56 protein-coding genes (1 of these 56 running past the window's edge) are annotated in these 57,671 nt (G+C 41.7%); 14 read left to right on the plus strand and 42 right to left on the minus strand.

What is annotated here, in order from left to right; all coding sequences use genetic code 11:
• On the plus strand, positions 1 to 250 hold a 250-nt coding region (locus tag ASG89_RS35660), incomplete at its 5' end, for an IS3 family transposase (protein WP_157276681.1).
• A gap of 218 nt (positions 251 to 468) precedes the next feature.
• Here ASG89_RS35660 and ASG89_RS16395 read toward each other — a convergent pair.
• The 5 genes from ASG89_RS16395 to ASG89_RS37710 all read right to left on the minus strand — a co-directional run bounded on the left by ASG89_RS16395 (position 469) and on the right by ASG89_RS37710 (position 4,287).
• Positions 469 to 1,458, minus strand: a complete 990-nt coding sequence (locus tag ASG89_RS16395) for a quinone oxidoreductase family protein (protein ID WP_057311778.1) — start codon at positions 1,456 to 1,458, stop codon at positions 469 to 471.
• Between the two features lie 86 nt (positions 1,459 to 1,544).
• Complete coding sequence (locus tag ASG89_RS16400; protein WP_057311779.1) at positions 1,545 to 2,387, minus strand: helix-turn-helix transcriptional regulator; 843 nt, start codon at positions 2,385 to 2,387, stop codon at positions 1,545 to 1,547.
• 723 nt (positions 2,388 to 3,110) lie between these two features.
• Entirely contained in the window at positions 3,111 to 3,611 is a 501-nt protein-coding gene (locus tag ASG89_RS16405; protein WP_235549792.1) for an SRPBCC family protein, read from the minus strand.
• On the minus strand, positions 3,566 to 3,955 hold the full coding sequence (locus tag ASG89_RS16410) for an SRPBCC domain-containing protein (protein ID WP_057311780.1): 390 nt from the start codon (positions 3,953 to 3,955) through the stop codon (positions 3,566 to 3,568). The genes ASG89_RS16405 and ASG89_RS16410 overlap by 46 nt, the downstream gene beginning before the upstream one ends.
• 2 nt (positions 3,956 to 3,957) lie before the next feature.
• Positions 3,958 to 4,287 carry a hypothetical protein gene (locus ASG89_RS37710; RefSeq protein WP_235549793.1) on the minus strand — a complete coding sequence of 110 codons (330 nt, stop codon included), beginning with the start codon at positions 4,285 to 4,287 and terminating at the stop codon, positions 3,958 to 3,960.
• Between the two features lie 356 nt (positions 4,288 to 4,643).
• On the opposite strand from ASG89_RS37710, the gene ASG89_RS36445 reads away from it, so the two are divergent.
• A complete protein-coding gene (locus tag ASG89_RS36445) occupies positions 4,644 to 4,823 on the plus strand; it encodes a hypothetical protein (protein WP_157276682.1) in 180 nt (59 codons plus the stop codon).
• Positions 4,824 to 5,027: 204 nt separating this feature from the next.
• Here ASG89_RS36445 and ASG89_RS35665 read toward each other — a convergent pair whose 3' ends face one another.
• The 5 genes from ASG89_RS35665 to ASG89_RS16440 form a co-directional block, all read right to left on the minus strand.
• Positions 5,028 to 6,491 carry a putative glycoside hydrolase gene (locus ASG89_RS35665; RefSeq protein WP_057311782.1) on the minus strand — a complete coding sequence of 488 codons (1,464 nt, stop codon included), beginning with the start codon at positions 6,489 to 6,491 and terminating at the stop codon, positions 5,028 to 5,030.
• 188 nt (positions 6,492 to 6,679) lie between these two features.
• Positions 6,680 to 6,979: a hypothetical protein gene (locus ASG89_RS16425; RefSeq protein WP_057311783.1), complete on the minus strand. Its 300-nt coding sequence runs from the start codon at positions 6,977 to 6,979 to the stop codon at positions 6,680 to 6,682.
• Positions 6,980 to 7,154: 175 nt separating this feature from the next.
• Positions 7,155 to 7,373 (minus strand): hypothetical protein, encoded by a 219-nt coding sequence (locus ASG89_RS16430; protein ID WP_057311784.1) that lies wholly within the window; start codon positions 7,371 to 7,373, stop codon positions 7,155 to 7,157.
• Between the two features lie 150 nt (positions 7,374 to 7,523).
• Positions 7,524 to 7,910 (minus strand): nuclear transport factor 2 family protein, encoded by a 387-nt coding sequence (locus tag ASG89_RS16435; protein ID WP_057311785.1) that lies wholly within the window; start codon positions 7,908 to 7,910, stop codon positions 7,524 to 7,526.
• A 16-nt stretch (positions 7,911 to 7,926) separates the two neighbouring features.
• A complete protein-coding gene (locus ASG89_RS16440; RefSeq protein WP_057311786.1) occupies positions 7,927 to 8,394 on the minus strand; it encodes a DinB family protein in 468 nt (155 codons plus the stop codon).
• A 191-nt stretch (positions 8,395 to 8,585) separates the two neighbouring features.
• On the opposite strand from ASG89_RS16440, the gene ASG89_RS16445 reads away from it, so the two are divergent.
• On the plus strand, positions 8,586 to 9,488 hold the full coding sequence (locus tag ASG89_RS16445) for a LysR family transcriptional regulator (protein ID WP_057311787.1): 903 nt from the start codon (positions 8,586 to 8,588) through the stop codon (positions 9,486 to 9,488).
• 136 nt (positions 9,489 to 9,624) lie between these two features.
• On the opposite strand, the gene ASG89_RS16450 is transcribed toward ASG89_RS16445, so the two are convergent.
• Positions 9,625 to 10,392: an isocitrate lyase/PEP mutase family protein gene (locus ASG89_RS16450; protein WP_057311788.1), complete on the minus strand. Its 768-nt coding sequence runs from the start codon at positions 10,390 to 10,392 to the stop codon at positions 9,625 to 9,627.
• A 145-nt stretch (positions 10,393 to 10,537) separates the two neighbouring features.
• On the opposite strand from ASG89_RS16450, the gene ASG89_RS16455 reads away from it, so the two are divergent.
• The gene (locus tag ASG89_RS16455) at positions 10,538 to 10,969 is read left to right on the plus strand and encodes an SRPBCC family protein (protein ID WP_057311789.1); all 432 of its coding nucleotides are present in this window, start codon (positions 10,538 to 10,540) and stop codon (positions 10,967 to 10,969) included.
• A gap of 103 nt (positions 10,970 to 11,072) precedes the next feature.
• On the opposite strand, the gene ASG89_RS16460 is transcribed toward ASG89_RS16455, so the two are convergent.
• The 3 genes from ASG89_RS16460 to ASG89_RS16470 form a co-directional block, all read right to left on the minus strand.
• Complete coding sequence (locus ASG89_RS16460) at positions 11,073 to 13,082, minus strand: GW dipeptide domain-containing protein (RefSeq protein WP_057311790.1); 2,010 nt, start codon at positions 13,080 to 13,082, stop codon at positions 11,073 to 11,075.
• A 195-nt stretch (positions 13,083 to 13,277) separates the two neighbouring features.
• Complete coding sequence (locus tag ASG89_RS16465) at positions 13,278 to 13,676, minus strand: HIT family protein (protein ID WP_414813273.1); 399 nt, start codon at positions 13,674 to 13,676, stop codon at positions 13,278 to 13,280.
• Positions 13,677 to 13,739: 63 nt separating this feature from the next.
• Positions 13,740 to 14,021: a hypothetical protein gene (locus ASG89_RS16470; RefSeq protein ID WP_057311792.1), complete on the minus strand. Its 282-nt coding sequence runs from the start codon at positions 14,019 to 14,021 to the stop codon at positions 13,740 to 13,742.
• A gap of 315 nt (positions 14,022 to 14,336) precedes the next feature.
• Here ASG89_RS16470 and ASG89_RS16475 point away from each other — a divergent pair, with 315 nt between their 5' ends.
• Entirely contained in the window at positions 14,337 to 14,831 is a 495-nt protein-coding gene (locus ASG89_RS16475) for a hypothetical protein (protein WP_057311793.1), read from the plus strand.
• A gap of 560 nt (positions 14,832 to 15,391) precedes the next feature.
• Here the strand turns inward: ASG89_RS16475 and ASG89_RS16485 are convergent.
• On the minus strand, positions 15,392 to 18,520 hold the full coding sequence (locus ASG89_RS16485) for a family 43 glycosylhydrolase (RefSeq protein ID WP_235549794.1): 3,129 nt from the start codon (positions 18,518 to 18,520) through the stop codon (positions 15,392 to 15,394).
• A 301-nt stretch (positions 18,521 to 18,821) separates the two neighbouring features.
• On the opposite strand from ASG89_RS16485, the gene ASG89_RS16490 reads away from it, so the two are divergent.
• The 4 genes from ASG89_RS16490 to ASG89_RS16505 are packed head-to-tail and all read left to right on the plus strand — an operon-like array spanning position 18,822 to position 22,986.
• On the plus strand, positions 18,822 to 20,429 hold the full coding sequence (locus tag ASG89_RS16490) for a spore germination protein (protein ID WP_057311796.1): 1,608 nt from the start codon (positions 18,822 to 18,824) through the stop codon (positions 20,427 to 20,429).
• Between the two features lie 13 nt (positions 20,430 to 20,442).
• The gene (locus ASG89_RS16495; protein WP_057311797.1) at positions 20,443 to 21,639 is read left to right on the plus strand and encodes a Ger(x)C family spore germination protein; all 1,197 of its coding nucleotides are present in this window, start codon (positions 20,443 to 20,445) and stop codon (positions 21,637 to 21,639) included.
• 8 nt (positions 21,640 to 21,647) lie between these two features.
• Positions 21,648 to 21,881: a hypothetical protein gene (locus ASG89_RS16500; protein ID WP_057311798.1), complete on the plus strand. Its 234-nt coding sequence runs from the start codon at positions 21,648 to 21,650 to the stop codon at positions 21,879 to 21,881.
• A 13-nt stretch (positions 21,882 to 21,894) separates the two neighbouring features.
• The gene (locus ASG89_RS16505) at positions 21,895 to 22,986 is read left to right on the plus strand and encodes a GerAB/ArcD/ProY family transporter (RefSeq protein WP_057311799.1); all 1,092 of its coding nucleotides are present in this window, start codon (positions 21,895 to 21,897) and stop codon (positions 22,984 to 22,986) included.
• A gap of 130 nt (positions 22,987 to 23,116) precedes the next feature.
• Here the strand turns inward: ASG89_RS16505 and ASG89_RS38665 are convergent, their stop codons facing one another.
• From ASG89_RS38665 to ASG89_RS16520, 3 genes are all read right to left on the minus strand, one after another.
• Positions 23,117 to 23,848 (minus strand): CPBP family intramembrane glutamic endopeptidase, encoded by a 732-nt coding sequence (locus ASG89_RS38665; protein ID WP_082593326.1) that lies wholly within the window; start codon positions 23,846 to 23,848, stop codon positions 23,117 to 23,119.
• 98 nt (positions 23,849 to 23,946) lie between these two features.
• Positions 23,947 to 24,402 (minus strand): DinB family protein, encoded by a 456-nt coding sequence (locus ASG89_RS16515; RefSeq protein WP_057311801.1) that lies wholly within the window; start codon positions 24,400 to 24,402, stop codon positions 23,947 to 23,949.
• Positions 24,403 to 24,527: 125 nt separating this feature from the next.
• Entirely contained in the window at positions 24,528 to 26,174 is a 1,647-nt protein-coding gene (locus ASG89_RS16520) for a P-loop domain-containing protein (protein ID WP_057311802.1), read from the minus strand.
• A 560-nt stretch (positions 26,175 to 26,734) separates the two neighbouring features.
• Between ASG89_RS16520 and ASG89_RS16525 the strand changes: the two genes are divergently transcribed.
• Positions 26,735 to 27,511 carry a HipA family kinase gene (locus ASG89_RS16525; RefSeq protein WP_057311803.1) on the plus strand — a complete coding sequence of 259 codons (777 nt, stop codon included), beginning with the start codon at positions 26,735 to 26,737 and terminating at the stop codon, positions 27,509 to 27,511.
• A 144-nt stretch (positions 27,512 to 27,655) separates the two neighbouring features.
• Here ASG89_RS16525 and ASG89_RS36450 read toward each other — a convergent pair whose 3' ends face one another.
• Positions 27,656 to 27,907, minus strand: a complete 252-nt coding sequence (locus ASG89_RS36450) for a hypothetical protein (protein WP_157276683.1) — start codon at positions 27,905 to 27,907, stop codon at positions 27,656 to 27,658.
• Positions 27,908 to 27,985: 78 nt separating this feature from the next.
• Between ASG89_RS36450 and ASG89_RS16530 the strand changes: the two genes are divergently transcribed.
• Positions 27,986 to 28,381 (plus strand): MerR family transcriptional regulator, encoded by a 396-nt coding sequence (locus ASG89_RS16530; protein WP_057311804.1) that lies wholly within the window; start codon positions 27,986 to 27,988, stop codon positions 28,379 to 28,381.
• A gap of 161 nt (positions 28,382 to 28,542) precedes the next feature.
• Here ASG89_RS16530 and ASG89_RS16535 read toward each other — a convergent pair whose 3' ends face one another.
• Complete coding sequence (locus ASG89_RS16535; protein WP_157276684.1) at positions 28,543 to 30,309, minus strand: hypothetical protein; 1,767 nt, start codon at positions 30,307 to 30,309, stop codon at positions 28,543 to 28,545.
• A 296-nt stretch (positions 30,310 to 30,605) separates the two neighbouring features.
• Positions 30,606 to 30,941, minus strand: a complete 336-nt coding sequence (locus ASG89_RS16540) for a DUF1801 domain-containing protein (protein ID WP_057311806.1) — start codon at positions 30,939 to 30,941, stop codon at positions 30,606 to 30,608.
• A gap of 200 nt (positions 30,942 to 31,141) precedes the next feature.
• On the opposite strand from ASG89_RS16540, the gene ASG89_RS16545 reads away from it, so the two are divergent.
• Entirely contained in the window at positions 31,142 to 32,176 is a 1,035-nt protein-coding gene (locus ASG89_RS16545; protein WP_057311807.1) for a DUF3231 family protein, read from the plus strand.
• 5 nt (positions 32,177 to 32,181) lie between these two features.
• Here the strand turns inward: ASG89_RS16545 and ASG89_RS36455 are convergent, their stop codons facing one another.
• The 3 genes from ASG89_RS36455 to ASG89_RS16555 all read right to left on the minus strand — a co-directional run bounded on the left by ASG89_RS36455 (position 32,182) and on the right by ASG89_RS16555 (position 34,232).
• Positions 32,182 to 32,349: a hypothetical protein gene (locus ASG89_RS36455; RefSeq protein ID WP_157276685.1), complete on the minus strand. Its 168-nt coding sequence runs from the start codon at positions 32,347 to 32,349 to the stop codon at positions 32,182 to 32,184.
• Between the two features lie 228 nt (positions 32,350 to 32,577).
• On the minus strand, positions 32,578 to 32,961 hold the full coding sequence (locus ASG89_RS16550; protein ID WP_235549795.1) for a hypothetical protein: 384 nt from the start codon (positions 32,959 to 32,961) through the stop codon (positions 32,578 to 32,580).
• Between the two features lie 98 nt (positions 32,962 to 33,059).
• Positions 33,060 to 34,232: an MFS transporter gene (locus ASG89_RS16555; protein WP_057311809.1), complete on the minus strand. Its 1,173-nt coding sequence runs from the start codon at positions 34,230 to 34,232 to the stop codon at positions 33,060 to 33,062.
• Between the two features lie 171 nt (positions 34,233 to 34,403).
• On the opposite strand from ASG89_RS16555, the gene ASG89_RS16560 reads away from it, so the two are divergent.
• Positions 34,404 to 35,333: a LysR family transcriptional regulator gene (locus tag ASG89_RS16560; RefSeq protein ID WP_057311810.1), complete on the plus strand. Its 930-nt coding sequence runs from the start codon at positions 34,404 to 34,406 to the stop codon at positions 35,331 to 35,333.
• 87 nt (positions 35,334 to 35,420) lie between these two features.
• On the opposite strand, the gene ASG89_RS16565 is transcribed toward ASG89_RS16560, so the two are convergent.
• The 18 genes from ASG89_RS16565 to ASG89_RS16655 form a co-directional block, all read right to left on the minus strand.
• Entirely contained in the window at positions 35,421 to 35,729 is a 309-nt protein-coding gene (locus tag ASG89_RS16565) for a hypothetical protein (protein ID WP_057311811.1), read from the minus strand.
• 328 nt (positions 35,730 to 36,057) lie between these two features.
• Positions 36,058 to 37,707, minus strand: coding sequence for a CehA/McbA family metallohydrolase (locus tag ASG89_RS16575; protein ID WP_057311813.1), 1,650 nt, complete (start codon positions 37,705 to 37,707; stop codon positions 36,058 to 36,060).
• A 287-nt stretch (positions 37,708 to 37,994) separates the two neighbouring features.
• Entirely contained in the window at positions 37,995 to 38,621 is a 627-nt protein-coding gene (locus tag ASG89_RS16580; RefSeq protein ID WP_057311814.1) for a hypothetical protein, read from the minus strand.
• A gap of 219 nt (positions 38,622 to 38,840) precedes the next feature.
• Positions 38,841 to 41,051 carry a heavy metal translocating P-type ATPase gene (locus ASG89_RS16585; RefSeq protein WP_057311815.1) on the minus strand — a complete coding sequence of 737 codons (2,211 nt, stop codon included), beginning with the start codon at positions 41,049 to 41,051 and terminating at the stop codon, positions 38,841 to 38,843.
• A gap of 183 nt (positions 41,052 to 41,234) precedes the next feature.
• Positions 41,235 to 44,147: an S-layer homology domain-containing protein gene (locus tag ASG89_RS16590; RefSeq protein WP_057311816.1), complete on the minus strand. Its 2,913-nt coding sequence runs from the start codon at positions 44,145 to 44,147 to the stop codon at positions 41,235 to 41,237.
• Positions 44,148 to 44,356: 209 nt separating this feature from the next.
• Complete coding sequence (locus ASG89_RS16595; RefSeq protein ID WP_082593329.1) at positions 44,357 to 45,619, minus strand: glycosyltransferase; 1,263 nt, start codon at positions 45,617 to 45,619, stop codon at positions 44,357 to 44,359.
• Positions 45,571 to 46,503 (minus strand): phosphotransferase, encoded by a 933-nt coding sequence (locus tag ASG89_RS16600; protein WP_057311818.1) that lies wholly within the window; start codon positions 46,501 to 46,503, stop codon positions 45,571 to 45,573. The genes ASG89_RS16595 and ASG89_RS16600 overlap by 49 nt, the downstream gene beginning before the upstream one ends.
• Positions 46,504 to 46,534: 31 nt before the next feature.
• The gene (locus ASG89_RS16605) at positions 46,535 to 47,713 is read right to left on the minus strand and encodes a glycosyltransferase family 2 protein (RefSeq protein ID WP_057311819.1); all 1,179 of its coding nucleotides are present in this window, start codon (positions 47,711 to 47,713) and stop codon (positions 46,535 to 46,537) included.
• Between the two features lie 59 nt (positions 47,714 to 47,772).
• Positions 47,773 to 48,684 carry a hypothetical protein gene (locus ASG89_RS16610; protein ID WP_057311820.1) on the minus strand — a complete coding sequence of 304 codons (912 nt, stop codon included), beginning with the start codon at positions 48,682 to 48,684 and terminating at the stop codon, positions 47,773 to 47,775.
• A gap of 24 nt (positions 48,685 to 48,708) precedes the next feature.
• Entirely contained in the window at positions 48,709 to 49,800 is a 1,092-nt protein-coding gene (gene rfbG / locus ASG89_RS16615) for a CDP-glucose 4,6-dehydratase (protein WP_057311821.1), read from the minus strand.
• Between the two features lie 37 nt (positions 49,801 to 49,837).
• On the minus strand, positions 49,838 to 50,839 hold the full coding sequence (locus ASG89_RS16620; protein WP_268795629.1) for a GDP-mannose 4,6-dehydratase: 1,002 nt from the start codon (positions 50,837 to 50,839) through the stop codon (positions 49,838 to 49,840).
• A 10-nt stretch (positions 50,840 to 50,849) separates the two neighbouring features.
• On the minus strand, positions 50,850 to 51,611 hold the full coding sequence (locus tag ASG89_RS16625; protein WP_057311822.1) for a sugar phosphate nucleotidyltransferase: 762 nt from the start codon (positions 51,609 to 51,611) through the stop codon (positions 50,850 to 50,852).
• A gap of 129 nt (positions 51,612 to 51,740) precedes the next feature.
• A complete protein-coding gene (locus ASG89_RS16630) occupies positions 51,741 to 52,604 on the minus strand; it encodes an FAD binding domain-containing protein (protein WP_063867955.1) in 864 nt (287 codons plus the stop codon).
• Positions 52,598 to 53,065: a (2Fe-2S)-binding protein gene (locus ASG89_RS16635; protein ID WP_057311823.1), complete on the minus strand. Its 468-nt coding sequence runs from the start codon at positions 53,063 to 53,065 to the stop codon at positions 52,598 to 52,600. The genes ASG89_RS16630 and ASG89_RS16635 overlap by 7 nt, the downstream gene beginning before the upstream one ends.
• Positions 53,062 to 55,221: a xanthine dehydrogenase family protein molybdopterin-binding subunit gene (locus tag ASG89_RS16640; protein ID WP_057311824.1), complete on the minus strand. Its 2,160-nt coding sequence runs from the start codon at positions 55,219 to 55,221 to the stop codon at positions 53,062 to 53,064. Before ASG89_RS16640 ends, ASG89_RS16635 begins: the two co-directional genes overlap by 4 nt.
• 23 nt (positions 55,222 to 55,244) lie before the next feature.
• Positions 55,245 to 55,844, minus strand: coding sequence for an NTP transferase domain-containing protein (locus tag ASG89_RS16645; RefSeq protein WP_057311825.1), 600 nt, complete (start codon positions 55,842 to 55,844; stop codon positions 55,245 to 55,247).
• A 33-nt stretch (positions 55,845 to 55,877) separates the two neighbouring features.
• Positions 55,878 to 56,192 carry an XdhC family protein gene (locus ASG89_RS16650; RefSeq protein WP_057311826.1) on the minus strand — a complete coding sequence of 105 codons (315 nt, stop codon included), beginning with the start codon at positions 56,190 to 56,192 and terminating at the stop codon, positions 55,878 to 55,880.
• The gene (locus tag ASG89_RS16655) at positions 56,189 to 57,013 is read right to left on the minus strand and encodes an XdhC family protein (RefSeq protein WP_057311827.1); all 825 of its coding nucleotides are present in this window, start codon (positions 57,011 to 57,013) and stop codon (positions 56,189 to 56,191) included. The genes ASG89_RS16650 and ASG89_RS16655 overlap by 4 nt, the downstream gene beginning before the upstream one ends.
• A 153-nt stretch (positions 57,014 to 57,166) precedes the next feature.
• On the opposite strand from ASG89_RS16655, the gene ASG89_RS16660 reads away from it, so the two are divergent.
• On the plus strand, positions 57,167 to 57,671 hold the 5' end (the start) of the coding sequence (locus ASG89_RS16660) for a PQQ-binding-like beta-propeller repeat protein (RefSeq protein WP_057311828.1). 1,520 nt of this gene lie beyond the right edge of the window; the window shows 505 of its 2,025 coding nt (coding positions 1-505); the start codon lies at positions 57,167 to 57,169; its stop codon lies beyond the right edge, outside the window.

Consider the following 57,671-nt stretch of genomic DNA (forward strand, 5'->3'; position numbering starts at 1 on the left):
CCATATGATTCGTAGTATGAGCCGTAAAGGCAACTGCTACGATAACGCTTGTATAGAGGCTTTTCACAGCATTCTCAAGCGGGAATTGGTGTACAGATATAAATTCCAAAGCCGCCAAGAAGCACACCAACGAATCTACTGGTACATTGAATTTTTCTACAACCGCAAGCGTACGCATAGCAAGCTCGGCTATTTGTCCCCAGACAAGTTTGAATCGCAGTTTTACAAGCAACAGAAACTGATTTCTTAGCTCTTTTTTGTGTCCACTCTATTGACTCAGATACANGAGCTTAAACTCAGGCAAGCTCGGCTATTTGTCCCCAGACAAGTTTGAATCGCAGTTTTACAAGCAACAGAAACTGATTTCTTAGCTCTTTTTTGTGTCCACTCTATTGACTCAGATACAATTAACACGTAGCATTGTGAGATTAACGAACCTCGATTTTCCAACGGGCATTCTAACTTCATTTATACTTGCAAAACCAGTTTACCAACTGTGTTTTTTTGTTCTAAAAGTGTTAGGGCCTCTCCTGCTTTTTCCAGAGGATACACGCCATGAATCTCCGCACGGATCTCTTCTCTTGCCAACATACTTAAAGCTTCCCGCGCCGCTATACCAGTCTCTACAGGATGGCTTTCCGCATACGCACCTAATGAAAACCCAGCCGTCTGTCTATTGGAGAACCAAATTTCATTAAAAGAGTACGGAACATCCGCTAAACCGCTGGCGTTTCCGACAACAACCATATGGCCGAGAGGTTGGAGCACCTCTAAGCTATGTTTGCGCATACTCCCACCGACTGGGTCAAAGACAGCATGAACACCTCTCTGTCCTGTGGCCTTTAGTATCTCCTTAGCAAAATCGGATCGAACAAATAATTCGTCATATCCGAAGGAATTGGCAAGATTCACTTTCTCCGGGGTCCCGACGGTTCCGAATATTTGGCCGGCTCCTAGACGTTTTGCAACCTGCCCGAGAAAGCCGCCTAATCCACCAACAGCCGCATGAACAAGTACGCTGTCTCCCGTTCTCATTCGATACACATCTTTGATAGCCAGGTAAGCTGTTGTTAGATTTACTATCGATGCCGCCGCAGTCGCCAAATCTAGATCAGCACCTAATTGATCCAGTGGAACCGTTAATTCCGGCCTTACGTTTGCGATCGATGCAAATCCGTTAAAACCGAGCAGTGTCATAGCGGCTACGGGTTGACCGACATAGAATCCCTCTACGCCTTCCCCGATGGCACGTACATAACCCGACACTTCTAATCCGGGTGTAAGCGGCAGCGGAAAATCCGACATAAATTCACCACGACTTAGCAGCACTTCAAAATAACCAACTCCGGCATAGGCAACATCGATGGTAAGCATACCAGCAACTGGCTGCAGGTCCGGTTTCTCATAATATTTTAAACTATCTGGTCCACCTGATCGATCGATTACAATTGCTTTCATTTCCATTAACCTCCTAGATTGGGAATGAACTCATTATATTTCGAATCACAACAGGCAACCAGTTTGCCTTTATACAGGTATCCAGACTAATAGGTTAACTTTCGCAGGTCTGCTATTTTTTCCTCCGTACCTGAACTTACGATCGGCGTAAATATACAGCAGTGAAGGTCTTCATCACCGTTAATCGTAGAAAAGGTATTCAATTGAAAAAACAATCTTCCTGCAACACAATGATCAAACGTGTAATGGATGGCTTTCTTTTGCTGAACATTATGCAATCTCCATAACTGTTGAAAATCTGCGCATTCGAGGCACATCTGCTTGACAAATCCTTCAAACCATCGATCCCGGGCATTCTGGTCGTAATACATCCGAAATACACCCATCGTAAAGTTTGCAAATTCATTCCAGTTCACCAACTGCTCGCGCAGATTGGGATCTGAAAATATTAATCGTGTCATAACGCGTTCGTCCTTGGGAAGGGCATGAAAATCCGTAATAATTTCAGTTGCCAATCGATTGTATGAGAGTACTTCCGTTCGATGATTGGCAATAATGGCTGGGTAGTTGACTTGGTCGATAATCGCTTGAAGTTCGGGATATGCTTCCCCAGTATTCAAACTAGCGTTCCTCTCTCCATCGTAATCGGCCAAACGAAGTAAATGCACCTGTTCATCCGAAGATAATTGCAAGGCTCGGGCGACGCTCTCAAGGACTTCTCTTGAAACGGAACCAACTCTTCCCTGTTCCAGCCAGGTATACCAAGTGATGCTTACACCCGCAAGTTGGGCAACTTCCTCTCTGCGCAATCCCGGTGTTCTTCTTCTTCCAAAGCGGCTGGCTATTTCGACACGATCCGGTTTAATCCGTTCACGGCGGGACTTTAAAAAGTCTCCAAGTATTTTAATCTTATCGTTTTCCAAAGCCATTTAACCACACCTAACTAAAGAGTTTAATCGATTTTAATGATCCCTTACAGTTTAATACATCTTGTACTTTGCTGCCTAGGTGCCTTCACAATATTCTTAACCTATCCCACCATTACTCCAGCCTGCCCTTTCTAAAAAATTACGATAGTAATGGCATTAGTTTTTTGCCGCTAGCCATGTGGTTTTGGCCTTTAATGCTGAGGGAGGGCCTGAATTTTATGGGCTTCCAGAAGCTTCTCAGGACCACTATCGGTATGTTGATTGAGTAGGCAATTAGATCCGGAGAGATAGTAGTTTCGATTCGACAACCATGGGCTGATACCGGATAACTGTTTAGTGCTCTGAAATAAAAAATCCCCATCAACAGGGGATTAAAGCCACATCATTCATACATTCTTGATGTGGCTTTTCTTCAAGTAATAAGATCTAATATTAATAAAAATGGGATCCTTGGTATAAATTAGCTGCGTATAATACCCCTTAGAAGCATACAATATGTATGTTTTCAATTACTCAGATGGGTGGGCTAATTTCATGACAACACACGATAAACAACGAGAAAATCACGCTAAAGATCAAGACGATAATAAACCGAATCATGGTAAAAGTAGAAAAAAGGGTAAGTAAATACGAAAGAAAAAAGCCCTTGGGATTCTTTCCCTTAGGGCTTTCATTTTGTCCGTTACTGCCAGTACAAGCAAGTATAAAACAAAAACAACTGATTCAATATAATATCCGTGATTTTTTCTCAAGTATGGATTTTATTTTCTCTAAGTCTTTGCGATTTGCCTTTTTCATCATCAAAGACATAAACGGAGTAAATAGCATCGAAAATCCAGTTGGATTGCCTTTGTTTCTCAATGTCATTTGTGTCACATTGTCCTCTTCGGCTGTCCATGTATACGTGGTTTCCATAGGAAAGGGGCCGTCGGCCGTTCGCATGATGAGTATTTCCCCAGGAACATATTGTGTAATTTGATACACGTAAGCAAGTTCTCTACCTAGAAAGTTGGCTTTAAAAGCAATCTTAGAACCAAGAGTTAGCGGTTTCGGCGTTTGCCATTCGACAGATAGAATATTTACATACCATTCAGGTGCATGATCGGGATTAGCCGCATATTCAGAAACAATGGCTAGTGGACAATTAATGGTAGTCTTTGTGAATACATCGACCACCATTAGGCTAATAACTTCGCGATGGGCTGCCAGTAGTTTGTATGCCAACCGGATGCGAGATGCTCACCTGTTCCATCTGGAAAACTGGAATGCTCCAATAGAAGTACCGTTTCTGCACCTTGAGCCTTCAACTCGAATTTGACAATAGAATACAAACCTTCTTCCCAATTCGCCACCCGCCAAGCTTGAACAACACGCTTGTTTGGCACCAACTCAATATTGCGCCCCAGAATCATTCCGCCAAAGCAGGAAAAAGTCCCACCTTCCTCACCATGAATAACTGTCGGGGCTCCTCCAGTTGCTTGACTAAATAGCTCACTGCTAGTTAGGATGTTATACACTCGTTCAGGTGCAGCTTGAAAGCTAACTTCTTGACGAATCACACTGTTCATAATTATGCACCTGCCTTTAACTGTTCATCATTGCTCAGTAGCCACTGTTCCAGCATATCAACAGTCATGCTTTTCAACATATCCGCGTGATCGTGAATGGCGTGATGCCAGATAGCCGACTCTACTTGAAAGTTATTTTCACTTTTAGTTGTAAAACCGCAATGGCAAGATAATGTTTTCATAACAATATTTTGTCTCCTCTTCATATGGGAAAATAAGTAATTGTAATGCATAGCTTTTTCAGACCACGGATCGACTCCTGGCTCTTGACCTTGAGCGACCGAATGCAAACGCGGCATATAATGAGTCCAGCCTTGAACATGTGAAGCCACCTCGGATGTCGCTGCTGATTGAACTCATGTTTGCTCCTTTCTTCTGCTTCCGCCGCTTCTTTCAAACGCAACAAGTTGTCATCCCATAACGATGGTTAATTCTTCTATTATTATGTACCAGTTTGCAAATAAAAATCGGTATAGCTCGCAACAGCCGATGCTCGTCACACATTAAGAAAAACCAATATACGGGGCTCAAAGCGATTATACTCCTTATTCGTTGTATCGGCGTTGGCGGAGTCACGCTTCCATTAATGAGTGATGCCTATGTAGGATTGGCAAAAACATAAATTTCACAAGCCAGCATCGCCACCCGCATTGTTCAAAATATCGGTGGTGCCTTCGGCTCAGCCGTATTGGCTACCTATGTCGCAAGTCAGATGGATCTTGCCTCGCCGGATGCTGCTAATTTGGCATCCGCTTATCAGTCCGGCTTTTTAACAGCGAGTATTCTCATGGTTGTCATGATCGTTCCAGCATTTTTCTTAACCAATAAGTTGGCCTCCAAGGTTTCTTCGAAGCAAGAGGTTGTCTGATCTTTTAAAGAAAAGGATCTCATCAACATAGCCTCCTCCGAGGTATCCGTGTAAATGAAAAAGCCGCAATAATATGCGGCTTCTTCTCATGTGTTGGTACCCCTAATTTCCTAATCCCCGTCTCTCGATGATTGACATAGCTCCCACACTTTGCTCAAAAAAAAGGTAAGCTCTCATCTAGAACCTGCCCTGGATTCAACTCTTTTAAGGGATATAAGAAACCCCTTCTGAATACGAATTATTCGCATTCCATATCAGGTATTCGCGAACGCCCGCGTCGCTCAAAGCTTTAATTTGCGCATCCACTTCGGTCTTGCCGTACTTGATGTAATTGCCCCCACCCAGCCAGCTTGCTGTGAAATCTTGAATCCACGGCCGCGAAAGAGGTGGCTTCTGCATCTCGCCAAACTTCTTCTTCTCTGCTTTCATATATTCGGCGACAAGGCGATATGGGTCTTTATCAGGTTTAGGTATGCCGAAATAGCCGTCTGACCAGTGACTTGGGTAAATCATCGAGGAAATGACGTCCACAGAGCTTGATATGCGGTTAAAATTTTGCCCAATCCCTGGCGCTTCTGGCAGTGTCGCCGAGTAGCCGAAAATATCGACGGACACTTTGACGCCGTATGGCCGCAACTGCTCCTTCGCGTAAGCGACAAAGTCGCTGACCGCATCCACGCGAAGCTGCGTTAACCTTGACTTCTCGCTGAAATCCGGTGCTTTTGGCGCCTCTTTTTTCTTGTCTACTATGCTCTTCTGTACATCATCCAGCCCTTTCTTGTTCGCATCGGTCTTATCTGCATTGTACGTATTCGTGGCCTCAGTAAGCTTGATCTCTAGAGCAGCCATATCCGTTTCATATTTTTTTGAAGCTTCGGCATACGTTTTTTCCTCTTCCTCGAATTTTGCTGGCTTCTTATCCTTATAATCACCCATCGAATAGGTCAATGATTTATCTCGGCTTTCGAAGCCTTCTGGGAAGCGCACGTAGTCGAATTGAATCTCTTTGAACCCAAGCTCTGCCGCAAGTTTAGCGACATCAACATTATGCTCCCACGTTTCTTTCAGAAACGGGTTAATGAACCCGTCTCCATTCCCATTGCGCCAAAGGCTGCTGCCATCCACATACGAAAGATCTAGGCGTTTTTTCGCCAGAACCGTATCTTTAAAAGATACAATTCGCGCAATCGGATAAATGCGATGCTCCTCTAACAATTTCATAAGTGCCCCAGGATCGCGGATGTAAGGCTGGCCGAATTCAGCAAGCTTACCGTCTGGTTTGAATGTAATATAGCCATCATCATCCTTGATGTCGATGACCATTGCATTGAGATCGGTGCTGTCTACAAGCGATAGCAGTTTTGGCATGCGAGCACCGCCAGCCGACCAACCCGTTACATAAATACCGCGCACTGCATCGGGATACTCGAAATGTACAGGCGGATTAAATGCAGGTGCCTGACTAGGCGCAGGCGTACTCGATGCCACTGGCGGCGACAGCGTGGGCGCGGGCGTAGGTGCCAGCGTGGCAATCGGCGCTGCCTCCGTTGCGACTGGAGACGGCAGCTCCGATGGATTCGGCGACTCGACTACGACATTCGATGACGAACAAGCGGACAATACGAGTACCAATGAAAGCATAATCCCGCTAAGCCAAACTTTTCTCATGCTGTTCTCCCCCTCATAACGGCAATTCGGCCTTTATAATTGAAGTATTCAGGGGGGACGGAAACTATGCTTGATTACTAGGTACAACTCAGAACGGTTATCCCTCAAATGCCACTTGACTTCCCAACCTTCGTATTCAAGACCGTTAGAGATCGCTGTTTCATTGAACTCTATCGTTATCCGTTACTTTAAAGCTTGAACTTGAGCAAATGATCGGTCAAATGTTCTCTCTTTAAGATTTCAATCTGCTTGTTCCCTATTAGGTCGTAATGCGGATATTCATCACGAAGATGTATATAAGCAGGATTTAAACCATTCGCCAAGCACCATTCCTTCAATCGTTCCAAATCACAGCAGCCCACCTTAGTGATCGTCTTCACTCCTGGGAAGCGAGGTTCTAGCCAATAATGCGTCAAAAAGGCGATCTTTCCCTGTGAGCATTTAATTTTCCATTCATTTAATTCATGTCTTGATATTCCGAAAGCCATGTCATCAATCTCCTAATCGGTGCAAACGTCATGGAACATACATACCCCATAAATGTTCTTGGATGGTTCTGCGGTTAATGTTACTTTAACACATATAGGAAGTAAACTGCGCGTTAACGACCTCACTTACAATAGGTACTGATGCAGATACAATCCTTACCCTCTTTCCTTAAGATCATTCTTCGACTTGTAAATACTTCTCCCCATGAAAATCTACCCATAGTGGGGCGATGAATTTTTCTAATGTGTTTACGACGTCATCTCTTCGACTCTTTTCAACATTGACGGTGTCATTTAGAATCTCATTTCTAATTCGTATGAGAACATATAAAGGGGGTAATGCAGCCTCACGAAAAGCCTTAATCATGCTTTCTTCTTGTGGAGTAATATCCATAACATATCCTCTTTCCATTATTGTAGATTTCTGCTTGAGATGCTTTCATTATAAACCTTGACTTTAGTGTCAGTGTCAAGAGTGAGTATGTTATGAAACTATGCTGAAAAGGCTACCGATTCCTTGCTTTCGGCAGCCTTTTCCTAATGTCTATTGAGCTATTGGTTTATCGTCAGCAGAACTCGCGATCCGCTCTGCCTCATACTCAAAGAGGACAGCAAGCTCATTGTGATAAGGTCGCCCATACAACGAACCTTCCGCGCGGAATACCACCATGCCATTGTCCTCATTCTCAAGCAAGAAGACCGGAGTTAGCTTTACCTGCAATACGGAGCGCTCGAACCTAATCAATTCCTCGAACCTCTCTTTGCCTTTCTGTTCGAGATTCCACCCCTCTAACGGGAGCGGGACGAAGAAATGAAACTCTTCCGTAACCTTATTAAGAAAATCAACGATATGCCCTGTTTCGAAAGCCTTCCTAAAAGCATCAAACACTTCACCAGTTCGGGATGGGACTGAGACTACAGAATTCTCCATGAAAGTATCCTCCTCATTAAAGTGACAGGACTCTTATTTGGCTCGTTACCGTTCCAAGGTGAATGGCTTCGTGAATGAGAGCGAAGTTGAACAACTCGCCGGCGGTAATGAATTGGAACGGTCCCATAGCATACGGAGTTGAAAGCTTCTCGTCCAGCATGTCTGATGTCAGCTCAGATAGGCGCGAAAGCTGCGCAGTTAACATCTCGACCAACTCTTCCTTCGATGGATGAGCAAATGTCCAGTCCAAGGGCTTTGTTCCGGAGTTAAATAGGAATTCATACGAGTCAGGTATAGCCGATGGGGAGCCGAAACTTAGTGTAGAATACTTATCAAACCAATAAATCATATGGCCGACATTCCAACAGATAGTATTGTTGAAGCCCTCCGGTTGCTTGTCGAAATATCCCTCCGTAACTCCCTGGAGCGTACCAATCACAACCTGATGCAGTACTTTACCGGTGTTTATAATCGATTGTGCCATAATCCAACGCCTCCTTATTTGGTGCTTGATATGTTCCAAGTATAGGTCTCTTGGAACTTACCATCAATACAGTAGGCATTACCGGAACGTTAAGTATAAGTTAACGATTATTCTTTGACAGCAATTGAAGTTGGAGTGACAATACTCATTAAATGTGCATTCAGCGATGCAATTGAAAGTAGGTATGATCTATGGAGCTAAAACAACTACAATATTTTATGGCGATTTGTGACGAGCTTCACTTCACGAGAGCAGCCGAAAAAATGGGTGTCAGCGCACCCAACATCAGCCAGCAAATAAGGAGATTGGAAGAAGAAATAGGAGTTCTACTGTTCGATCGTGTGGGAAAAAGAATTGTCCTTACAGAAGCTGGCTCGATTCTTCATGAACATGGTGCTGCCGTGTTTACGCATCTACAGCAAGCGAGCGAAGCCATTGCAGACCTGAGGCAAATGCAAGGCGGATCGCTATCCATTGGCGTCTTGCCCGGTGACGCGGACCTCATGTTTAATGCCTTGCTCCTGAACTTCCATCAGACCTACCCTACCATCTCGTTGTCACTTCTGGAAACCATGAAAGTAACAGAACAAGTTCTAGACCGAAGCATTGATGTTGGCGTAACCATTGGTCCTGTTATTGATGAACGTCTCACGTCAATCCCCCTATTTCACGAGGAGTTTGCTTTGGCGGTAAGTAGCAATGATCCCCTTACCACCGAGAGCTTCATCCCCTTGAACAGACTGCATTCCTTGAAAATGGTCATGTTCCCACCAGACCATCAGTGCCGAAAACTGATCGACCGCTTTTGCATGGACAACGGGTTTACTCTGCAGCCACATATGGTGACGACAACGTTATCCTCCCTCCTCCAGATGGTACAGAGCGGCGTTGGTTACTGTGTTCTCCCGCGATTGCTACTGGATAATCTTCACAATAAAGACATCAAAGTCGTGCAACTGAGGAATCCTACTCCTTCTCAAGACATTTGTATGATCTACCGCAGTGACAGATATGTCGGATACGCCATGCGAACGTTCATCAAGACTTTGAGAACCTATATCGAGACAGCTATCAATCATGCTAAGTCTTCATAAATAGATGAACTACGTAAACCTCCTATTATATGAGAAAACGGCAGCCAAACGGCTGTCGTCATGTAATCATTAAACTATCATTTTTCAAATACGAAATCGCTTTATCTGCGTCATTTACAGTAATCACTATTTCTTTTTATTCGAATAAGATCGAAGTATCACGAGAATCAAGCATCTCTACCGCACATCGCTCCATTAACATAGATATTTTACGGTATAACGCTGCACCTAAGCTTAGCCGTCTAACTCCCAGTTCCCTCAACATGACACAATCAGTAAGGCCAGGTAGAGCCATTACATTGAGTGGTGCAGTCGTGCAGGATGCGATAGTCTTGATTTGTTCCTCATGTTTTAAACCGGGTACGAAGATACCAGATGCACCACTTTCTACATATTCTTTCATCCGAGTCATAGTTTCGTTGAGCGGATCTTGATTCAGAAGATAAGCGTCGATCCTTGCGTTTATATAAAAATTGCCGAACCCTCTTTTGTCTAAGGCATCTCTTATTTTGACAAGAAGATGGCATTGATCTGCGAGTTGCTTCAGCCCCTTTTCACCTTTCATCGAATCTTCGATGTTGATTCCAGAAACCCCTAGATTTGCTACCTTTAATACATTGCTTACAATACTATCATCGTTATGCCCATAGCCCGACTCTATATCCGCTGTGACAGGAATCTGTACATGATTAACAATTCGTTGAATAACGGAAAGTTGCAGTTCATAATCGATCGTTTCCCCGTCCGTATACCCCAAACTGGCGGCTATCCCCCAGCTCGTAGTACCAATTGCTTTGAAGCCAGCCTTTTCGAGAATACGTGCCGAAGGCAAATCCCATGCGTTTCCAAGCACCAACAATTCGTCCGATTCATGCAGCTTTTGAAACAGTTCAATTTTGCTCATATTCTTTTCCTCCCCTATGTACAGCATTAAGGACAATTAATACTTTTGAGAATAATACCACATTTTGGAACTTTCCATCGATTAACATATTTTGGTTGCTACTGTTCAGGATCAAAAATATAATGAGCTTAAGGAGAGTGATTTTTTGCCAACGATTCGAAAAGAAATAATAATCGATGCCTCACTTGATCAAGTGTGGGATGCTGTCAGAGATGTAAGTGCGGTTCATAATCGGCTGGTCCCGGGCTATATTGAGAATACGCTTATGAATGGGCACGAAAGAACCCTTATTCTGCCCCAAGGCGGATTTGTTCGTGAGTTTATCGTGTCCATTGATGAAGAGGAGCGTCGAATGGCATACGCGGTAAAAGAAGGACGAATGCCACTTCTTCATCATCATGCTTCCTTCCAGGTAATTCCTAATGATGAAAATGGTAGTAAGCTTGTTTGGATAACCGATTTCCTTCCCGAACAATTGACAAAAATAATTCAAGCACATATAGATCGTGGAGCAGAGGTTATGAAAGATACAATTGAGGCTGAAGCACAGAGAAACGATTTCAATACAGCTCATTAAAGTGTTAAGGCATCAGATCCTTATATGATCGGATGCCTTGAACTTTGAAGCAAATGAATAAAGCAGGCGCAATACGCCTGCTTTTTGTGTCTCTCAATCCTACTTATTGTGGCACTTCCACAGAGAAGCCCTGCTTCCAGACGATCCGCTCACCAACTCGGAGTACTGCGTTCAGTCGGTGCAAGCCAGGGGTCAAGGTTCGAGATGCATAAAGCCGGTACCAAACCGTAGCGACATGTTCTTCGGAGCCAACTCTCTCTTGAAATGCGTCAAGGCTACTGGTAGACGCCTCTCCTTCCTCTTCAATAGATATCATCGCCGGCATCCGTAAATTGCCTTTTTGCATGCTCCATTGCTCGTAAAGCCACGCTTGTAATTCGAATTTCCTGTCCGTTCCGACCTTAGTCGGAAAATCGCTGATCTCCACTATATAGTCTTTTTCAATTAACGAGAAATAGTCGGGATTTCTCCAACTTTCTTGTGACAATCCGAACAGGCTGATCATATCGTGTAGCTTCAAGTACCACTCACCTACGGAATAAATGGGCGGTTGCAATAACTGTACGGTTCTCTCGTGGACATTGTGCCAGTAAATCTGAGCTTCACGCTGCCCAGCCTGAAGCTCAAACTTGTAGTCTCCCTTAGTAAGGAGAATAGTATGATTGTTCTCATCTTGCTTCGTCTGGTAACGAAACACACTCGCAAGCTGTACCAAAGAAAGGAAATCAGTACCATCATCTGATCGGTAACCTATTTTTTGCTGCCCAAATAGTGTCAGATCGTGACCTTGAGGGATGATTGTAGCAAAGCCGAGATTCCGTTCATTAAATGCAATTTGAAGCATTACTTTTGGATCCTGAATCCTATCATTAAACAAAATTCTAACCCAGACATTACCTTCTGCCGTTTGGATTTTCACCCATTTATCTCCGGACGGTTCATCCCAATATGCAAGAGCGGTTACTGTTTGAGCTGGTAAGTTGGGCATATGCACATCAAAATTCACTCCGGGATAGCGGAAAGGCACTTTTTCTCCCATCAGTCTGATCTTCCATAGCACAGGAATGGCGTCCTCCGGTTCCGCTCTGCGTTTATTCACCCAACCGGTCGTTCCTTGCGATGTACGGACATGATACCAAGTCCCGTTGAACGTCTCCTGTATGGTTTCAAATGCCGTAACGGTGACGTCTTTTAGTACGGCCAGCTCTTTGTTATTTGTCGACCATACATCGGAAAAGAGTGGCGTTTCCACCTTCAGAACTAACGTTTCATTCGTATCCGTAATAATTGTTCCTACACCTCGCACCCACTTGTCACCATCTGCCGATCTCACAAGATAGCTACGATCATAGACCGTCGTTAATTCAGCAATGACTTCGTAAACACCATTTGTTAGTCTACCATCGGCAAGCTCATTAGTGCCAGTGTGGTCATTATCTTGAAGCGCCGTACCGACCTCATAGTAGTAAGGCTCATTGTTGTAGTGTGCACGCTGAGATATCGGTCGAACTGTCCCGATTCTATTAATCGGAATGTGAACCCACAAATCGCCAAGCCATGTAGTGTGAATTTGAACCCATGCTTTACCGATCTGGCTATCGCCAACAAACCATTTATCTTCTATATTAACTATTTGCACTTCCTGAGGAGACAAAGAAGCAATTGACTCTACTTGGTCATTTTGGTTCTGGTAAAGTGGGGTCTCCCCCGTCAAATAAATCGTCTCCGGTTTTGTAATAGCGATGTCCCACATATAAGGACGTACCCAGCGTGGTCCATACATCGTGTCTATTTGCCACTGGACTGCGCTACTAACCGACCAAGAAGCCTCACCCTTTAGCACACGTACTTTCTGTGGAGCAAAGACACCTTCAGCTTCCTCTGGGGAATCATCAGGGTTTGCATAATAGGGTGTGTCTTTTAGAAATTCGATCGATTCGGGAATTCGGAGACCTTCAGGAGTTTGCAACCCCGAGTATACAGTCCAATTTGCCATATTGACTAACGAAATCTCGGTCGCCTTTGCTGATAGCGGCAATGTTACAACCCACATCGCTGCAGCTAATGTAACTGTAGTTAATAAGTAGTTGGGAAGCTTTCTCTTATACTTCATATCAGACACATCCTTAGAGATAAATGAAGCAACGCACCTACTATATACTTAAAATTATGGAAAATGTTTCTTTCCACGCGAAACAGGTTGCCGCTACTAGTTTTTGCGGCAGCCTCAACGAAAAAGCAGCGGCTCTTTCGGACAGCTGTATTCGTACGTGTTGTTTTATGAGCTAACGTTCCCAGTAAGGTTAATCTATTTCTGATTATTTTTAAACAAATACCGAATCCCTTTTCCCGCCATTATTTCATCCGCATATCGAGGAATTACATGTAAATGTGAATGAAAAACATGTTGCCCCCCCACATGACCACAATTCCATCCCACATTAAAACCATCTGGTTTATAATTCTGATCCAAATACAACTTAACTTCGTGTAATAATTGATATGTTGCATTCCATTCATCTTGAGTTAAGTCAAAAACAGTTTCCCTATGTGCTTTCGGGACAATAATTCCAGCCCCTTTAATCTCTTGCTCTTTAAGCAAAGTATAGATGCAGTTGTCATTGCTTATTATGACTTCATGACTTTCATCATTGGAAATATTGCAATAAGGACAGTTAACCAAACGCCACACCCCACAGATTAGAATACTGATTCAGGATAATAATTCAGAAGATCTAGCTTGAAATCGTATGACTTTATGAGCCACGTATTATTTGTAGTCTGTGATTTCAAAATCTACTTTTGCATATTTAGAGAAATCCCCGACTTCGCCAGCCGAAACATACTTAATTTCGCCCGTGCTTATGGTCTGCTTTTGAACCGAGCTGCTTGGTTTGGAAGTGCCTAATGCCGTCCCAATTAGCTTATTGTTCGCGTCATAAAAATGCAATTCAAACGCAATTTCATGTTCGGTTATCGAATCCTTGTCATGATCTAAAGCTAATAATCCTCGAATGCCCGTATATCCACCATCTAAGTATAAGTCGAGCAAACCAAAGTGAATATTGGAATATTTATTATCGTTAAGAATGGGAACATTTGAAGGGAAATGATTAATTATAATGTCCTTGTATGTACCTTGATCTGTGTAGTCTATAAATGGTATCAGGTATCGTAGACTCGTTGAAAGTACTCTATTCTATACTAGCATATTTTGTAAGTATTCTGCCTGTTAGCTGAGAAGGCTACCGATCTATTGCTGTCGGCAGCCTTCACCTGATGCTTATTGAGCAGTCATTCGTATACAAAAACCATAAATGGGAAGTTTAACTATGACATCTTATTTCCTAAAATTGGGGGGATTGTAGTGGTCACTTTGAATTTTATTACGTTATTAATAAGCATCGGAGTTCTATATTCATTACGTTGGATGCAGAACATATTCCTATCAATTGAAAAAATAACGTACTACATGGTCATTGTAGTTGCCATCGAACAGATCCATTCAGCGATTCTTGATAATTATAAGTTGCTTGAGTTTTCGGAAGCTCTTTCCGCTTTTTTCTTTTATAAAATGAATCAGTTAATTATATTTCCGATCGCAACGATGTGGCTTCTTTTTTCGTTTTTCCACAGTAAACCACGGTTGCTTCTCAAAATGCTAATCTTAGGCATATGGTTTGCATGTTTGATCGAATCGTATATGTTATTTGAAATACTAGGTATAGTGAAATTTACGGGCTGGAATTTCGGGTATGCCATCGTTGTATGGTATATCGTCTTGGTTGAATCCTTATGCTTCAGCCTATTGTTCAGAAAAATGCTTGGGAAGTGTGATCACCATGATATTGTATCCCCCTGAACGATTTGACATCAATGAGTGGTTTTCTCTACTTTCATTGGTTGTTTTATTAACCGTAGCCATATTGCTTCCAAAACGTTTTTCTTTACTATCGATTGTAGTCTATACGGTATTTACTGTATTTATTTCGCAGACAGTTGATTCGCTAATTGCTGTTAAACCATTTGATTTGTATGACGTAAACGATAGTTCTAAATACGAGGTAATGGATATTGTCATTTATTATTTTAATTACCCTCCTTTCACGTACATATTTTTATGGTTGTATGATAAGTGGAAGCTTAGAGGAATTTATCGCAATTTATATGTAATCGGGTTCTCATTCCTATCTGTTTTTTTTGAGTGGTTAGCTCAACTTTGTCACGTATTTACATATAAAGGTTGGAAACTATGGTATTCCCCCTTTGTCTATATCGTAATTTTTATTTTATATATTTTTGTATTTCATCTAACAGAACATTTACTAAAATCAAAGAAGTGATTGAGTTGTGTCTTCCAACTTTATAGCCAAAGAAAAAAAGGCGTGTCAAATTGATTGTCAATTTGCACGCCTTTTTGCATTAATTCAATATCATCCGGGCTACCTCTGCCAAGTCTTCAATATCTACTTTCCCGTCACCATTGATGTCTGCTTTTTTGTACTCGCTCCAATTTGGATCATTGGAAGATTTTCCATATGCGGCAGCTACGATGGCAAGATCCCCGATTGCAACGAGTCCATCGCTGTTGATATCACTAGGGTGAGCTGTATTGACCGAATCGATGAAAGCTTGAAGCGCTGTGTTAATCTCTGTTGCTGCTTGATCGATCTGCTCTTGGGATGCATTTGGATTGTTCAGAACCGATTGTGCTTTCTCGATTGCTGAAAGTAATACTGCCTTGGATCCTAATGGATATTGATTCACTTCTGATCCTTCCACTGAGGCATCAAACTTCGCTTGCGCTGCTCCTATAGCGGTGCTCAACGCAACTCGATCATTTGCTTGAATATCTACACTTACGAATACTTGGCCGAGTGCACTTTCCTCTCCTAACCCATTCGAGATAATCACATTAGCTAGACCGATGACAGCTGATTGTGAGGAAGATTTCGCCTTAAAGTGAAGATTCACCAGATCTCCGTTGGCATTAGTGGCATGGTCTGCTCCTATACTTGCCAGCAGGATGCGCACATGACCAGATGTTTCTTTTTTACCAACGATGGCTAACCCCTGCTTAGCAGATTCTGCATCAACAAACTCTACTTGTGTTGGATCATAAGTAACCGTGATATCTTGTGCATAAATACTTTGGGTGACGCTTAAATGGCTGAGTCCGTACATGAGGTCAAAGGATTGCCCAGCTTGCACGCTGCTTGCCCCTTTTAATGTAGCCATCGGTTCTGTCGATTGCTCGGCGGAGGGCTTAAGCTGTGGAGTAATGGTCGGTCCCCATACTTCCATCGCATCGATACCATTGGCTTGCGGTACAAAATGTACCCGATCAATCGCAAGCTTGCGCGGCTCCGTTGTACCAGCTTTATAATGCGTATGGTACACCATGAACAATTCCGTACCATCTGGTGAATAAATTAAGGAATGATGTCCCGCTCCAGGCACAATGGTATTAGATTTCATGATCGGATTATACGTATATTTCGTCCAAGGCCCCGTTGGAGTAGGTGCGGTTGCATAACCTACACCATAGTCCGGGCTTTCGAAATGGTTACCGGAATATGTCAAGTAGTAGGTTCCATTATGTTTGATCATAAACGGCCCCTCGTTAATACTTGCAACCGGCTTTTTTGGACTGAGCTCCCAATCTTGTGTAGCCCGGAACACGATTTGTAATGTATCTTCCTTCATGCTCATCATATCGTCACTTAGTTCGGCCATCCAAATTACATTGCCTTGATTGAACCTGACGAAGTAGATGTACTTTTTGCCGTTATCGTCTGTAAAAATATGCGCATCGATTTCTGGTGTGTTCAGATGCATCGGCTGTTTGACATCTTGGACGAACGGCCCCAATGGAGAACTGCTTGTTGCAACAGCTAGCCTTTCATTTACTACATAGTACATGTAGAACGCCCCGTCCTTTTCCACGACCTCAGGTGCCCAAAAGCCGCCAGTCCCCCAAGAATCAGACTGTTGTAATGCCAATTCATCCTGCTCCGACCAATTTACAAGATCCGTTGACGTGTATACCTTGAATCCTTTTGGCTTATTAGGGTCCGGAGAAGTATTCGTCCCATATAAGTAATACTTGCCGTCGTGCAGCAGTACAAAGGGGTCCGCAATGTTCGGCAACACAGCGTTGGTATACGTTGGCCCCGTTATCGCTTCGTGGTACGAAGATACTTTGATGTTGTCAAATCTGGCATCAGCATTCCATGTGCGCAGTCCGATTTTACCAGTAGCCAAGTGCGAAGCGTCCAACAAGTCAAATTTCGGATACCCATTGACGTTGAGCGGATTGTCGTTCACATAAACCTGAATGTGCTCTTCATTCGCAACGACCTTAAGGTGGTACCACTCATTTGCAAGGATCGGCAGCTTCTTGGAAGCAAGCTCTTGCCACTGACCATTCGACATTTGGCCGAGTACGGCTGTTTGTGTGGAAGCATTAATGCCTACATAATAGCCATCTAATTGATTCAAGCCATTTGCAACGTTCGATGCTCTGAAAATAAGGCCTGCTTCGCTCCCACTCGTAATTTGTACATCGCCTTCAAGTACGAAGTCCGTAAAGCTTAGGCTGTCAAGTACCGCTTTATAGCCAGGACCGCTGTTTACCGTATATTGTCCGTTAGAGACAGTCCAATTGCCTTCGTACGTTGACCATCCTTCAACTGTTGATCCGCTAAAGTCGTTCGTGTACAGGATCTCCGGCGCAGACGTTGAGTTCGGCACACTAATTATAGCCTTCGAGCGGAAAGCACCGTTTGTAGATACCGCTTCAATGACAGTTCTACCTGGCGACAACGCCGTTACTAATCCGCTGTTGCTGATGGAAGCGATTTCCGGATTACTGGAGCTCCAAGTCACTTCTTCTCCGCTTTCTCCCAAGTTGTGAAGCTGGGCTGTTTTCCCTGATTCAAGTGTCAACTTCTTCTGATCAAGATCAACGCCGCCCTGCAGGTCCGTTACCTTCATATTGTCATAAGTCGCATTCGTCCAAAAGGACCTGACCCCAATAGATCCTTGCGTAAAAGTGGAATCTACTGCACTGAGCACAAGAGTGCCATCGATGTAAATATCAATATGGCTTCCTTTGGTTTCTACCTTCATCCGGTAGACTTTATTTTGTTGAACGGTAAAAGGGATGGACGCAAGTTCCTTCCAATTGTTATTCATTTTTCCCAGTTGAACGAGATTATTCACTGTAATACCAGCGTAATAGCCTTGCAAATTATCTGCCCCGACGCTTGGGTTGTTGACCCTGAAAATAAGTCCGGCATTATCCGAATTAACCCCATCCTTGATGGAAATATCGGCTTCATATACAAAGTTGCTGAAGTTTGTTCCGTTTGCAACAGCTTTGAATCCTGCCCCCTTATTTGTATGGAAGGCTCCATCTGAAGCGTTCCAAGAACCCCCGTACGTCGTCCACCCGTCCGCATTACGATCATTAAAATCATCTTGGAACAAGATTGAATCATCTTCTGCGGCCGTAACGGACGCTATAGGGGTTGTGAAGGATAGAACCATGCTAGCAATCAAAGCGGATGATATCAATTTTTGAAGTTTATTTGGGACGCAATTTAACCTTATCTTCAAGTTACTTCCTCCAGTCACTAAATATATTTCTATCGTTACTAGATACATTATGTATCAAAATGAAGGGATTGTATTTGTGTTTTCCCGTCTTTTTGTGCGTTTTTACAATTTTTCACTCAACTGCCAACAGTGTATTTTGTTTGATATCTGTGTGAACCATATCTGTCCCAGAAGTATAAACTTATAACCCATTGGCAAGGATGACAAATAAACACTTTTGGTGGCGACTGTTATGGGTACGATCACAAAGACACTGCAGGCTATTTTTAACCGTGATAGAGCACATTCAACACATGATAAACCAGAGATATCGCAAGAAGAGGAACAACTTGACTCCAATTTGGGCACGATCTTTACGAAAGTAAAGAATGCTTTTGGCCACAGCGAAGATGTTGTTACGGAAGACATAGGTTTATGTAATGGCCTGAAATCAGCTTGCAAATTCGGGTTTATTTATATGAATGGATTAGCAAGTACCACTACTGTGCAAGAAATAATCAAAGAATTACTAGGAATAAGTAACGATTTAAATGATGAATTGCTCGATACTTCGATTGATAAAATGAAAATAATTAAAAATTACTTACCTAGTGCTGGTAATGCCAAAACGATTGCCGACTTTTCAGCACTATACACAGCCATTTTGTCAGGTGAAACCGTTATTTTACTTGATGGTTATCCTTATGGTTTCGCTGTAAATACAATCGGTGGAAACAATCGTGCAGTAGAGGAACCGTCGACTCAATCTGTTGTCAGAGGACCAAGAGAAGGGTTTACTGAATCCATAAGCATCAATATTTCATTGATTCGCAAAAGAATTAAATCCCCTAATCTGTGGTTGGAGACCATGACAATTGGCAAAGTAACTCAAACCACGATTGGAGTCATGTACATTAATGGCATTGTTAATGACAAACTTGTCGCAGAAGTGAATGAACGACTTAAAAGAATTGATATTGATGGCATATTGGAAAGTGGAAATATAGAAGAGTTGATCCAAGACGAAACCTTTACTCCCTTCCCGACTTTGTATAATACAGAACGGCCTGATGTTATAGCTGCAGGACTGCTGGAAGGGCGTGTTGCCATCCTTGTGGATGGCACGCCTTTTGTCTTATTGGCCCCTGCTCTATTTGTACAATTTTATCAATCTGCGGAAGATTATTATCAGCGTGCCGAATTCGCTTCATTAATACGTATTTTAAGATATATTTGCTTTTTTATTTCCTTGCTGGGGCCCTCTCTCTACATAGGGATCACTACATTTCATCAAGAATTGCTGCCCAGCTCGTTGTTATTTAGTTTAGCTGCCCAGCGGGAGGGCATTCCATTCCCAGCTTTTGTTGAAGCCCTACTAATGGAGATAACATTTGAAATTCTGCGTGAAGCTGGTGTGAGGCTTCCCAAAACGGTGGGTCAAGCGGTATCCATTGTTGGTGCTTTGGTCATTGGACAAGCTGCTGTTGAGGCAGGTTTAGTCTCGCCAGCTATGGTTATCGTTGTAGCTATCACGGCTATAGCTAATTTTGTCATTCCCGCTTTTAACATGGGGATTTCCATACGAATAATACGCTTTATCCTCATGGTATTAGCGGCATCCTTCGGTTTGTTTGGCGTAACGGTTGGTTTGATCGGCATCGTACAACATCTGTGTAGTTTGCGTTCGTTCGGTGTTCCATATATGTCCCCTATGGCTCCGTTTATTTTTGCGGATCAGAAAGATACCATTTTGCGATTGCCGCAATGGGGATTATTTTCAAGACCGCAGTTCATTAGCTCCAAAAATAACATTCGGGAAAATAATGCTCCAACGACGAAACCAGCATCGAGAAGACCTTGAAGGAGCTTAGACCATGAAGAAAAGATTTCAAGTTGTATGTCTTTTGGTAATTGTCTCTCTTGTGCTTACGAGTTGCTGGGATCGGCGTGAATTAAATGATCTTGCGATTGTAGTCGGCATTGGTTTAGATAAAAAAGGAAGTAACATACAGGTCTCAGCGCAAATCGTGAATCCAAGTGAAGTAGCTTCAAGTAAAGGCGGCGCTGGGTATAGCACACCTGTAAGCATTTTAACTGCAACGGAGTCGACCATTTCGGAAGCGATAAGAAAGTTAAGTACAATTGCTCCAAGAAGAATTTACTCCGCGCATCTCCGCGTTTTAGTTATTGGGGAAGAATTGGCTCGCCAAGGCATAGAAAAAGTGATGGATGGCATATCGAGAAATCGCGAATTTCGCTCTGATTTTTATTTGATTATTGCCAAGGGAACAACTGCAGAGAATGTACTTGGAATATTGATGCCTACCGAAAAGATTCCCGCTAATAAGATGTACAGAACATTAGATTTATCTGAAAAGGTTTGGGCGCCAACAGTCAAAATGCCCATAGACAAGATTCTGTCTGATTTATCGAATCCAACTAAAGATTCTGTAATAACCGGCATTCAAATCATTGGTGATCAAGATATAGGAAAAACAAAAAGAAATATGAATAAATCCCAAGCTTATGCAAATTTAAAATTTTCAGGTGTAGCCATTTTTAAGCAGGATAAGCTGATTGATTGGTTCAATAGTGAAGAAAGCAAAGGCTATAATTACATCATGGGTAACGTGAAAAACTCAGTTGGTCATTTATCATGTCCTCAAGGGGGCACGTTAGCCGTTGATGTTGTTCGAACAAAAACAAGTATAAAGGGTGAAGTTGTTAGAGGAAAACCGAAAATTTCTGTATTCCTTTTTTCTGAAGAAGATGTTGGTGAGGTTCAATGCAAAATTGACTTGACCAAAATGGAATCAATACGACAGTTGGAAAAACTTGCTGAAGAAAAATTGACGAATATCATGGAAGCCGCCATTCAAAAAGCAAAAAAGAATAAGGCAGATATTTTTGGATTCGGAGAGGCGATTGAAGACGTTGATCCAGGCTCATGGAAAGCCATTAGTAATGAGTGGGATCAATCTTTCGCTGATTTGGAGGTTTCAGTCCATGTGGATGTTCAAATCCGTAGATTGGGAACGATAAACAATGCGTTGCTTGAAAGAAAGGAGTGAATATCTCCGTGTGGGCCATTTCAGGCATTCTTATCGTAGGTGGAATTCTTACATATATGGAAGCTCCTTATCTTGTTAGAAAGAAGCTTATTAAGGAGCTTTGCTTTTTTTTAGGCTTATTGTTCATAGGTGTAACCCTAGTAATTTTAGAGACACTGCGAATCCAATTGCCGAATCCACTTGACTGGATCACGGCTATTAATGAACCGATCAGCGATTTGATTACTAGGATGCTTTCATAGAGGTGAATAAGGAATGATTGAAAAAGGGAAGATAGGTGTTCATCAATTTACCATTTTAGCCATTCTTTTTACCGTGGGAAGTTCTATTCTGATTGCACCTGCTGGCATTGCTCATGAAGCTAAACAAGATGCATGGATTGCTTCACTGGTAGGGTTAATTGGCGGATTGTTGATGGTTATGCTGTATAATTTGATTACAACACGATTTCCAAAAACGACTTTCGTGCATTATAGTCAGGAAATCCTTGGGAAGTGGCTCGGAAGATCCATCTCTTTTCTTTACTTTTGTTATTTTTTCATCCTCGCGGCGCTGGTACTTCGCAATATAGGCGACTTTATGACGACCCAAGTATTGCCCAACACACCTATTCAGTTTATTCATATCTTTTTCTTGATCGTTATCATCATGGGAATTCGCAACGGACTTGAGACATTCACTCGAACAGCGGAGATTTTTTTACCATGGGTGATGTTCTTTTTTTTCATTATGGTTGTTCTTCTACCCCCGAATTTCGAATGGAGACATTTACTACCTGTCTTTGGCTATGGCGTGAAACCTATCTTGCGTGCTACGATCCCCGTACTAAGTACACCTTATATGGAACTTGTTGTATTCTTAATGTACTTCCCATTTGTGAATAATTCTCAAAAAGCGAGGAAGGCTTTTCTGGTTGGGACCTTAATTGGTGGAATTCTGCTAGTCATCATTTCTCTGTTATCTATATTAGTATTGGGTGCAGATCTAACTGCAAGGCAAATGTACCCCAGTTATAGTTTGGCCAAAAAAATAAGTATTGGCACCTTTCTGGAGAGATTAGAGGTCATTATGGCTGGCATTTGGTTTATTACGATATACTTTAAACTTGCTATATGCTTTTATGCATCTACGATGACTTTTGCCGAAATATTTAACATGAAAGATGCCCGCCAGTTGTATTGGCCATTCGGTATAATATTGATTGTACTTTCCATTGTTGCCTACCCAGATATCCCTTACTCCATGAAGTTTGGATCCAAAATTGATTTCCCTTACTCGTTGCCTTACGCGATTATTTTCCCAATGTTATTGCTCATTGTTGCTGTTATAAGGAAAAAGAAAGAGTAAGGGAATTTCGCACACACACGCTCTGCACCCGAAATTATCCAACCTGTATGTAAGCGGGGCTAAGGGCTGCCAAGAAGCGGCCCTTCAGATGTTAAACTATATTATCGTTTATCGTTCGTCTTTCGACCGATTATGAATTGAAAATCATACCAGTCCATACAAAAATGAGGTTCATATAGATATGCATCAGGATGGAAGCAACGATACCCTTAGATCGTATAGCAGATCCACCCATAAAGAAACCTCCAACTGAAAAGGCAATGCACACCCAAACCGAAAAGCCCAAGTTATAATGAGATATCCCAAAAAGTAGACTAGTCACAATTAAACCGTATACGTTTCCAAACCATTTGACATATTGGTTAAGTAAAACCCCCCTCCACACCCATTCCTCTAAAATTGAGTTTACCAGTGAAAAAATCAGTCCATAATACAATAAAAGCCTTAATGAGCTACTATTTAAGTCATTTGTAAAGGAATATATAAAGAAACATGATCCAACAGCCATTACAAACGCAAAAATAACAAGGAACCTCCATATCGGATCTTCTTTTCCTCGCCATATTAAAGGGAAAGAAATGCTTGCCCGGAAGTTTCCAATTCGAAGAACTTCAGAAGTGAATAATCTCTGAGGACCCAGGAAAATAAAAGGTAGAATATAAGCGATCACACTAAATCTCGAAACAATAATACGAACTTCGTTTGGCACTCCTACGGAATTACAAACAGCGTTAATCGCTTCCCTAAGAAAGTGTGAAATTGTGTAACCAATAAGAAACAGAACTAGTATTTTGAAACTTACTTGAATTAGAGTTTTTAATTGCATAATCAACCTCACAACTATTTCATGCCTATAAGTCATCCTTACGATGTATCTTTGCTAGAATTTCATTCTTTTTCTCATAAGAACCCCCGATGTACCCGAGTTGGATTCTCGTTATAGGCATAATTCAAGCCCTGTTAGGACCTCGCAAACGTGATGTAATCGACTTGGGCAGGATCTGCCAATTCGATCCTAAGTGCGCGGTTGATCTGTCCCCGGTGATATTGCCCATGTAAGAGGACCTGCAACAGGATGTCTCGAACGGACGTTCGGAATGGAACTCCGCTCTGGTTCGCATAATCGATCATCTCTTCCAAATCGGTTTCCTCAAGCCCTTCGATATAGGCGCGATATTGCTCGGCGTTTTCTTCGAACATCGTCCGGATCGCCGTCAGGTCTGCCGCTTCCTCCCATAACGAATATTGCGCGCTGCCCTTGCCCTGCAATCGGGAAAGCCAGACTCGTTCCGCGACCGCGACGTGCCGAACTAGCTTCAGAAGATCCTTGTTCTTCGTCTCACTCTCCTCGAGCGCGTCCAAGATGCGTCCGTCTGCCCAGTACAGGTGGTCCATCATGCTTTTGATCGTTTTCATTTCGGTATCCCCCTCTTCGTCTCATCGATTACTTGAACTATTCGCTACTTGGTTAAATTATCCTCCCGTTAGCGGAGCGGAGAAATCATTCTTTGATACGGGTCGTATACTCTTGGGGGCATATTCTACTTCTGAATAAAATTCAAATGTTTCATTCGGTTCATGACAGATAATACTTCATTAATTCTTGGTAATTCAAGCCATCTTTCAAAACCAGGAAAAAAAGAAGAAAATACAATATCCACGCCTTCTCTCTCCATATCTTCGAGAGCTTTTTTGATCTTCTCATGAAGAAAGATGAGGTGATCCTGATTACTTATAGCGATTTTACGAATTAAAAAGGTAATAGCTGCAAGTTGGGCTTGTGATGTAATATTGTAAAGCCCTCTGATATCAATTTGTTCATCACCTATCATGATGTATCCCATGGTTGAAACCATCAGCTTTTCTGTACCACTGCCCTGTGGATAGCTTGAAAAGTGATCGGTGGTTATTATTCTTTCTATCTCCCATTTGGTGAGGGGGATACGTTCGCGTGGTTTGTCGAGTTCACATAAATTTTTTGCTTCTTCGGTTACGTTTTTTGGCACAAAATTGTCCATCAGAATAATTTGATCAGCTACGGATAAAAATTCACCGCTGCCTCCAATAACAAGAACAGAAGATACGTGGGCAGCCTCATAGAGCTCCCTGACACGTTCCGTAAAAGGTGTAATGGGTTCACGCTTGATTAGTGAACGCATTTTGATGTCTTGAATCATAAAATTCGTCGCACTTCTGTCTTCATCAATAAGAAGAAGCTTACACCCGTAGTTGATTGCCTCCATAATATTTGCGGCTTGAGATGTGGAACCTGAAGCGTAGTCAGTTGAAAACTGTTCAGCTGATCCATTGGGTATCCATTTTATGAAAGGGGTAATATTGATATCTTTTATGGAACGCCCTTCCTCGGCTGATATTTCCATTGCACTTTGATCTGTAATCACAAATCCTCGTCCATCGCATATACAGTGATTGTAAATCCCCGAATTTAGTGCATCCAGCATTGTGCTTTTACCCGAATAACCACCGCCGGTGATGACCGTCACACCATGTTTTATTCCCATTCCTCGTATACCACAAATTTCAATTTCCATATCTACTGGGGATGTAAAAGGCAAGGCACCCTCCAGTGGCCCGCTGTTGTCTTTATTTCTTGGCAAAATGCTGCCATTCGCAATAAACGCACAATATCTACTTGCTTTCAGCCATTCGCGAATCCTATTTTGTTTTTTTACTAATTCAAAGGCAGCATTTAATTTGATGTGATCCCACTTGGCAATTAAATCCTCCACTTCTTTTGGAAGCATTTTGCAGAGCATGCGCATAGCTTTATTATTATCCTTGAATGGAAGTTGAACTGTAATCATTAAGCATAGATACCTTTTTTCCGAGGTGACTTCGACAAAAGATGCATTACGTTGCAACACCACATTCGTTGGACGAAAACAATAAAAAGCACCATTTTCTTTATCAGAACGTGACCGGTTATAAATCAATTTATTTAATGCCTCAATATGACCAACCCATTCTCTTAATGCAAAATCAGAGAGAACAACTTGGTCCATATGTTCATCTAAGCCGAGACGGTCAAAAGGTATTTTAATGGTGATACATGGTTTATCCAGAGTGAGTTTATGTGTCCGTTCAATGTAATAGGCAACATCATTATACCAATAGGTTGGGTCAGATATCGTCCCCCCTTGATCATAGTAGGAACCTTCATAAATCATACCGTAAGTTGACTGTCCGGATTGTAATTCGCGAAAATATTGAGCGAGTCTTTTAATAAAGCATCATCCTTTCATATTAAAACCACTTTTGTTGACTTGACCAACCTTTGTACAAAAAAAATAACAGCCCTCCGTAAGCGGCTGTCTTCGACCGGCATGAAACATGAAAAGTTCCTTCTGCCTACATATAAAAGCCCTGAGAGTGAATCTTACCCTCAGAGCCTAATGTATTTCGTAAAAAGATAAACTAAAAAGCAATATGAGGATAAGACGTATATTTTTTTATTGTATTCATTGTCCTCACCTCGTTACGATTTATTTTTACAACAACACAATCTTAACATTAAGATCATCCACTATATAGGGAAAGTTTAATTATAATTAACTCAAACCATGATTCATTTGAACTCTCGTTAGCGAAATGACCGTAATCCATATTTTTGATAGAGTTCACCGCGCTCTTTAACGGCAAGTTTGAAATAATATCCCTTTTGTCCATGCTCTTCAATTATTTTTGAGTATTGTAATGATAAGTGCTATCAAAAAGGAGTTGCGGAGCAATGACATCTTTAGAACCGATAAAATATTTGGAGACGTTGTCTGGTAAAGCCGCACATTTGTTGTCATTTAATGATGGGAACCGTTATGCGGTAAAATGTAAAAACAATTTCCACGGAACAAGGGAACTGGTAAATGAATTCGTAATCGCAAGATTAGGACAACAACTTTCTTTGCCTGTAGTGCCCTTTCAATTGGTGAATATGACAGAACATCAGATACAATATATTCCCAAAAAGTTTTCTTCCAAATACACTCCAGGCACACAATTTGCTAGCCTATTTATAGACAATTGCAGAGGCCTATCGAAGGAACCGCCTCATCCAGCTAAAACGGAAATCAAAAATAACCAGGTTTTAGCCGGAATTTTCGTATTCGACCGTTGGGTGCATAACTCAGACCGTACTAAAAGCAACATTCTTCTGGAGCGGTTGCCTGAAGGCAACTATGAAATTCATATGATCGATCACGGAAAATGTTTTCCTGGAGGATACAAATGGAACAAAGCAACATTGCAAAAGCACGAAAAGTTTAAAAAGGATTCCATCGTTCATATTTGGACTGTGGGTATGCTTGAAGACTCATCGATACTCTCTTCTTATATTGAACAAGTACTTGCTTTACCTGACGCCAAGATTGAAGAGGTGGTACGTGAAATACCTGGGGATTGGGGGGTGTCGAATCAAGACAGAGAGGCCCTTATTACTTATCTCATAGTACGGAAAAAATCATTTGCCGATTCGGTGTATCAATTTGCGAAAAAATATGGAAGGTCTTAATTTCTTGACAATAATGTTACCACGTTAAACTGTCATTACTTCAACAAGGCTGCTATTCATGCTGGCAGCCTTGTTTTGGTTTCTTATTTAACTAATATAAAGTTCGCTCACTTCGCGGATTCACATGTTGTTAACGTCATACGCTTAGCCCCTTCCACTCGCACAAGACATGCAACTGCATCTTGGCTTCAAGCAAGATGTTCCATTTGACTTTCGACGCTGATAAACAACAACTGCCACTGTAATAAGAACAAGTGCCAATATCACAATCACCACTGGATTTATAAAGAAAGAAGATATGCCAAGAACTGCCGCGCCACCAAGTAAAGGTATTGCACAACAAAGCGCGCATGCTCCAAGAATACCAAGCCCCGCTAACCATTCACTTTTTTTCATTTACGCCACCACCTCATTAATAATATAATTACATCATAATACTTAAAGCTAACTTTAAGTCAAGTGAGGTGAATATAAATGTCAGAACTTAGTATTGGTCAACTAGCAGCTAAAGCAGATGTGAATCCATCGACCCTTCGATATTATGAATCTATTGGACTGCTGCCAAATACAGAACGTAAAAATGGTCAGCGTCGCTATTCCGAGAGCCTTCTGGAGCGAATTACATTTATAAAAATAGCACAGCATACTGGGTTTACGATTCCAGAAATTGCGGTTTTACTTGAAGGATTTGAATCAATCCCTACATCGGATAGATGGGAAGAAATGGCGAGAGAAAAACGCGCTCAGCTTGAAGAGAAAAAGAAACAAATTAATTCGATGATTCAAATTTTAGACGATGGCTTACAATGCAAATGCCTCACCTGGTCTGAATGCTTTGATAAAATAAAGACCACCGGCACTTGTTTATAGCGAAAGGAGTATATGATTTAATCAGCTTTTCTCCACTCGCTTCACGCTCATCATGCTCTTACAAGTTGTACATAATCCGCTCATGACCTCGTTGTCCGATGTCGATCCCCTTCTACGCTGCGGAGAAAATGCAAGACTTCTTGGGTAGCAGCTCATCTCTATCAAGGAAATGTTAGCTGCTGCCCTCTATCGTTCGTACCCACACGGCCATGCAATTTAATCGCTTCCTCAACTTTGGACAACATATGAGTCCTCATAGTATTGTAGCGCTCGTTGAGAGCATTGAAAGCAGCCGCATTCGTATTCCGAAGATTGTTGTTCAAGACATTCGCGGAATAAATCGGAGCTGCCTGATCTGATTTCTGCAGATACCTATGATAGCGAGAAGCCCCGACTACCCGCGTCGAATGCAGACGTTTCATTTCATTGTTAATGCCGAACAATTCATCGCATACTTCTTCCTTCGTCTTATCCTTCACAGAAAATGTCGCATTAGGAGGGACCGAATCATTAAATGTTGTATAATGATCACTATCGACGCCGACGATATTCTCACCAGCTATTCCAAGATAGGTAAGCCAATTCTCGCGTTTAACCGCGCACTGCTGTGTGTGAATATTTTCCATGTAATCAAGTGCTTCACTGTTTGTATAACTTGGCCGTTCACTGAGCTTTTGAAATATTTTGAGAAGAGTACCTTGCAGCAGCTTTGGTCTATCTCCATCCGCATAATTCCGAAATAAATCAGCCAATCCTTCCAATTTTTTCGCCAGTTTGATCGCCTTCTGAGCCAGATTCTTCGCTTCTGCCCAGTTTTTGTTTCTAAATTCGGCTTGTGCTTTCTGGCGACAATCATTCATCATTCCCAAATCGCCATCATCGTCTTGAATCTTGAGTCTAGCAAATTCTAAAGTCACTTTTTTGAAATTCGGAAATTCAATTGATAGTTCCTCGAATTTGTTTTTGTTCGCTTTTGCCGACGATACTTGGCTCCGAAGCTTATCAATTAACTGTGAGCTCTTCGAAGCACTCTCTCCCGCCTCGATCCATTGCTTATTACTCGCCTTCTCATCAGCTGAAGTAGTTTCGGTCGAAATGTCGTCCGGGACTGCGATTCCTAATTCACCTGCACTTGTGAACAGGTCATCCTCATTAGCTTTTACGTGTGAATCTTTCATTTTATCATAGTTCGTTTTTCCCTTTTTCTTGTCGGCCAATTCTTTCTGAAGATCCTTTACAAAAGTTGAGAGTTCAGTGATTAGGATTTGAGCTTGATTGAATTTTTCTTGCACTTGCGCTACATTATTCTCGATATTAGTCTTAATGTTATCATCAAATACTTTGTCATTCGCCAACTCCTGCAACCTTCGTTGCATTCCTCTGACAGATCGCGGGATTTCGGGTTTTGGCTTCAAAATATCAGTCTTATACGCCTCAATAATAGCTGTCATTGTAGTAACACTTGCTTTCTTGAACAATGTAATTTCACCTTGCTTTGCCATCATGGCTCTTAGCGAAGTAGTTACAGTATCCTTCACCATTTCATCAGTACCAAGGTTCCTAATCTCTTTCATATGATTCTTTGCTTCATTCACCCATTGGATCAGACTATCTTCTTGGGCTGAGGCTTGGAGCATCAATTTCGTTGAATTGCGTTTTTTTTCACTGTCATAAGCGTTATAAACATCTTGAGGAATTGCCCTGCGCTGAATCGCCGCTTGTTGCGTTGCTTGAATCTGAATTCCCTCGCTGGGCCCACTGCTAGGCCGTGACGATTGCATCTTGCTCTGCATCAGATGACCAACAGCACGATTTCCTATTGTTCGCTGCAAACTTAGTGCATGTGCGGTCGTTAGGCTATTTCCACGAAATCCCTGGGAAAACTGCTCCATCCTTCCAGAATCCGCAGAAGTTCGGTCTTGATTCATTCCAGACGGGGCGGAATGGGATGGCGTTGACCTTGTATCCATTTGAGAGCGCATTCGTTATCCCCTATTCGTGATGAGAATTTATTACATATTTAGACATTTCAAAGTTAATGCTACCATATTGCAAGCACCTCTCGAATAGGTCTAAAGATCTAAGATGGATATATTAACCATATGGAGTTTCCGCTACCACCATCTCGGGAAGCCCAAAGGAGCCCGTTACTTTAATAAAAAGGGAGCTGCTGCCGGCTGCGAGCTGCTCCCTTAATATTTTATCATCGTTTATACGATCGAATTTATAGCTTGTCAGAGGCTTGCTTCAGAAACCCGGACAAAGTGATGAGATCTGGCGTGCTTCCTTCTTTTAATTTAATCCACTTTCGTTCAGCAGGCCCTTCGAATTCTTTCGGAAAGTCTATTCCGTTAGCATTCATGATCATAAATGCAATAGCATCCTTGGAAGGCGAAATGACGGCTGCATAATGTCCATTTTTCAGAAAGTGTGGTTTCTTGTATTGAATGCGTTCTTCAGCTTCCGGAATCGTCTCGTGAACCATGTTCCGCAGGATTGAACTGATATCTGCTTGCCATTTCGGTAGATTTTCTATGTAGGTCGTAACTTCCTGGTTCATTCTTCAATTCCCTCCAATTGTTAATATTTTACTTGCAATAAAAGTATACTGTTGCTTGAATATTCCCGTCAATGCTGTAAACTCCCTGTTACTTCAGCAAAGTAGAAAGTGTGCAACTGAATCTGCCAAAATATTGTGTTCGGTATATGATTTCGAATGGAGGAAAATACTAATCAAAAAATAATTAAGGAGTTTTTATCATGGAACTAATTAAACCCATCCGGCTTGGTTCAACTAAATCAAATATCAATGAAAAACTAACATCAGCAGAAATGGGAAAACTTTGGGCAACATATATGGGAAACAGCATGTCAAAATGTATTTTAAACTATTACCTTCAACACGTTGAAGACGAAGAGATCAAAACTTTATTAGAGAATGCACTAAAATTATGCGAAGAATTATTGAAAACTACGAAAGATTTTTTTGTAAAAGAAAACTTCCCAATTCCTAATGGTTTTTCGGAAGAAGACGTTAACCTTGGTGCTCCTCGTCTTTTTGAAGATGTATATTATGTACATTACTTGAAATATGTTTGTAAAGCAGGAATGAGTATTTATAACGTAGCCGTTCCACTTGTTTATAGGAAGGATGTCCAGGAGTTTTTTATTTATTGTATGAATTCCACCATGTCTTTGATGGGACAAATCAACGATATCTTAATGAATAAAGGATTAATCATTAAACCACCCATTATCCCGGTTCCTGATCGAGTAGAATTTATTCAAGAAAGTTTTTTAAATGGCTTTTTGGGTCATGTACGTCCTTTACACGCCTTAGAAGTAGCTCATTTGTATGATAATATTGAAAACAATACAACAAGCAAAGCATTAATCATGGCATTTAGCCAGGTAGTAAAATCAGAAAAGATTCGAAAATTGTTTATAGACGGTAAAGATTTGACTCATAAAAGCATTGAACAATATATGGAAAAACTACATAATGAAAATTTGCCTTCACCATCATATCTTGACCATTTGGTTACAACATCAACGTTTTCTCCATTTTCAGATAAAATCATGTTATTTCATAAGATTGACATGTTTTCTATGAAAATTAGAGCGTTTGGAAATTCTGCAGCTGTAAGCGGAAGACATGATATGAGCGCCCTCTATGCAAAGTCACTAGTTAAAATCGCATCATTTGTTGAAGATGCAGCGAAGATTTTGATTGACAACGGATGGATGGAGCAACCACCTTTTGCTGTTGATAGAGATAAGATAGCGTCTGAATAAAGGCGTTAGTAACTCAGTGACAGATAAAAGTAATCGATCGTAACAAAATTCGTGCCAAAATAAGTTTCAAAACCTTGCTTTGTTTTTTCTTGGCTTTTAGGATACATAACACCTGCAATTATTTTCCCATCTTGACATGTAATTTTTTCAGATTTCCATCCGCCACTACCCATCCGATTTCCACCTAACTTGTTGTGCACCATTAGTTTATAGCAATTCTCGAATTAGGAGGATAACCGAATCCCTGATTGTTGTAGTTAAGATGAGGTCAATTGACAACAACAAAACCATCGCTAATTAGTAGCGACGGCCAGATTCATGGTTTCATTTGGGTAATGTTCAAAAAACACTTGATTGCTTGAAGAATAACATTAATAGCTGACGCCTATATCTTCCCTTCATTACTTACGCTGAAGCAGCAAGCGCCAGCTGTCGGAACGACTCAAAGTTCTGGTGTTATTGGCCGTATTTACAGCGCTAATAAGCAGGAATATCGTCAATTCAGACCCGGTTGTGTTGTTAACCAGTACTTTATTGGGGGTTAGATCGCCAGCCCCACCTCTTGCAATAAACACTCCTGGTGAAGGCTCAGCCTCTATTTTGATAGCAAAGGCTTCGTTATTGAGTAAATAGTTAAGATTTCTCAATATGAGCTTTTGACGACTTTTCACCCGAATCACGATCTGCTGGAGCAGTACCGTTTTTCGGGCTCCCACTGCAATTGATGTATTTCCTCCTACGATTCCACTTAGTTGAATCAACATCCCCACCTCCAAGAAACTCATACTTTATCATATTCAGTATGTTTCATTAGGAGAGGGTTTTTGGTAGATACTACTGAAAAAAGGTTAAAGCCTATTTAGTAGAGTTATCTCAGTATTTCTTATCCTAAAAGTTGTCGTTTAGAGGTAATCTTTAAGTTCCTTAGAAGAATAGTTACCAGACCCAGTAATAATGAAAGTATTCCCACTAATATAACGTATTGTGTACCCATTCCTGATATAAATAGCCCGCCTACGGCTGAACCCAGTGTTGTTCCTACATTACAGGAAGCTATAAATATGCCATTTGCAAAGTCAGGCGCTTCAGGAGCTGCAGATGCAATCAAATATTGATTTATATTGGCCATTATTCCTCCAGCCAATATACCCCAAATGAAAGTGACAATTGCCATTGGTACGGTAAATTGCCCCGCGAAGATAAAAATAATGTAAACAGCACCCATGAACAAAGGAAAAAATATTACAGGCTTCATGGCATTACTAGATAGTAATTTACCTGCGACAAGATTCCCAATAATATTGGCTGCACCGAAAATGAATAGCGTAAGACTTATGACATTCGGAGGCATGTGCGTTACTGTTTTTAGATAATCTGTAATATAACTATAAACTCCGAATACAGCAGAATTTAATAAAACGACAGTCACGATGGAAAGCCAAACAATCGATTTTTTTAATACGGAAAGTTGTGTACGATACGAAAGCCTCTCTTCTATTGGCATAGATGGTACGAAGAGCAATGTAGCCATGAATACAATACAGTTAACCACGGCAAAGAATGCCATCGCCATTTCATACGAAAAGGCACTATCGATAAAACTGGCAATCGGTACGCCGGCTACCATACCAGCAGAAACTCCAATAAATACTTTAGAAACAGCTTTTGGCGCTTCTTCTTTACTTACTGAGGAAGCAGCTGCTGTAAACGCCATGGAACAATAAATTGGATGAAAGAAACCCAAAATTATACGAAGAATTAGAAGCATGGTAAAGTTAGTTATAAAGATAGATGCAATATTTCCTAAAACGAAAACACCTAATACAAGTAACATGACCTTTTTGCGATTTATTCCAGAAAACAATAACGGCATCGTAGGACCAGATACGGCAATCGCAATTGCAAAAAGACTCACCGTCAATCCTGCTTTTGTTATGCTGACATGAAAGTGGTCAGCAATGGAAGGCAATAACCCAATAACCCCCATTTCGGTATTTAAGATACCGAAAACACCGATTGTTAGTATTAATATCAGTAATTTCTTTTGATTCTCCATAATCTCCTCCAAATTGCCTCTATAAGAAAAGTGCTCCCGCTGTTGTTTCATCCTTCGAAACTTATTGTAGATATTTATTCCCCATATAACAAATACTTATATCTCATATCATGATATGCTTAATAAGCATTTCATCTAGAGATACTACAAATAAAAAAAGGAGGAGCGTTTATGGAACTGAGAGTTTTGCGATATTTTCTTACAGTTGCAAGAGAGGGAAGCATTACAGGTGCTGCTGATTTTTTGCATCTCACACAACCAACCTTATCAAGACAATTAAAAGACCTTGAACAAGAATTAGGTAAAAAGTTATTTAATCGCAGTAGTCACAATATCATTCTGACAGATGAAGGAATGCTCCTACGGAAGAGAGCAGAACAAATCGTTAATATGGTCGATAAATTAGAGAGAGAATTCAGTTCCATGGAAGAAATAGTAAGTGGTGATGTATACATTGGGGGTGGGGAAACTTACGCCATGAAGCAAATTGCACACGTAGTAAAGGAGTTACAGTTAAATTATCCAAAAATACGGTATCACCTGTTCAGCGGCAACGAGGACGATGTGACTGAGCGGCTTGACAAAGGCTTGCTTGACTTTGGTATTTTAATAGATCCTGCAGATTTATCGAAATATAATTATATAAATATTCCAGAAAAAGATGTCTGGGGCGTTGTCATGAGGAAAGACAGTCCTCTTGCTGTAAAGGATACCATTCAAGCCGCAGATTTATTGCATCTTCCACTAATCTGTTCGCGCCAGGCAATCCAACAGACATTGTCTAAAAATGAATTTGTGGATTGGTTTGGTGAAGATTTTGAAAAGCTAAACATCGTGACTACATACAATCTTCTATATAATGCTGCCATCCTGGTCGAAGAGGGCATCGGCTATGCAGTAACCATTGATAAAATTGTGAATACGTCTAGTGAGAGTAAACTTTGTTTTAGACCGCTAAAGCCAAGACTTGAATCTGGCTTAAATCTTGTTTGGAGAAAACATCAGGTTTTTTCCGTTGCTGCTGACATGTTTTTAAATGAAATCAAAGAGAGTTTTTCAAATTTATCCTTAGATGCACAGGAAGAGGTCCAGCGTCGCTAAACCGCACCGCTCTCTTCAAAGAGGAATGCAGTATTTTCACCAGTAGCTTTTACACGGATACCTTTATCCACTATCGAAATAACCCTTCTATTTTGATGCTTTAAAATAGATATCATTTTTCTTAATAGCTATAGCTTTCCGTTGATCAACACCAACTATTTTATATAGTTTGCTCCATACTTCCGCATCATTTGCTTCACCATTATTTTTAGGCAAAGGACGTATTCTTTTACTTGTCTCACCTATTTGTTCTCCAATATCCTTTAACGGCACGCTTTCAGCAGATACACTATAAATAACATCCCCCCACATGACTTGAGCGGGATAAGAACCTTTGGACTGATTACAAGCAGTAAGCAATGAAAGGATAATGAACATGGAAATCACTTTTTTCATATTAGTCACCTCAATAGAATAAACCTAAGGACGGTCTAATCAAATATCATATATTATTTGAATAGCCCCATCCGCATGAATCATTTCCTTGCCAAATAATGAAGGTTACAGTCCTCCTTATAATTGGTATTACCAATTTTCTCCATTTGATTCAATATTTCCTTCAAATAAACATTTGTAACTTTCCTAACCGCTGCTTTAACGTATTCAGGGAGCAGCTGCCGCGAGGCGATCTGCTCCCTGATTATTATGCTATCGTTGCGCGTTAGAGAATTACGTAGAGTGGCCAACACGATGGATCCGCATCCTGATATCTACGAATTACTCTTTATCTAGCCTCAATAAATACAGGGTTGCTAATTGCTCTGAATTCCCTGCCTTTTTCTACGGTTACTACAATCCATTTAACTTGACCCGCAGCAATGTCAGGAAGTTGCAAACTATAATCATAGACACCCTCCACGCCTTGAGCTTCGCTTTCTGTGTCAACAAGTCGATTCGTAAGTGTAAAGTACGTTCGTTGCTCGCCATTCGTGAACAAGCAAAGTCTATCCAGTGGAACGTTAGACAAAAGCGTAATATCAACGCTAACTGACGTTTTATCGGTTATAAGTGTTTCCCCAGGGCCTTTCCCCTCCAAAGAAACCTTCAGCAACGGCCCGCTCGTCAAAAAGCTATGTCCTTTGCGCAGGGCATTCAAAGTCGATTCTACCGTCAATGCCTGTTCTACTTGGATAACCGTCTGCACGCAACCGCTTCCTAAGCGATTTTCTGCCCACTCCTCCATAATAGGCGTTGTTTCTTGAAGCACCTCTATGAGATAGCGTATGATATCCTGGCGTTCAGCTGGAAGAGAGTCAACTAATTGATTGCCACTAGCGATTATCCATGAAAATTTTTCGAGTAGTCCGTGAAAGTCATCTACCCAGATATTGTGAGTATCACTGCCACTAGTAGCTGCAACATAACGCCCTTCTTCAAGCAACGACATCCAGAAATTAAAAGCGTCATAGTTAGGCGTACCTGGGATCATCGGGTTGGAGCCATTCCATATTTCAATCGTATCAAATATTTCGACCATATCCCTAAACTTCGGATCTAATGATATCGCAGGATTCCTGTCACACGGGTGATTGATCTGCGGAAGACCTCCAAGAGCTCTGATTTCATCCGAAGTCCGAATATGTTCTTGGCGCAAATATGGTTCTGTACGTTCTTCCTGTTTCGGTATTTTGTAAATAACGTCTGAATGTACACCGAGTGACAGTACATGTCCATTGGTCGTAGAGATCTCTTTGGAGACAATTGGTAAAAATGAGCTGGTAGCTGTAGCAAGCCACTGTTGATGATTTTTAATATTGTGATGATCGCTTAACGCACCATAAGCAAGCCCTGCTGCTTCCATAGAAAATGCCACTTGTTGCGGTGACTCAATAACGTCATCCGTACCACCGTGAAGAGGACTTGAGTAAACGCTGTGATGATGCAAGTCTCCAGCATACCAGCCTTCTCCACTCCAATCCGCCATTTGTGGAAGGCTAATTTGGCAATTTAGCTCCTCATTTGCGTTAATGAAAATTTCTTGCTTCACAATCTTGTAAGATGGGCCTTTAGAGACTTCGAGCAAATATCTAGCACTAGGAAGGGGCAACGTAACTGTCCCACCCGGCAACGTATATTCACGGATAAAATCAATTCTATTGTTTGCCTGAGAGATAGTTTCCATCGTTTCGCTAGCAAGCATCGGGAACAGCTTTACTTGCGCGATCATTCCGATACCATTGGTATCAGATACGGTTAACTTGAGTGTTCCTTCCGCTTGCGAAGCAGGTTTTGTTTGAAAAACAAATCCTCTGTTTGTTAGTTCCTCTTCCAAAAACTGTAGAGCCTCTAACAGAGCAGGCGGTGAATACCGCGGCAAGCCACTTTCATTTGGCATAATACTGCTGGCTGCTTGCAAATACTTTTTCATGACCATATGTAGTTCTCCTCTTGAAAAAATGACTGTTTATAATCAATTCCATCCTTTGTTATAAATTATAAACAATTGCGTAGAAAATCCCTCTATAAATAAATTAGTTTTTATTATGATTTTATTTGAACTTTCGTTCAATCGGGCTATCGTAATGGCGGATTGGGTAAATTCCGTTCAAACCATTATTTAGAGACAGAACGTATCATTATTGGTGAGATTCATGTGAAAAATACCTTCTATTGTGATGGCATGCGAGACTGTATAAATACCGGGTGATGATTCGATTGCTTTTAACGTTGCAGCTCTGTGTGTTCAAGCTGATCCTCTATCCATCGTGATGGTAGATCTTTCACTGTTAAAGTTTGATAAAGAATGATCACCGCGATCAGTATAATGGCATCCATGAACAAGATCATCAGCAAGGGATGCTCCTCCATAATCATAACGCCAAGCATTGCCCCCATCATGCCGCTCATCACTCCAGATAACATGCCGTCCAGTGCAGCGAGCCAACTATGAGCATAACCTGCATAAATTCCGACCGATACACCGATCGTTACGCCAATAACTGTCGCATAGAATAAGGACTGCAACCAAATTCCGCTGACCGTTCCAACCATCAGTCCAACCATCATCGCTACAGCCATGGCTGCCATCATAATGGTCATCTTACTGAGCTTCGCTGCATTAGTTCGGAGACGCATGGTTAAAGCAGATGCCCCGATCGTTACAGCTAGGCCGGATATAACTCCGACAATAATAAGCCCTGTAACGGAATTGCCGTTTGTGCCGCTGACAGAAGTGTCAGTTCCGTGTGTATGATCGTGCTCCGCTGCTAACGCAAACGGTGAAATCATGAGTGTAGTGATCAAAAGCATAAATATAAATAAGGCCAGTATTACGCGGTTCTTTTTCATTTTATCAAACACCTCCACATTGATTAGATTTATACCTATTCTCACTATCATAGTCGCTTGTTTGCAAATTAGTCTGACTCGAACGAGCTATTTTTAGCTGTTTCTTACCTCAATTACTATACGCAATAATAAAAAGTTCAACATGGCTCATACGAGCTATACGTATACAATAAACAAACAGGCCAACTCATTCCAAAAGGAATCCGTTGGCCTGACTTATTATTGCAATTTCTTTTTCTGCAATCGAAGCGCATTTGCAACAACAGAGACAGAGCTTAAGGCCATAGCTGCTCCTGCGATCCAAGGCGTAAGTACACCCATAAATGCGAGTGGAATCGCAAAAACATTGTAAACGAGTGCAAAGATTAAGTTCTGACGAATGTTACGCATGGTAGCGCGGCTGATTTCGAATGCTGCTGTTACGCCTCGCAAATCACCATGAAGCAAATTGATGTCGGCTGTTTCTTTGGCTACATCCGTGCCTGTGCCGACAGCAATGCCGATGTCCGCCGCGGCTAAAGCAGGTGCGTCGTTAATTCCATCACCGACGACTGCTACTTTTTTCCCCTGTTGCTGAAGCTTCTTCACAATATGAACTTTATCTGTAGGTTTCATTTCCGCATAAACGATGCGTACCCCCGCTTGAGCTGCAATCGTATCAGCGGTTTGACGATGATCACCCGTTAACAAGGCTACCTCCAGCCGCCTCTTTTTCAATTGTCTAATCGCTTGTGGTGAAGTAGGCTTTAGTGTATCCGTCAATACAAACATTCCTGCATAAGCACCATCAATCGCAACGTGGAGCACGGATTTCCCTTCAAGAGTCCAGCGATTTGCCAAATCAGAATACGTTCTGTTGTCAATTTGGTGTGTATTCATGAAGTCAATTGAGCCGACAAGCACCTCTTGTCCATCAACAGTAGCTTTCACGCCTTGTCCAGGTAACGATTCAAAAGTATCAGGTTCTCTAACTGTTACATGCTGTCGTGCCGCTTCACGAAGAATTGCTCCGGCGAAAGGATGCCTCGACTTCAGCTCCGCAGCAGCAGACATACGCAATAGCTTCATCTCTTGGCTGGAGATTGAAAGTAGCGACATGACAGTAGGCGTTCCATAAGTAACTGTGCCCGTTTTGTCTAACAATACAACATCAATCTGCGCCATTTGCTCCACATACTTGCCTTCGCGAAACAAGATACCCGACTGCAAAGCTCTGCTTGTGCCAACTAGGATCGAGATAGGTGTTGCGAGACCGAGTGCGCATGGACAAGCAATTACTAATACAGCGATAGCTTTAAACATCGCGCCTGTGGTATCTCCCGGTGAAAGCACATACAACCAGCTTAGAAACGTAAGCATTGCTAATAGAACGACTGTTGGCACGAATACCGCCGTAATCCGGTCAGCATAGCGCTGAATACTTGCCTTAGAGCCCTGTGCTTCTTCAATGTATCGTATTATTTTAGCCAAAGCAGTTTCTCCCTTAGCAGCCGTGACTCTCATCAGGATCATTCCTTCAACATTACGAGAACCTCCTGATACGTTGTCATGGACTTGCTTGAGAACGGGTACTGCTTCTCCAGTCAAATGAGCTTCATCCATTATCGCACGCCCCTCGACCACAACCCCGTCTAAAGGAATCAATTCACCTTCCTCAACCTGAAGGATGTCGCCGACGCAAATCTTGTCTAACGCGACAAGCTCCAAAGACCCTTTATCCAGCCTATGCGCGGTTTCCGCTTCAAGCTTGCGAAGTAGGTGAATTGCCCTAAGACTTCTCTTCTTTGCAGTGGCTTCTAGCCATTTTCCAAAAAGAACTACAGTGATCATCATCGCACTAGACTCAAAATAGATGCCATGCGGATTGGGGATTCCCGTTTTTAGAGCATGTAGCGTCATATAGTGGCTGTACATGTAAGCACAAGTTGTACTGAGGACAACGAGCACATCCATTGTGGCGGTTTTGTTCTTTAGTGCTTTGAAGGCATTAAAATAAAATGGCCCGCCAATTACAAATTGAATCGGAGTTGCAAGCAACCATTGAAACCAAGGAGCAAGGAATAGTTCTGGTATCCATATTTCTGATGTCCAAGCATAATGGCGGACCATAGCCCACATAATTGGAATTGTGAGAAATGTCGAGATGAGGAGCCTAATGGTTAAGGCTCCTCCCTCATCAACATGTTGTTTATCATATTCTTCGTATGTTCTTGCACCATAGCCCAATTGTTGTATGCGCTCAATAATGATTTCTTCATCAGAGAATGCAGACTCCAGTTGCAAAGTAGCACGTCCTAATGGCAAATTCACTGCAATCGACTGAACGCCGGAAAGCTTGCCTATAACTTTTTCTATCCTAGCTGAGCAGGCTGAGCAGGTCATCCCTTCGATTTGCAGTGTAACTTTCTTTGGGACTGTCGTTACGCTCACGATCATGCCTCCCTTGTACAAGTTCATCCTATTTGCAACTATATGGGATACGAGAGGTGAACATTCATAAAATTATGAAAAAGAGACTTCCAAAGTATACCTGGAATCGTACTAATAAAGTGAATTCCAATCCGTCCCCCTCCGCTAGGTCGACAAAAAGCCGCCGGACAAATGCCGGCGACTCTATAAAGCTAGATTGATATAGTTTTTCACAATTGTAATTGTAATTGGATTTACAACCTTCTGGCCATCGCTAGGATGGGTATACTTCAGCCCGCTGATCGTGAAGGTATATGTCGTCCCGCTAGTAAACTTTCCATGATGAATGATGACATAATGATTACTATAGATATCGACAACCTGTGCTCCATCCATACCGGTCACTACTGCGTTCAAATGCGAATTGTCATCAAGAAAACCGTTTAATTCAACGATGAAATACTCGCGAGAGTCGCTGGACGGGATGGTGAATTTTTTATCTGTATCCCATGAAATGGGAACATAGGAATGGCCCGGAACGACTGTCCCCGTGTCGCTGGTCCAGATCTGTCCGCTCGCAGAATAAGTCAAAGTCCCATCAAAGACAGTTACTTCAAAGCTAGCAGTGAACCCGCTATACATCGCGGTCACCGTTGTAGTTCCGGCTGTTCCCTTGGTAAGCAAGCCAGATGCAGAAACATTCGCCACAGTTGGGTTCGAGCTAGTCCAACCAGTCGCCTGAGACGTCACATTCACCACACTGTAATCACTAAGTTTGGCCAAGATCTCGAGCTGGTAGGTGGAGGATGTTACGGTAACCTTCGGTTCATACACAACTTTGGTGACGGTAGGCGTGACCGATTCCTGAGCTTGCACCGTTACATTGAACATTCTTGCGGACGAGTATCCCAACTTGGACACCGTTGCCGTAAGTGTAACGATAGCATCGGGACTTCCAAACTTAGGACGTTGTACGCCCCCGCTCGAACTAATAATAGATGAATCGCTAGACATCCATACGATCGCAGTTCCTTTTGTCCCCGTCGTCGGCAAGGAAATAGTGCCGGTCACCTTGGATGGTATGGTCAAGAAGGCTTCATCTTGTTTTACCTCCCCTTTGAGCTCGGCCACGGTCGTCTGCATACTGGTAAGCTTGCTTAAGTTAGAGATGTCCGTATCTTCGGCTCCGAAGGTTTTGGCTTGCTTAACAAATTCAGCTGCTTTATCAATGAAGCCCTGAATCTCTTCCGAATAAACGGTGAAATCGCCGATGGCGTCGATTGCAGCAATAGCGTTGTCTAGCGCTTTCGCCTTAACGGAACTTTTGATGGAATCTGAGAGTTTGACTCCACCGCTCCCTTCGATTTTGGTCTTCGTAATGGCTTCCGGGTCGCCTGATAATGTCACTGTCGAACTGGCTTGGATCGTCCCGATGTTGGTTCCGCTCTCCAGATTTAATGCCGCCCCATCCGCTGACTCATCCACATCGACCGTCTCGATTGTACCGGTGCCTTGGATTGATAAGTTTGTATTGTTACCGGTCAAACTAACCTTTGAAAGGGTGGTACCAGTGCCCGATTGAATGGTAGAGTTTTGACCGACTTTCAAGTTCTTAATCACTGTGGGTTGGGAATTCCCCGTACTCGGAGGGGCTAACTTGAGGGTCGAACCCGGTGCATTCACTTCTACATCGCCTTCTATATTCCCCTTCAGCGTCAGCGACTTCCCGGCTGCTCCTGATGCGAGCTTGATTGTTCCGAGTTTCCCCGTGGACGACGAAGATTCCAGCACGCCTTGCGATTCAACCTCAATCTCAGTGACATCCGTTCCGTCTTGCGCTTCAATACGGACGTCTTTTCCGCCATTATTGATGGCGTTCACCCTCAATTGCTTAATAACCGTTTGTTGCAGCTTGATCGTGCCGTCTTTTCCGGATAACACGACCAAGCGTTCAGGTTCAATGTTGCGAAGCGTCACTTCGCCTTCCGGACCTGGATCAAGAGTTAGCGTGCCAGTAATCACAGTTCTTAACCCGCTATCATTGCTAGGCCCGAAAATGCCGGAGGACATAATCGTCACATTCGTCAACGGTTCCCCCTTTGACAGCAAGTCGGCCACATTGATCTGCTCTTCTGAGCCCGTATCACCGCCGGTGGAAACCGAAGCAGCTCTCGCACCGGTAAGCGTTTGGCCTGTATCTTTCCCTTTAAAGATCAGCTTGTACACAGTACCGCCAATTTGAGGTTCCGTTGTCAGCTTCACAACTTTCTCGTTTCCTGCCTGTAGAGAAGCGGCTTGAACCTGAAGCTGAGGTTCGAAACGGAAGTCATCGGCATTCGCAGCCTTAAGCGTCGAATCAAACGATACTTGAACCGTAGTGGGGTTTAGAACGGAAACCGCCTGGATACTCGCCTCTTTGGAAGGCGTCTCTATTAATGATAATTGGTCACCACGTTCCTGATAAGTAACTCGGTTCGTATAGAACTCGTATGCCATATGAGCCAACTCTTGCCGTACGACCGCAGCTTTCGGGTTCAATGCTAACCGTCCACCAGGCTGTTCGATTCCTTGCACGAGGCCGATCCGAACGGCGAGCGCGACCGCTGGCTTCGCCCAATCCGCCACATCGGAAAAGTCGGAAAACCCAGTCTCCCATTGCTGTTCTTTAGCGGTTTTCTCCAACCCTAAGGCGCGAATATAAAACACAATCAATTCCTCACGGGTTATCGTAACATCGGGAGTAAATCGGTCGGTCGCCGTCCCGTTTGCAATTCCAGCTTGCACCAAGGCGCCGACGTCTCCTTTGTACCAAGCCTTGGAGTCAATATCCCGAAACACATCGGCTCCCCCCGGGTTTGTCTTTAGCCCCGCCGTGAGGACGATCACTCTAGCTGTCTCGGCACGAGTTGCCGTGTTATTCTGGCGGAAGGTCCCGTCTTCATAACCGGTTATAATGCCCGATTTCACCAACTGGTCAATCTCTAGCTTGGTGTAGGGGTAAGATGCTTCAATATCCGTGAAACCGGCTGCTGTGCTTTCAGCCGAGGTTGAAAGTCCATTCCCCAACAGCAGCGTCCCCACTAGCAGTACACTATAAATACGTCGTCCTTTTCCCATGTCGCTCCCCTTCGTCATAGTTAATCTTATTGTGAATTAGCATAAATATCCTAGATTTACTATGCCTTAAGGCCTATTTTATGTCAATAAAAATCGTCAGTTTCAGACAAAAAACACCAACTAAAACATAAAAAAACCGCGCTGCACGCGGATCTCTAAAGATATATCGTCTGTACAACACATACCGAAAGCCATGCGGCGCCTCCAGATTAAGTCCCTTTATGCTCCTTTTGCAGGTCTAATAAAACATGTACAAAGTATACTGTTTCATTTATCCCTACCAGTTCATTTAACTGAAGCTCCAGTTCACTGTCCAACATGCTCACGATTGGCATTTTTCTTACTTGATTCTTAAGCTTATTCAGAATGGACTCCTTCTTGATTTGAATGAGTGCTAGAAAATAACTCAATAGTCTATTGTATTTACCCATTTTTTGAAGAGTATAAAGATCTTCCACAATATAGTTGAGATCTTTTTCGTCAATGGATAGAGAACCACGCAAAAATGTGGTGATGCAAGCGAGAACTATATCAATATGTGGAGGTTCGTTATACTTATCACATATATAATCAAAGCTTTTAAGAGCTTCCCCTCTCGCGTAATTCCTTGGATGTGCCTGATGGACATTTACAATATCGAGGAGTTTAAAATGACATCCAGACTTATAAAGCCGAATCCCAAGATCATAGTCCTCAAAACCCCAATTCACAATCTTTTCATCAAATAGACCGACCTCTACTACTTTGCTTCTAGGTACTGAGGAATTATTGGTGATAAAAAACCGCCAGGGTAGATGATATCCGTTTAAGTCTAATCCAAATTCTTGGATTACACTTTCTAGAGATTGGATAAATGGTGTGTCTTTTCTAAAGCTATAGTTTATGAAACTGCCATCGATAATCTTTTCACGAGGTATCACTGGTCGTACATCAAGATCCAAATCTTCGGATTGGAAGTCAAATTGATCTTTCACTTTATTAAATTCAGGGATTCTGAAATCCTCAAAATTTTTGTAATAATAGGTGAAAATCTCCATCCAAATACTTCCACAAATAACAGTATTATCATTCTGATGTGCTTCGATATGTTTTCTTACAAAACTTTTCTCCGCAATCATATCACTGTCATGAAAAATGAGGATATCTCCTGACGCCTTTATAATACCCTGGTTTCTTCCATGTGCAATCCCTTTATTTTCATCTACTCGAACCGTTTTAAGGCGGAAACTCGCTGGAAATTCGGATAGCATTATCGCAGTATTGTCAGCAGAACCATTATCGATCACGATGACTTCAAATTGATCATGTGGATAGTCCTGAAAATTTAGGGATAGCAGATTATAATAAAGACGCTCACAGGCGTTGTACGACGGTATAATAATGGTTCCTTTCACAAAGGTACACCTCACTATTAATTCTAGCATTAACCATGTTCTTGCAACACTTGTACCCCTTCGGGGGAGAATACCCATTCCACCAATTTCTGTTGCTTTGCAAACTCAAGATCTCCTTTATTAATAAAACTCCCAAAAAACAATCCGAGCTTAGCAATCATACTTGGGAGTACCCCATTTTCTTGTTCAGATAACCCTCCATAACCTTGGATGAAAGGCTTCACTAAACCTTTGCCTTTCTCTTTTAATAAGAAAAAATATAAGGCATAGGCCACATCGAAGACACGTTCCCCCCGCTGAATCGAATCAAAGTCTAATATACAGCAGACCTCGCCGTTTTCTTGGTAAAGTTGATTTCCTGGGTTCCAGTCTCCATGTAAAATCGTTGTAGGTAAATTTGAGAGAACGTCTTCTAAATGATGGGAATAGTTTAGGATCATATCATTCATCTGATAGATTTGGGCTATTTGGTGAGGCGTCCAGTTGTAAATTGGCTGCAATTTAGGCGTGTCATTGGGCACGCTCCAATTGTAAAAATGATAGATAGATTCTCTTATTGGAGGCTCTTTTTGTGCATGCATAAGTGTTTGGTGCATTTTACTAAGCATATTCCCGCTGAAGTATGCTTGCGTCGGAAGCCACTGAAAATGATGCGCATCTACGAACGGTGTTACTTCTATAAAGTACTCATTTCGGGTTGAAAAGTAGTTTCCAGCTTTATTTTGTAACGGCATTAAGGCCGGCAGATTGGATGAACGTAGAATGGAAACAGTCTCGTGTGCATAGTGAATTCGCTCCGGGTCAAACTTTTCTCGATAGATTCTAATGACATATAAGCCTTTATCCGTTTTGATCTTGATATTCGTATTTACATATCCACCTAGTTTGCCTTCTACTGAGATGAAATCTCCAATACCAAATTCTCTGCATATCGATTGGAGATCATTTAATGGATAGTCCATATAGAGCCCCCTTCGTTTTAAAAAAACCATTTTACACTTTTGATAGATAATGATGTAAGGCATAAAAAGCTTCGGGAAAATGAATCATGCCATATTTCTCTTTAAGATCTTTTACCATGTTAAAACATTTATCCGAATCGAATGGAGTAAGCTCATTTTGATTCAAATATTTATTTTTTGCATGTTGCAGCATTTCCCGAAATAGATCCAAAAGATCTTGGCAGTCATCTTGTTTCTGCATTTCGTAGATTTCTGCCATCAATACGTTTAAATGATTGGGTTCGATAATCGGTTGCATAGGTGGGAAAATAGATGCGATATCAAATAATAAGCTTAAAAGCATATCTATACTATGAATTTCATTATATTTTTCGAACCAATAATCCGTACTTAATTTAATTTCTTTAGTCGTATAATTTCGCTCATGTTCTTGATGGGAACTAATGATATCGTGTCTGACAGCAAATTCACTTCCGGATTTGTAGAGTCTATAGCCTAAGTCGAAGTCTTCAAATCCCCAGTGCGGATTATTTTCATCAAATAAACCCATTTCCAATACCTTTTTACGTTCAACGGAAGCGTTATTAGTTAGAAAAAATCTCCATGGAAAATGGTAACCCATTAAATGCTCCCCATATGTTTGAAGCGTGTCTTTTAAATAGGAAAAGAGCGAAACGTTATCAAAATCGAAGGCATAGTTAATGAACGAACCATCTTGGATCTGTTGCTCAGAAATTAGTTGATAAACATTATCGTTTACACGATGGATCTCAGGATATTGGTTGTTTAACTTTTTGAATAGCTGTTGGTGAAAGGTTTTAAAACTTTTATAATAGAAGCTGTAAATTCTTCGCCAACATAAACCACAAACCACCTTGTTTGTTATCTGATGTGCCTCTATATGCTTTCTAATGTAGTCTTTTGACGCGATCATATCACTATCATGAAAAATCAGAATATCTCCAGCAGCCTTTTCTATGCCTTGGTTCCTTCCATAAGCAATTCCCTTATTCTGATCTAGTCGTACGGTTATAAGTGGGAAGTTCGCTTTAAATTTGGAAAGCATGTCAATCGTATCATCTGTCGAACCATTATCGACCACTATGACTTCATAATCTTGTTGTAAGTAATCTTGGTACGTTAGGGAGAGCAGATTGAGATATAACCGGTGTTTTGAATTATAGGACGGGATAATAATACTTGCTTTCATTTTTCACCTTCTTCACTTCGTGGGTTGTACATGTCAGCTACCAACAAGTAAGCGGTTAGCTACCAGTATCGTTTCAAATCTTCTTCAGATGCATATCCAGTGAAAGTTGGGTCGCTTTGTTCTGTCAAATCGATTGACTCCCTGAGCTTCTGTTGATACTGTTCAAAGATGAAAGGAATATGTTTCTGGTTAAATAGCAACTCGATTTTATTTTTATTCACAATTCTTAACCCGCAATAATGATAAAAAATAAGTCTATGCTCATTTACATACACCGAATCATCAACTTCTGAGAATTGAAATTTCAAATCATTCCATATCCCAATATTGACTCCGGGGGTTGTTATATCACAACTACCGGAAAATAATTTTGGTACTTGATCTAAATATTTTTGATCACCGAAAAAACCCTCACTAGGTGAAATTACGCATCGTTCAATGCATTTCTGTTTCCACCACTTCAATGAAGCTAGACCAATTTCATCTTTTTTGAAGCTAATATAACCAGAGTTATAGTATCCAGTTACTTTTTGCATATACCGCGTAAAATTGTCACTCCATGAGGGGTTGTATTTTTCTTCTGGAGACAAGAGAACCGAGCAATCAGGTTGATTCTTGAAGATAATTGAAGGGTCATTATAAAAGTACAAATCGCAATCCAGATAGGTTAATCTAGTGGCAGTAGGATGTTTCATCATAAGATGTTCTAAGAAAATGGGTTTTAACGTCCAACAGTATTCATGGACCTTCCTTGTTTGTTTTAAAGCGATAACATCTTCCTCGAGTTCTATTTCATTAACTACGCGGAGTTCCTTCATGGTAATTTTTTTCAAAAAGGAATAGGCCTCGTCGTCAACACAAAGTACAAATAGTTCAAAATCCTCTTTTGACACTTTTTTCATCGAACCAAGCAGGGCTAGGAATTGGTATACCCTCCCCTTAGATAAAATGGAACAATATACATTGTCCATGGAACCACCTCATTCTGACTTCATTTACACATCAATTTTTAAGTTTTGATACTCGCCAATCTGCTTCATGCAAATTGCCATTATGTCATCATTTGCTTGATAAGCCTGTGACCATTCCATGACTTTATCAATGGCGGATTCGACATTCCATTTAGGATGCCAACCTAATTTCAATTTTGCTTTTGAACAATCAAGCTTTAAATAATGGGCTTCGTGCAGATGTTGGCCTTTTTCTATTTCATATGCAGCACCATTTCCCCATTTGGCGCATAGACGTTTCACAATCCACTCTACTGTTTTTCCTCCATCGTCATCTGGTCCAAAGTTCCAACCTTCGCTATACAGTGATCCATCCGCAACTAATTTTTCCGCCAATAACAGGTATCCACTTAGGGGATCCAGTACATGCTGCCACGGCCGAATGGCATAAGGATTGCGAATTTTAATTTTTTCACCCTCAGTCAAGGTTCTCAAGCAATCCGGGATTAAGCGATCAGCCGCCCAATCACCGCCGCCAATGACGTTTCCAGCCCTTCCTGTTGCTATTGCCACTCTATGAGATTCAAATTTCTCTATAGGAAAAAATGATTTGCGGTAGGCATCTGTTACTAACTCCGAACAAGCTTTACTGTTGGAATACGGATCATATCCGCCAAGTGCATCATTTTCCCGATAACCCCATAACCACTCCTTATTCTCATAGCATTTGTCCGTCGTTACGTTGATCACCGCTTTAATGGGAATGCCTTTATGGACGGCATTTCGTACGGATTCTAATAAGTTAACCGTCCCCATGACATTAGTTTCAAATGTTTCAACAGGGTTTAAGTAGGAGGCTCTGACTAACGGCTGTGCTGACATATGAATAATAATTTCAGGCTTTTCTTCTATAATAGTCGCTTGTAAAGTGTTGAGATCCCGAATATCGGCATATTGGGTAGGGACGAGTTGATCTATGTGGCATAATTCAAATAAGCTGGGAGATGTGGGAGGTCTTAAACTGTATCCAGTTACTTTCGCCTCTAATGAGGAAAGCAGTAAACATAACCAGGAACCTTTAAATCCGGTATGACCGGTGACAAGTACCTTTTTACCTTTCCAAAAATCTTTATTCATCCATGAGCACCTTCTTTATTCCTCCAAATCTTCATGTTCACTCGGATAATTCTCCTAAGTTAGTGAAGTATTCTTTATACCAGTTTATCGTTCTTATTAATCCTGTATCAAAATCAAAGATTGGTTTCCAGCCCAATAGATCTCTCGCTTTTTTGGCAGATAGATATTGCCTTTGCGGTTCATTGGTAGCTAAATTCAGAATGATTGGCTGCAAATCGCTATCCATTCCATTCAGTATTTTGGTGACGACATTTGAGATACTTAACGGATTCTCATTACTGAAGTTAAACGGTTCTCCAGCAATCCCTAAATCCTCTATTTTTTCTGCCACCCGCATCATGGCATGTACAGCATCTTCGACATACATATAGTCACGAACAAACGTTCCGTTACTCCTTATTACGGGCGATACATGATGAATGACAGAGCTAATGGTTTGAGGAATAATCCGATTGAAGTTTAAATCCCCGCCTCCAAAGATATTCCCAAATCGTGTCATACAAACAGGCAATTGGTACGTGTAAAAATAGGATTGGGCGATTAAATCTGCACAGCTTTTTGAAACGTCATAGGGATATCTCCCCTGAAGAGGGAAACTTTCATCCAATGGAAGACTGGCGTGATCACCATATGATTTTTCACTGGATGCGATAATCATTCTTTTAACTGGATGATTCCGGCAAGCTTCCAGTACATGCCATGTTCCGCGTATATTCGTTTCAAAAGTTTGAAGCGGATTCCGATTTGCTTTCCCTGCGATGGATTGTGCTGCTACATGAAAAACAGTATCGATGTCATTTTTTTCTAGAGCATGTTGGATTATCGAGAGATCCTCTAAATTTCCGTGAACCACGTTGATTTTAGAACAAAAATCCTCTTGAAACATAGCAGAGTCCAGCACTTTTCCTCTCATAAGCCCAGTAATACTGGCACCTGACTTTATCAATTCTTTTATCAAATTCCTGCCCAGAAAGCCTGTACATCCTGTAACAAACACATTGCGATCCTTCCAAAATGGTTTCATCTTACTTATCATCATTCTTGATCACTTACTTTGCCCAGAGATTCTTTCCTTGTTTCCACAGTTCGTTCAGTTCTAACACGTTTTTGTAGGTATCTGCTGCCATCCAGAATCCTTCATGAAGATACACGGCCAATTCACGATCGAGTGTCAATTTTTTTAATGACTCTTCTTCAAATACGCATGTGGTATTATTTGTCAAATATTCAAAGACTTTAGGTTCTAAAACAAAAAAACCGCCGTTAATGATCCCTTCGCTCTGTGATTTTTCATGAAAGGATTCGGCTATTCCGTTATTAACGGTTAAAGTACCGAATTGGCTGATTTTATTAACTCCTGTTACAGTCGCAATGGCTCCAGTATGTTTATGAAACTTCAGTAAATCCAATAAATTAATATCTGCTAAACCGTCAGCATAGGTAAGCATAAATGCTTCGGTTCCTACATATTTTTCAGCTAACTTGATTCTTCCACCTGTCATCGTCTCTAAACCTGTATCAAGAAATGTAATTTTCCACTTTTCTGGTTGCTGCAGCAATTGAATGCTCCCATTAGATGTATCTAATGTAAAACTATGATTTTTCCAATTATAAGTCATAAAGTATTCTTTGATCATTTCTCCCTTATAGCCGAGCAGGAGAATAAATTCATCGAAACCATATTGGTTATATCGTTTCATGATATGCCATAGCAAAGGTTTGTCTCCCACTTTGGCTAAAGGTTTGGGGACTTCATTTGTCAGCTCGCTCATCCTCGTTCCCTTTCCGCCGCAGAGGATTACTACTTTCATCCGCTTCCCCCCATTTTTATTTTGATTTTTTTATCTTATTCGGTCATTCGCTCATTGATAACGGCTTATACCTAATAACCAAAAAAAGAAAAACCGGGCAAAAACCGGTTTTCCTTCTCACAAATGCCTTCAATTAACCTTATTTTCAAGAAAATGACGCAGTATATGTAATGCAACTGATTTCCTATATACCGCCGTAGAGCGATGATCATCAATTGGTTTTAATATCTTATCGAAATCAGCAACAACCTCATCAATTAACGTATTATCCAAAGGGAACGCTGCTCCCAACAACTTTTTTTCAATATCTATGGATCGTACAATGGTCGGTCCTACAGCACCGAAGGCAAATCGAGCATCACACATCCTGTCTTCATCCCAGCGCATCGATCCTGCAAATGATATTTTTGCAATGGCATCTGCTCTTCGGTTAGCCACTTTCTCAAAAACAAAAAAAGTACGATCCTCTTGCACTTCTGGCAAAATGATGTCTGTAACGATTTCATCCTGTAATCTATCCACTCTTCTTGGTCCCAGAATAAAATCTCGAATCTCAACGACCCTTTCACCTTTAGAGGATCTCAAGCGTATTTTAGCGTTAAAAATATATAACAATGGTAACGTATCTCCTGCAGGTGATGCATTGCAAATATTCCCGCCGATCGTTCCTCTATTCCGAATAGCTGGCGCGGCAATATCCATTATTGCTTTCTTTAGTATTTTCGGTATGTGCGGGTGTTTCATCATATCGCTAAAGGAACAACATGCACCGATATGAATGTCATTATTCATCATATTTACCTGCTTTAACTCCTTTAAATGGTCGATAAAAACAATAGGTTTATCCAGCTTGGCAGGTGTCCCTCTCGGACTTTTATGCTGAACCATGACATCCGTGCCGCCCGCGATAATTTGGCATTCTTCTTTACTTAGTTGAGAGAGAGTTTCATCTAAAGTCATATATCGGTAAGATGCAATGGTTTTTGTCACCATAAGCCTTCACCCTTTTTCGCAGCTAAGTCAATCGCATCTACTATCATGTTATATCCGGTACAACGGCATAAATTCCCAGAAATACCTTCACGAATTTCTTCTTCAGTCGGATGTGGATTGTGGGATAAAAGAGCTGCGCTTGCCATCACCATGCCTGGGATGCAAAAGCCGCATTGAACGGCACCCGCTTCAGAATAGCAGTCACTTAATAGATGAAACTGTTCCGTCTTACAGTATCCATCAATGGTAATAACATCTGAGCCTTCAATGGCGCCAATGGGAATAAGACAGCTATTTTGTACAAGAGAATTGACGAGGACACTACAAGTCCCGCATTCGCCATCTCCACAGCCTTCCTTTGAACCGATTAATTGAAATTCGTCTCTTAATAGATCAATTAATCGTAGGGAGGCTGGAGCTTCCGTTTCAACTTCACTTCCATTAAGGTTAAACTTAATCAATTGCTTCCCCCCGCCTTCTTCGCCAAACTTTCGATTATCACTTCTGGCGTAACAGGAATTTGATAAAAGGGTATTTGCAAGGCATCTTCGATCGCTGCTTGTACTGCAGGCGCTCCTCCCGTTAGAGGCAATTCGCCTACACCTTTCGCGCCATAAGGTCCTCCAGCAAATGGATTATCATAGAGTTTGCTTTCAATATGAGCGACATCCATAGCCGTTGGGGGGCCATAATCTGAAATGCTTTTTTGTTGGATTTTGCCTGATTTTGATGTCATTTTTTCCATAAAACCGTATGCGATTCCTTGTACCAGGCCACCGTCAATCTGGCCTTTAACAATTTTTTCATCAATCGTTTTTCCGATATCGTAACTACCATAAATTTTCTGCACTTGAACATTTCCAGTTAACGTATCCACTTCGAGTTCTATCATATTGACGCCCCACGCATAAGCGGGATAAGCATCTCCAGAGAATGTTTCCTCATCCCAAGGAATCATTTCTTCATGAACGTAGTGTTCGACTACCTCTTGAGATACACCTGATTGCCACCCGGCTTTCAGTTTACGTGCTGCCCGTTCCAGTAATTTGCCGACAATCATCGTGGTTCTGGATGCTACAGTTGGACCCGAATCAGGAACCTCTTTCGTATCTGGATACGGAAACGAGATATCTTCGTAGGGCAGTTCTAGCTCTTGCGCTACAATTTTACTCATCGTCGTTAATGCGCCCTGACCCATATCTGAATTTGAGATCTTAATAAGAACGTGATCGTTTTCTGTTTTGGCTAACTTGACAGTCGCTTTAATATGGTCTCTTTCCCCACTGCCAGTGAATCCACAGCCATGCAAAAAGAAGGAAGCACCTATCCCTTTTTTGTAGCGTTTGTTAAGTTGGTTAAAGCTGTGGAATTCTTCTTTTTTCTTGGTGTAGTCGATGGTAAGCATTAAATCTTGGATCATATCTTCTATTAATACAGGGTCTTTAAATCTCCCGCCAGTAATGGTGGGAGCACCTTGTGTAACGAAATAGTTTCGTTTATATTCTATGGGATCTCGCTGTAACTTTTTGCTTATGTGTCCTAGAACACTTTCAATGGCTGCAAAGCTTTGCGGTGCGCCAAATCCTCTAAAAGCCCCATTGGGCACAGTATTAGTTTTCAGCGCATAGCCTTTCGCATGAAAGTGCGGTATTTGATATACGCCAGCGCTGTTTAATAAGGCCCTTTGCAAAACGACAGAGGTTAAACCTGCATTTGCCCCGCCGTCAAGAAAGAGCTCGACATTCATGCAAAGTATATTCCCATTTTCATCTAGGGCAGTTCGGTATTTGAATTTTGCCGGATGTCTTTTTGTCGTGACTTCAAAATCCTCTGCTCGCTCAAGCAGCAGCATGACTGGTTTCTTGACAACCTTAGCTGCTAGGCCAACATGACAAGCCATCATGGAAGGAAAATCTTCCTTCCCGCCAAAACCGCCGCCTGTAGGACTTTGAATCACCCTTACCTCATCATCCTCACATGCCAGTGCGCTAACTAACGACTTTTTCACATAGTAGAGACATTGCATCGACCCTTCTACTAGGATCTCATCCTCCTTATAGATCCCAAGCATGCCTTGGGGTTCCAAATAGACATGTTCTTGATAACCCGTTTCATACTCTTCTTCTACGATTTGATGCGCATTTTGTTCGATATCTTGTATCACTTCAAGCGTTTCACCAAATTCATGACTGGCGAATACACCCGTTTGATCTTTTTGCCCAATGGCTTCATCTAAAGTAAGGATTGCTTGGTATTCTTCAATATCCACTTGAGTTTCATCTACTAATTGATGCAGCATGTCTAATTTTGGTCCCACGAGCATGAATATCGGTTCACCAATATAATTGACCCATTCATTAGCAAAAATAGGCTGATCCTTATGTATCAATTTGACAAAGTTGGCCCCGGGGATGTGTTCGGCTCCAATCTTCTCATACCCTTCAGGCAATGGCGGCAACTGGATCGATCGAACTTTACCGAATGCGATAGGTGAACGATACAATACACCATACAACATAGCGTCTAGCTTCACATCGGCGATATAAGCTAATTGACCAGATACTTTCCCATCGTGATCTTTCTTTTTGACAGAGATACTAATATCCTTAGCCTGCATGGAAGCAGCACCCCTTATGGTTTTTATCTTTTCCTGCTGTATTCGTTGTAGTATTCTGTTGCTCTCTTATAATCCTCGGGAGTATCCAGATCCATCAGAACACCCGGATCTTCTACATTCACATAATTCTTTTCATAACCTTCAAGAATTTTTCGTAGATTGCTATTAGCCTTGGCCTCAAGAATGCGTGTCCTGATCTCATCGACTAATTTAATCGGGTGGCCGCCTCTCATTTGATAACTTGGAATCACAACCTTCCCTTTTTCTTTTGCGACATGCCAAATTGTTTCTTTTTGGACAAGGGGACAATCGCCAGGTGTAATAAATAAGCTGGATGCTTCCACTTCTATGCAACCTCTTTGAATGGAACTAAACATACCTTGATCAAAATTTGGATTAACCACACAGACAATATCCATGTCAAATTTGTGCTTCTTCTGCATCTCTGATGTTGCAACTGTAATCCGATCGCACTGAAATCCACTAACAACGATAACCCTTTTACATATGCCTTCAAATTTGGAAACGGTGTGTTCCAATACGGTCATTGACCCTAGTTGTAAGCTCATTTTAAAGTCATTTGCCCTACTTGAATATCCAGCCGCAAGAACGATCGCTTCCATCGCTTCCACCTTCGATTTTTAACTAATATATGCCTATATCGGCTCAATAAATACATACTGAATGCCGCCGCAGATACCACCATCTTCATAAAACAGACCTGCCGTCAGATCAACTTTGTGATGGGTGCACATCTTGGTGGCTATCACATGCATAGCTGCTTCGATGACCTCACCTTCCCCGCAGCCCCCTCCGATCGTCCCAGCTATTGTGCCATCCCCATAAATAATCATTTTGGCGCCGACCTTTCTTGGTGTAGAACCTTTCGTTCGAATCACAGTAGCCAGAGCCGCATGTGTTCCAGTTGATTTAATTTGTACGATTCGTTTCATCAGCTCAACATCACTCATTCATGCGCCACCTGCCTATTCACGATATAATGATGGATTTCTTCGTTCAGTGATTTTCCTGACTTCTGATTCTTCACCTTTAAAATTTCAGCTAGCACACTAATTGCGATCTCCTCAGGCGTTTGTGCACCAATATCTAGTCCTATTGGAGCGTATATATTCTGAAATCCGATATTTGGAAAATCCTCATGGAGCTGAGAAAATACACCTGAAATGCGTCTACGACTTCCAATCATGCCTATGTAGGGTACCGGTAGTTGCAGGATTTCACGGAGAATCGCAACATCAAACTGATGGCCCCGTGTGAGCAACAAAATATAAGGGTTATCCGTTATGTCCAAATTCCGGAAATACTCCGTATAAGGGCTACATACAACCTCGTCAGCCCAAGGAAATTGTTCGAAATTCGCAAATTGAGGCCTATCGCAAATGACAGTGATACTTAACCCAAGCTTTTTACCCATTTCCACCAAAGGCTTCGCCACATGACCCGCTCCCGCTACGATGACATGCAGCGGCTGTGGATACACGTCCACAAAATATTCAATTTCACATGACTTTATATGTGAGACGTAAGTATTTGATTTTTGCTGGGCTAACGATATCCTTGCATGTTCCAACAATGGCTGCCATTCCTCCATTGCTAATTCTTTCTCACAAAATACGTTTCCACCAGAGAAAACCAACAACTTGGTTCCGACAGTAACTTCCATTAGCTGACTATCCAAGTTTGAGTCATGAAGATTGATCCGTGTCAGTGTGATTAAAGCAACCCCTATCCGCTTTTCAATTGAGGAGATCAGTTTCTGATAAAGTTCCATGCATCTCGCCCTCTCTGGTAACGAAACTTCAATTTATAGATATATATTAGTAAACAGTTATAATTATCAGAAATTTTATTTGAGAGATTGAATAATCCTCATCGACATGAAATAATCAATCTAATATCTGTAAAATAAAGGGAGCGTGTCCAGTTGAAAAATGCTCGTTTCTTAGGCGGCCTACTCGTATTATTAATGAGTTACGGGTCTACTGTCTTACCCGTTTCTGCTCAAGTTACGATAGATCCTGTGCAGACCATTACACCGATTACGAACCTTAATCCTATCATCAAGGACCTCATAACGTTTCAGAATTCTAGCTTCGTACAATTAAAATGGAAAGCTCCGACAATCGCAATTTCGTATATCGGTACTCCCACCGTTGCTCCAGACGATACCATTTATTTCTCTTTTAACATACTAGCTGGAAACGGGATTGCGGCACATTTGCCTGACGGGACGAAAAAATGGCGAATTGCAATCAATGAAAAGATCTTAACATCACCTTCCATCGATAGAGATGGCGCCATTTATGTCGGTACAGGTCAAGTCACCGGATCAGGTAAGCTGATAGCACTTCGAGCAGATGGTTCATCGAAATGGTCTTTCACTACAGGCGATCCAGTCGCTTCTGCGCCTATTTTCGGGGCGGACGGAA

This window comes from Paenibacillus sp. Soil766 (assembly GCF_001428105.1).
Classification (GTDB): Bacteria; Bacillota; Bacilli; order Paenibacillales; family NBRC-103111; genus Paenibacillus_E.

Excerpts from the sequence above, each read along its gene's own strand:
- ASG89_RS16610 (WP_057311820.1), bottom strand. The coding sequence starts at position 48,684 with ATGGACAATGTATATTGTTCCATTTTATCTAAGGGGAGGGTATACCAA.
- ASG89_RS16395 (WP_057311778.1), bottom strand. The coding sequence starts at position 1,458 with ATGAAAGCAATTGTAATCGATCGATCAGGTGGACCAGATAGTTTAAAA.
- ASG89_RS36450 (WP_157276683.1), bottom strand. The coding sequence starts at position 27,907 with ATGAAAAAAAGTGAATGGTTAGCGGGGCTTGGTATTCTTGGAGCATGC.
- ASG89_RS16400 (WP_057311779.1), bottom strand. The coding sequence starts at position 2,387 with ATGGCTTTGGAAAACGATAAGATTAAAATACTTGGAGACTTTTTAAAG.
- ASG89_RS36455 (WP_157276685.1), bottom strand. The coding sequence starts at position 32,349 with ATGGGTAGTGGCGGATGGAAATCTGAAAAAATTACATGTCAAGATGGG.
- ASG89_RS16450 (WP_057311788.1), bottom strand. The coding sequence starts at position 10,392 with ATGAGCAAAATTGAACTGTTTCAAAAGCTGCATGAATCGGACGAATTG.
- ASG89_RS16530 (WP_057311804.1), top strand. The coding sequence starts at position 27,986 with ATGTCAGAACTTAGTATTGGTCAACTAGCAGCTAAAGCAGATGTGAAT.
- ASG89_RS16430 (WP_057311784.1), bottom strand. The coding sequence starts at position 7,373 with ATGGATATTACTCCACAAGAAGAAAGCATGATTAAGGCTTTTCGTGAG.
- ASG89_RS16515 (WP_057311801.1), bottom strand. The coding sequence starts at position 24,402 with ATGAAAACGATCAAAAGCATGATGGACCACCTGTACTGGGCAGACGGA.
- ASG89_RS16520 (WP_057311802.1), bottom strand. The coding sequence starts at position 26,174 with ATGATTTATGAAGGTTCCTACTATGATCAAGGGGGGACGATATCTGAC.
- rfbG (WP_057311821.1), bottom strand. The coding sequence starts at position 49,800 with ATGAATAAAGATTTTTGGAAAGGTAAAAAGGTACTTGTCACCGGTCAT.
- ASG89_RS16485 (WP_235549794.1), bottom strand. The coding sequence starts at position 18,520 with ATGGTTCTATCCTTCACAACCCCTATAGCGTCCGTTACGGCCGCAGAA.
- ASG89_RS16445 (WP_057311787.1), top strand. The coding sequence starts at position 8,586 with ATGGAGCTAAAACAACTACAATATTTTATGGCGATTTGTGACGAGCTT.
- ASG89_RS16425 (WP_057311783.1), bottom strand. The coding sequence starts at position 6,979 with ATGGCTTTCGGAATATCAAGACATGAATTAAATGAATGGAAAATTAAA.
- ASG89_RS38665 (WP_082593326.1), bottom strand. The coding sequence starts at position 23,848 with ATGACTTATAGGCATGAAATAGTTGTGAGGTTGATTATGCAATTAAAA.
- ASG89_RS16630 (WP_063867955.1), bottom strand. The coding sequence starts at position 52,604 with ATGGTGACAAAAACCATTGCATCTTACCGATATATGACTTTAGATGAA.
- ASG89_RS16490 (WP_057311796.1), top strand. The coding sequence starts at position 18,822 with ATGGGTACGATCACAAAGACACTGCAGGCTATTTTTAACCGTGATAGA.
- ASG89_RS16580 (WP_057311814.1), bottom strand. The coding sequence starts at position 38,621 with ATGAAAAAGAACCGCGTAATACTGGCCTTATTTATATTTATGCTTTTG.
- ASG89_RS16590 (WP_057311816.1), bottom strand. The coding sequence starts at position 44,147 with ATGGGAAAAGGACGACGTATTTATAGTGTACTGCTAGTGGGGACGCTG.
- ASG89_RS16600 (WP_057311818.1), bottom strand. The coding sequence starts at position 46,503 with ATGGACTATCCATTAAATGATCTCCAATCGATATGCAGAGAATTTGGT.
- ASG89_RS35665 (WP_057311782.1), bottom strand. The coding sequence starts at position 6,491 with ATGAGAAAAGTTTGGCTTAGCGGGATTATGCTTTCATTGGTACTCGTA.
- ASG89_RS16575 (WP_057311813.1), bottom strand. The coding sequence starts at position 37,707 with ATGGTCATGAAAAAGTATTTGCAAGCAGCCAGCAGTATTATGCCAAAT.
- ASG89_RS16560 (WP_057311810.1), top strand. The coding sequence starts at position 34,404 with ATGGAACTGAGAGTTTTGCGATATTTTCTTACAGTTGCAAGAGAGGGA.
- ASG89_RS16435 (WP_057311785.1), bottom strand. The coding sequence starts at position 7,910 with ATGGAGAATTCTGTAGTCTCAGTCCCATCCCGAACTGGTGAAGTGTTT.
- ASG89_RS16605 (WP_057311819.1), bottom strand. The coding sequence starts at position 47,713 with ATGAAAGCAAGTATTATTATCCCGTCCTATAATTCAAAACACCGGTTA.
- ASG89_RS16545 (WP_057311807.1), top strand. The coding sequence starts at position 31,142 with ATGGAACTAATTAAACCCATCCGGCTTGGTTCAACTAAATCAAATATC.
- ASG89_RS16410 (WP_057311780.1), bottom strand. The coding sequence starts at position 3,955 with ATGAACAGTGTGATTCGTCAAGAAGTTAGCTTTCAAGCTGCACCTGAA.
- ASG89_RS16555 (WP_057311809.1), bottom strand. The coding sequence starts at position 34,232 with ATGGAGAATCAAAAGAAATTACTGATATTAATACTAACAATCGGTGTT.
- ASG89_RS16460 (WP_057311790.1), bottom strand. The coding sequence starts at position 13,082 with ATGAAGTATAAGAGAAAGCTTCCCAACTACTTATTAACTACAGTTACA.
- ASG89_RS16625 (WP_057311822.1), bottom strand. The coding sequence starts at position 51,611 with ATGAAAGTAGTAATCCTCTGCGGCGGAAAGGGAACGAGGATGAGCGAG.
- ASG89_RS16505 (WP_057311799.1), top strand. The coding sequence starts at position 21,895 with ATGATTGAAAAAGGGAAGATAGGTGTTCATCAATTTACCATTTTAGCC.
- ASG89_RS16440 (WP_057311786.1), bottom strand. The coding sequence starts at position 8,394 with ATGGCACAATCGATTATAAACACCGGTAAAGTACTGCATCAGGTTGTG.
- ASG89_RS16645 (WP_057311825.1), bottom strand. The coding sequence starts at position 55,844 with ATGGAAGCGATCGTTCTTGCGGCTGGATATTCAAGTAGGGCAAATGAC.
- ASG89_RS16655 (WP_057311827.1), bottom strand. The coding sequence starts at position 57,013 with ATGGAACTTTATCAGAAACTGATCTCCTCAATTGAAAAGCGGATAGGG.
- ASG89_RS16650 (WP_057311826.1), bottom strand. The coding sequence starts at position 56,192 with ATGAGTGATGTTGAGCTGATGAAACGAATCGTACAAATTAAATCAACT.
- ASG89_RS16620 (WP_268795629.1), bottom strand. The coding sequence starts at position 50,839 with ATGATGATAAGTAAGATGAAACCATTTTGGAAGGATCGCAATGTGTTT.
- ASG89_RS16495 (WP_057311797.1), top strand. The coding sequence starts at position 20,443 with ATGAAGAAAAGATTTCAAGTTGTATGTCTTTTGGTAATTGTCTCTCTT.
- ASG89_RS16525 (WP_057311803.1), top strand. The coding sequence starts at position 26,735 with ATGACATCTTTAGAACCGATAAAATATTTGGAGACGTTGTCTGGTAAA.
- ASG89_RS16550 (WP_235549795.1), bottom strand. The coding sequence starts at position 32,961 with ATGAGTTTCTTGGAGGTGGGGATGTTGATTCAACTAAGTGGAATCGTA.
- ASG89_RS16540 (WP_057311806.1), bottom strand. The coding sequence starts at position 30,941 with ATGAACCAGGAAGTTACGACCTACATAGAAAATCTACCGAAATGGCAA.
- ASG89_RS16640 (WP_057311824.1), bottom strand. The coding sequence starts at position 55,221 with ATGCAGGCTAAGGATATTAGTATCTCTGTCAAAAAGAAAGATCACGAT.
- ASG89_RS16565 (WP_057311811.1), bottom strand. The coding sequence starts at position 35,729 with ATGAAAAAAGTGATTTCCATGTTCATTATCCTTTCATTGCTTACTGCT.
- ASG89_RS16535 (WP_157276684.1), bottom strand. The coding sequence starts at position 30,309 with ATGAATCAAGACCGAACTTCTGCGGATTCTGGAAGGATGGAGCAGTTT.
- ASG89_RS16595 (WP_082593329.1), bottom strand. The coding sequence starts at position 45,619 with ATGGGTATTCTCCCCCGAAGGGGTACAAGTGTTGCAAGAACATGGTTA.